This is a genomic window from Rhizobium sp. RAF56 (assembly GCF_052113965.1).
Taxonomy (GTDB): Bacteria; Pseudomonadota; Alphaproteobacteria; order Rhizobiales; family Rhizobiaceae; genus Rhizobium.
This window is the reverse complement of the sequence record NZ_JBFRDU010000004.1, coordinates 169999-220842: the sequence shown is the minus strand read 5'-3', so window position 1 is coordinate 220842 and position 50844 is coordinate 169999. Positions and strand designations below refer to the sequence as shown.

The following is a 50844-nucleotide window of genomic DNA, read 5'->3' as shown; positions in this document are numbered from 1 at the left end:
ATGCAAGCCGGCGCGACAATGCTTCGGTGCAGCGAGACGAGGGGTTCATCTCAAGGGACCGGAAGTCCCGAAGAACGCCGAAGGCCACGCAAATGCGGAGCCGCAAGTATTCATATCAGTGAGGTTCCGCATTTGCGTGCGCCCTCCTGGGCAGGCTTTTTGAAAAACGCGGGAGGTGCGCAATCCTCCAGCGACCGTAAACCTGCGCGCTGCAGCTCCTGCGTTCTCTCTATTCCAGCCGCCGGCGGAACAGCCAGGCCGCCGCCCCAAGCGTGGCGATCGAGATCAGGACGAGCGGGACCGTCTGACGAACCACCTCCTCTACCGGAATGTCCTTCAGGAACACGCCTTTGACGATGACCAGAAAATAGCGGAGCGGATTGACGATTGTGATCGGCTGCAGCCACTGCGGCATGTTCTCGATCGGCGTGGCGAAGCCTGAGAGCAGAAGGGCCGGCACCATGAAAAGGAAGGCGCCGAGGATCGCCTGCTGTTGCGTCATCGACAGCGCCGAGATGAAGAGGCCGACGCCGGCGACCGAGGCGAGATAGAAGATGCCGCTGCCGTAAAGCAGGAAGAGCGACCCCCTCAGGGGTATCTGGAAGAAGAACACCGCAGCCAGCACGTAGACGGTGATGTGGAACAGGCCGATCATCATCGGCGGCACAAGCTTGCCGATCAGGATTTCGTGGTTGCGAAGCGGCGAGACCATGAGCTGGTCGAAGGTCCCGAGTTCCCGTTCGCGCGCGATCGACAGCGCCGTGACGATCAGCCCGATCAAGAGCGCGATGCTGGCGATCAGGTTTGGCACCATGAACCATTGATAGGTCAGGTTTGCGTTGAACCAGTTGCGCGGCACGGTCTGAACGGTCTGAGCGGCGGCACGCTTGCCCGACGGCGTCTCGGCGGCGAGACGCCCGGCAATTTCGTTGAGATAGCCGGCGACGATCTGCGAGGCGTTCGAGCGGCGACCGTCGAGGATGATCTGCAGGTCGGCAGGCGTTGCCGCTTCGATGTTGCGCGAGAAGTCCGCCCCGATCGAGACGGCGGCGATCACTGCTTCGCTTTCGATCGCGTCGTGGACGGCGACCTGGTTGTCGGCAAAGGAAATGCTGCGGAAGGTTGGCGAACCCTGGATGCGCTCGACCAGCTCCTGGCCCCAATGGCCGCTGTCGCGGTTGAGGACCATGAGATCGACATTGCGTACTTCGAGCGTCGCCGCATAAGAGAAAATGAAAAGCTGCAGGATCGGCGGGCCGATCAGGATCATGCGTCCCTTCGGATCGCGCAGGACCGCCAGCAGTTCCTTGACGATCAATGCCTTGAGCCGTGTCCACCACATGTCAGCCGACCCTCTTTCTGGTGCTGCGGGCAGCCGCGACGAAGAACACGGCTCCGATGCCAAGCATGACCAGGATGGAGTGCAGGAACATCGGCCATAGGTCGCCGGCCAGAAACACGGTCTGCAGGCTGGGGATCAGGTAGCGTGCCGGCACGATGACCGTAATCCATTGGATCACCGTCGGCATGGAGTTGATTTCGAACAGGAAGCCCGACAGCAGGAAGGCCGGCAGAAAAGCCGAGATCAGTGCCAGCTGCGAGGCCAGAAACTGGTTCTTGGTCGCGGCCGATATCAAAAGGCCCTGGCCGAGCGCCGGCATGAGGAAGGCCGCCGACAGGGCGTAAAGCGCGAACACCGAGCCGCGGAACGGCACGCCGAATAAAAAGACGGCGAGCATGACGCAGAGCGTCATCGAGGTCAGCCCGAGCAGGAAATAGGGGAGGATCTTGCCGGCAAGGAGTTCGGCCGCCGTCACGGGCGTCGCCATCATCGCCTCCATCGTCCCGCGTTCCCATTCGCGCGCGACCACCAGCGAAGTAAGCAGCGTGCCGACCAGCGTCATGACGATGGCGATCGAGCCCGGAACCAGGAAGGAGCGGCTGGTGAGCTCCGGGTTGAACCAGAAGCGTTGCTCGACATTGATCGGCTGCTGGATCGCACTCGTTTCCGCTTGTCGCAAGCGCTCCCAGGTGGCGACCGTGCCCTGCGCGTAGTTCTGCACGAAGCTTGCGGTATTCGGATCGGTGCCGTCGACGATCACCTGGATTTGCGGATTGTGGCCGGCATCGAAATCAGCGGTGAAATTCGAGGGAATGACGATAATGCCGCGCAGCCGGCCGAGCGTCAGGTCGTCCGCGAACTGCCGGCGGTCGCGCCCGACGGCGACGTCGAAATAGCGCGATGCCTTGAAACTTGCCGCAAGCCCATCGGTCAGCGGCGTCGTCTCCTCGATAACCAGACCGACCCGCGTTTGCTGCGTATCGAGCGAGACGCCGTAGCCGAAGAGGAAAAGCAGGATGAGCGGCAGCACAAAGGCGATCAGGATGCTGCTCGGATCGCGGACGATCTGGAAACTCTCCTTGCGCACCAGGGCCGCGAAGCGGCGGGCTCCGTCGAGCTTGCGGCGACTGGCCGTGGGTACGGGCGCGTTCATGCGGCCACCTTGGCTTCCGAAGACTGCACCAGCGCGATGAAAGCGTCTTCCATCGTCGGATCGGGATTGTCCTTGGTTGCCACGCTCGCCTTCAGCTCGTCGGGCGAGCCGAGCGCGATCGAGCGGCCGCGATAGATCAGCGAAATGCGGTCGCAATATTCGGCCTCGTCCATGAAATGGGTGGTGACGAGAACGGTCACCCCCTTTTCCACGAGCGCGTTGATATGCGTCCAGAATTCGCGCCTCGTGATCGGATCGACCCCGGACGTCGGCTCGTCGAGAAAGAGCGCTTCGGGCTCGTGCATGACGGCGCAGGCAAGGGCGAGCCGCTGCTTGAGGCCGAGCGGCAGGTCCTTCGCCGACATCTTCAGCCGGCGGGTAAAATCGAAGATCGAGATCATCAGATCGATGCGCTCGCGCCGGCGCTTTCCGGTCAATCCATAGACGCCGGCGAAGAAATCCAGGTTCTGGGCGACGCTGAGGTCGCCGTAGAGGGAGAACTTCTGCGCCATGTAGCCAAGCCGGTTGCGGGCTTCGGCGGCATCGCGGCGAAGGTCGAAGCCGGCGACGCGGCCTTCGCCGGCGGTCGGCTTCAGCAAGCCGCAGAGCATCTTGAACGTCGTCGATTTGCCAGCCCCGTTCGGCCCGAGCAGGCCGAAAATCTGGCCGCGCGGGATCTCGAAGGTGATGTCGTCGGCAGCGGTGAAGTCGCCGAAACGCTTGGTGAGACCCTTGGCCGTGATCACCTGACGGTCATCCGTGCCTGGACGAGGGGTCTGCGCCTCGGCTAGCCTCGAGCGGCCGCCCGGGCCGCCGCCGAGCATGTCGACGAAGGCGTCCTCGAAGCGCGGCGGCGCATCTTCGACCTTGGCCGCGGCGGTCAGCGGAAAATCCGGTTTCGCTCCCTCCGTCATCACGAGACGGATGGCTTCGCCCTGAATGACGCCGTCAACGACCGACTCTTCGTCGAGGAGTTTCGCAAGTACCTGCCGTCGTCGGCCGGGAATGCCGGTGACGCGAAAGACACGATCCTTCATGCGGCCGGTGAGGTCGCCGGGCGGGCCTGAAAAGAGGAGCTTGCCCTCGTTCAGCAGCAGCACGCGGTCGCAGGCCTCCGCCTCATCGAGGTAGGCGGTCGACCAGACGACGCCGACGCCCTCCTTCGTCAGGTCCTCGACCATTTTCCAAAGATCCCGGCGCGAGATCGGATCGACGCCGACCCCCGGCTCGTCGAGGAGGAGCAGGCGTGGCTTTTTTAGAAGCGCGCAGGCAAGACCGAGTTTCTGTTTCATGCCGCCGGAAAGCTTGCCGGCCATGCGGGTCGTGAAGCGTTTGAGATCCGTAAAGGTCAGGAGCTCGTCGAACGCGGCGGCGCGATCCTCCTTGGCAAGGCCGCGCAGATCGGCGTAGAGATCAAGGTTCTCCTGAACCGAAAGGTCCTCATAGAGGCCGAAGCGCTGCGGCATATAGCCGATCGCCGCCTGAATGGCTGCCGGGTTCCTGGCCGTGTCGGAGCCGAGCACGTCGATCTTGCCGCTTTCCGGCAGCATCAGGCCGGTCATCAGCCGGATCAGCGTCGTCTTGCCCGCACCGTCAGGGCCGACCAAACCGGTGATTTCGCCTGCATGGATCGTGCCTGACACCGCATCGAGCGCGGGCGCCGCATCGCCGAAGCGTTTCGTCACCGCGTCGAAGCTGACGAGAGCAGCCTTGTTGCTGGCGGGCTCGGAGGCGTTCATTTCGTGCCCGCCATGTCGGATGCGAGGCGAACGGTCACCGGCATGCCTTGCCGCAGATCCGGACCTGGCTTGTCGATGACAACGCGCAGGCGGTAGACCAGATCGGTTCTCAGTTCCGGCGTTTCGACCGACTTCGGCGTGAACTCGGCGACCGGCGAGATGAAGCCGACAACGCCGTCATAGGCGTCATTCGGCCGGGTGTCGGAAGTAACCTTCACCTTCGTGCCGGGATGGATACGGCCAAGATCGGGTTCCGCCACATAGGCGCGGATCCACACCGGCTCGACGAGCGACAACACGAAGACGGTATCCGCCGGCGAAACGATCGCCCCGGTTTCGCGCACCCGGGAGAGAATGACGCCGTCGTTGGGCGCGCGCAGCGTGGCGTCTTCCAGCGAGGTTCGGGCAGTGGCGAGCGCTGCCTCGGCGCCTTTCAGCTGGGCATCCGCCGCGGCGATATCTTCGGCACGGCTTCCCTCCTCGAGAAGCTTCAGGGCTTCGTTTGCGGCATCGGCGCGGGCTGCCGCCATGGCCTTCGCGGCGGTTGCCTGATCGAGGTTGGCTTCCGAGATCGTACCCTGCGGGCGCAGTTGAGCGGCGCGGTCGTACCCGAGCTCGGCGTTCTTGAGGTCGGCGAGGCTCTCGTTGTAGACGGCCCGCGCCTGGGCGATCTCGGTTGGCCGGGCGCCGGCCTTGAGCTTGTCGAGCGTTGCCCGCAGCGCCGCGACGTTCGCGTCCGCGGCGCGCTCGGCGTATTGGAAAGGCTGAGCGTCGAGTTTGGCCAGCACCGCGCCGCTTTTGACGACATCGCCTTCATCGACGGCGAGTTCCGCAATGCGCCCGCTGACGCGGAAGCCGAGCGACACCTGGCGGATATCGACATTGCCATAGAGAGCGAAGGCGTCGTTCTGCGCATGCTGCCAACCGAGCTTTTCCGGCAGGCCGTACCACCAGCCTGCCGCGCCGGCAGCCGCGATCAGTGCAAGAACAAGGAGTATCTTCTTCATGACTGGCTTCCTTTCGCCGGGGTCAACGCGGCGACAAGGTCCGCTGCATGATCGCGCACGATCGCGATCTCTTTCTCGCCGACGGACGACCAATCCATCTGGGCAAGGACGGCCGCGTGAGCGACGCGGAAAACGAGGATGCTGCCGACGAAGGATAGGGTGCGAAGCCGCACGTGTTCCAAGGCGGGGTCTTCGCCGAGGATCGTACCGACGAGATGTCGGGCGATATCGATCATCGGCCGCATGATGCCCTGGTAGACGCGAGCAAAGGCTTCGGTCGGCTCCATCTGTTCGCGGATCAGGAACCGCGCCCAGGCTTGCGACTTCTCGCTGACGAAAAGCACGACCATCGTTTGAACGATCTCGGTCAGGAAGGTCCGTGCTTCGGCCTCACCGAGCGGAGTACCGGCCGCATTGAGCTCCGCCAGCCGTGCACCAATGCGCAGGCGCAAATCGCCGATATGCCGGCCGATGATCTCGACCAGATATTCGGCGGTGGCGATGTAGAGGCCTTCCTTGCCGCCGAAATAGTATGGGATCGCTTGCAGGTTGACGCCGGCGGCGTCCGCGAGCTTGCGGGTGGTCGCGCCGTCGTAGCCATAGCGTCCGAAGACGTCGAGAGAGGCAGCAAGCAGCTTTTCGCGCGTGGCATCGCTGCGGGTATTGGTGTCCGGAGGTGCGGTGGTTTTCTTCATCATGAAACTCTAATTACCACGAGGGATGATTTCAGTCAATCGAATGAATTTATCTGAATTGCCGGTGCAATGCCTATCGAGGCGCGTCCCGGAAGGCGCATCGCAACTTAAGCTAAAGCCTTGGTATCACCACGAAAACGCCTCATTCAGTTCAGGAACGGTTCATTCCTTAGGGCGTTAACTGGGCATTGAAGGGATAACGAAAGAGGTCTTTCGAAAATGAGAATGTCCGTGCTTGCTACCGCGCTTGTTTTAGGCGGCGTCGCCGCTTCGACAGCGCAAGCCATGCCGTCGCCGGCCCCCATCGACGCGGCAAAGACGTCACAGATTGTCAACGTCGACTATGCGTGCGGCCGCGGCTGGCACGCGACCCCGTGGGGACATTGCAGGCCCAACCGCTATGCTCCGCCGCCGCGGCGCGATTGGGAACGACGCGGGCCGCCTCCGGGCTGGTACGGCTATAGGACCGACCCTTATGCCCGCCCGCACTATCAGGGCTGGTATCGCCCGCCACCGCGCTGGTAAGTCCTGGCAGATCGAGCCGCCGTCCCAAAACGGCGGCTTTTTCTTGGTCGGGCGATAAAACATCTCGACGACGTTGATGATTGCCGGACGAAGCGAACCGCCCATATTCCTCAGCAATTGGGAGGGCGCGATCATGAGCCGGACATTCGACGCAATCGTCATCGGAGCGGGACAGGCGGGGCCTTCCCTGGCCGCACGCCTTGCGCAAGCAGGGCGAACCGTCGCCCTCATCGAGCGGAAATACTTAGGGGGCACCTGCGTCAACGCCGGCTGCATGCCGACGAAGACAATGGTCGCAAGCGCCTATGCGGCGCATATGGCTCGGCGAGCGGCGGACTATGGCGTGACCATCGGCGGCGCTGTCGGCATCGACATGAAGCGGGTCATGGCGCGAAAGGGCAAGGTAACCCTCGACGCCCGGCGAGGCCTCGACGACTGGCTTCGGCCGATGAAGAATTGCACCCTGATTTCCGGCCATGCGCGCTTTGTCTCGCCGCACGAGGTCGAGGTTTCCGGAGAGCGGCTTTCGGCGGAGAATATTTTCCTCAATGTCGGCGGGCGCGCCTCTGTTCCGCAAATGCCCGGCATCGACACCGTTCCTTTCCTGACCAACAGTTCGATCCTCTCGCTGGACGTACTGCCACGGCATCTCATCGTCATCGGCGGCAGCTATATCGGTCTTGAATTCGGCCAGATGTTCCGCCGTTTCGGCTCGGAAGTAACGGTTATCGAGAAGAACCCCCGGCTCGTTCCGCGCGAGGATGAGGACGTTTCTGCCGCGATCGCCGACGTTCTTGCGCGGGAGGGCATCGGCATTCGCCTCAACGCTGCCTGCATCGGCTTCGAGCGGCATGGCGGCGAGGTCGGGGTGCGGGTCGATTGCCAGGAGGGGCCACCCGGGCACGTCGGCTCGCACATCCTGCTGGCGATCGGGCGCACGCCGAATACGGATGACCTTGGCCTCGAGCAGGCGGGCGTCGAGACCGACGAGCGCGGCTATATCCGCGTCGACGATAAGCTCAAGACCAATGTGGATGGCATATGGGCGCTCGGCGACTGCAACGGCAAAGGCGCGTTCACACACACGTCCTACAACGACTTCGAAATCGTTGCCGCCAATCTGCTGGACGGCGAGGATCGCCGTGTCAGCGCCCGTCATCCCGTCTACGCGCTCTATACCGACCCGCCGCTCGGCCGCATCGGCATGACCGAGGCCGATGCGCGCCGGAGCGGCCGGCCGGTGCTCGTCGCCAAGCGCCCGATGACGAGGGTCGGGCGCGCAGTCGAGAAAGGCGAGACGCTGGGCTTCATGAAGGTTCTCGCCGACGCCGAAACCAAGGCGCTGCTCGGCGCTTCCATCCTCGGCGTCGGCGGAGACGAGGCGGTGCAGACGATGATCGATGCGCTCTACGCGGTAACGCCCGTTTCGGCTTTGCGCTGGGCGGTGCACATTCATCCGACCGTTTCCGAGTTGATCCCGACGGTACTTGGCGCGATGGCGCCGCTCGAGGCGCATGGCTGATTGTGTCGGCGCGATCAAGTTCTCTTGAGTTCCGAACTGGCCCGGCGATGGCATAGGATCGTTCGGCCGGCACTGCGGTGAGCCGGTTTAAGGAAAGGTCTCCGATCTTGGCTATTCGCAATCTCATTCTCGGTTTCGCTCTTTGTCTTGCGGTCGCGGCTTCGGCCGCTGCAGCCGAACCCGGCGACGAGCGGCCGGCCGCGCGTCAAAGCGACGGTGTGCTCGGGCTCTTGCCGCATGACTCGGTGACGGAGCATGTGCTGACTGTCGACGGCAAGGCGATCCCCTATATCGCGACGGCTGGCACACTCGGCCTCTTCGGCCAGGACGGCAGCCGGACCGCGGCGATTTTCTACACCGCCTATGTCGCCAAGCGTTCGCCGGATGATCGCCAAGACGGCGAGCGGCCCATTACGTTCGTCTTCAACGGCGGCCCGGGGGCCGCCTCCGCCTATCTCAATCTCGGGCTTGTCGGTCCGCGCATCCTCCAGTTCGGCCAGAACGGACACGACGGCGCCGGCGCCAGGCTCATCGATAATCCCGACAGCTGGCTTGCCTTCACCGATCTGGTGCTGATCGACCCGATCGGGACCGGCTGGAGCCGCACGGCGAGGCCCGACGACGCTTCGAAATTCTACGGCGTGCGGCCCGACGCCGACAGCATCGCCAAGGCGATCGCACTCTATGTCGCCCGCAATGGCCGGGCCAACTCGCCGAAATACCTGCTTGGCGAAAGCTATGGAGGGTTCCGGGCCGCCAAGGTCGCCTCGGCGCTGAGAGAAGACCAGGGGATCCTTGTCTCGGGGATCATCATGCTCTCGCCGCTGATCGAAGGCGAGTTCGTCTTCGGCGCAAGCGACGATCCTTTCGCCGCGGCGCTGCAGCTTCCCTCGCTGGCGGCAGCGCAATTGGAGCGCCGCAATGCGTTCAGCGAGGCGGGCGTGCGTGAGGCGGAAGACTTCGCGATCCGCACTTTCCTGCCGACCCTTGCCGGGCCGCCGCCGACGGGAGAGGCGGCTCATGCCTTCTATGGAAAGGTGGCGGACCTGACCGGCATTCCGATCGACGTGGTGCAACGCCGGCAGGGCGTGCTCGGCAATGCCTATGTCAAGCATTCCGCGAAGAACGCCGCCGAGGTCGTCAGTCCCTACGACGCGGCGCTCAATGTCCCCGACCCTTATCCGGAAGAGGAGGTGGATCACAGCGACGACGCGGTGCTCGACGGATTTACGCGTGCCTATGGCGGAGCCTTTTCGAGCTATGCCCGCGACGAACTCGGCTTTTCGACGGACATGACCTACACGCTGCTTTCGAGCGACGTGAACAGCCATTGGCAATGGGGCGGCGAGCGGCGTGGCGGCTCGCGCAGCGAAGCCAGCGCGAGCGACGACATCCGCCAGCTATTGTCGGTGGTTCCGTCGTTCCGCTTGCTTGTCGCCCAGGGATATTCGGATCTGGTGATCCCCTACGGCATCAACAAATATGTCGTTGACCATCTGCCGCCATCCGTCTCGGACCGCGTCGGCATGAAGCTCTATCGCGGTGGTCACATGTTCTACACAAGGGACGATTCGCGCGCGGCATTCACGGCCGATGCGCGCGCCTTCTTTGCTGGCGGCGCGCTGGCGCCCCGCTCCGAGTGAGCGAGGCGCGGCGGTCTTTCGCTCAGGCAGCCTTATAGCGTTCGGCCGGTTGGGCGCGGGACAGGTTCGGCATGAGGGCTTGGCGGGCGCCTTCGAACGCATCCCACTGGCCGACGTCCGAAAGCGCGGGGACGGTGGCAAATTCGCCTTGGTCGAAGCCGGCAAGTGCCGCATCGACCATGGCTTCCGCCGACATGACGATCTCGCTCGGCAAATGCTCGACGGGCTTGCCGGCGATTTCCCAGAAGTCCGTCGCGGTGGCGCCCGGGAGAACGGCCTGGACGCGGATGTTCTTGTCCGAAAGTTCGTGGCGGAGCGACTGGCTGAAGGCCAATACGTAGGCCTTGCTGCCGCCATAGACGCCGTTGAGGATCTCCGGTGCGACGGCAACAACGGATGCGATGTTGATGATCGCGCCCCCGCCGCGTTTCACGAGACCTGGGACGGCCGCATAGGTCAGGCGCGTCAGCGCCGTCACATTGAGCTCGATCATGCGCTCCATCGCGTCCACCTCGGAGGACAGCAGCGGTTCCGTGCCGCCGAGGCCTGCATTGTTGACAAGCAGCGTGATGGTCTCGTTGGTTCGCAGGATGCTCTCGACGCGGCCAAGATCGGCCTTGTCGACGAGGTCGGCGGTGACGATTTCCGCGCGGCAGCCGGTTTCGGCTGACACGCGGGAGGCAAGCGAGGCGAGCTTGTCGCCGTTACGGGCAACGAGAATGAGATCGTAGCCGCGACGCGCCAGGCGGTCGGCATAGACGGCGCCGATTCCCGTCGAGGCGCCGGTGACGAGGGCGGTACCCTTTGATTGCGTGGCCATGGGTTTACTCCTTGATTTGGCTGCGTCGGCCAATGCCGTTTTGCTGGCTACTTGTATCGCCAATTGCGAACGTCTTGAATGTCGTATATACCACTTTTTAGGACAAAGTCGCCTTTCAGGAGTTCAGCTCATGCAGCGCATCGGCTTTTTGCTTTATCCGGGCTTTCAGGTGATGAGCCTTGCCGCCGTCAGCGTCTTCGAATTCGCCAACCTGGAGAACGGCTCGGCTGCGTATGACATCAGTTTTCTTTCAGAGACCGGAGGGTCGATCATCAGCTCGATCGGCCTTGCGACGGAAACAAAGGCCTTTGACGGCGAGCATGTCGACACCCTGCTCGTCACCGGTGCCGTCGGTCTTGCGTCTACCTCTCCCGGCATTCAACGCTATGTCGGGGAGGCGTTGACGCACACGCGCAGGCTGGCGTCGATTTGCACCGGCGCCTTCGTCCTTGCCGAGGCCGGCGTACTCGACGGACGGCGGGCAACAACGCATTGGGCCGTGGCGCGCGAGATCCAGTCGCGCTTTCCGAAGATCCGCATGGAGGAGGACCGCATCTTCGTCGTAGACGGCACGGTCTGGAGTTCGGCGGGGATGACGGCAGGCGTCGACCTGGCGCTGGCCATGGTCGAGGAGGATCTGGGCGCCGATCTTGCGCGCCGGGTCGCCCGAATGCTCGTCGTCTATCACCGTCGCGCCGGTGGGCAGTCGCAATTTTCAGCCCTTCTCGACATGCATCCGAAGTCGGACCGCATCCAGACGGCTCTCAGCTACGCAAGGCGCAACCTGAAGGAGCCGCTCTCCGTCGAGCAGCTGGCGGAAGCGGCGCACCTCAGCCCCCGCCAGTTCAGCCGCGCCTTCCGTGCCGAGACGGGGCAGTCCCCGGCCAAGGCGGTGGAGATCCTTCGCCTCGAGGCGGCGCGACTGATGATGGAGGACGGGCGGCATCCGGTTGACGTCGTGGCACGCGAGACTGGCTTTGCCGACCGCGAGCGTATGCGCCGCGCCTTCCTGCGCGGCTTCGGTCAGCCGCCGCAGGCGATCCGCCGCAACGCCCAGAGGGACCTGAACGCCTGAGCGATGGGCGTCGTTGCAACAATGCTGCGCGCGCGCCGTGCGCATCGCAGCCCGTTTCACCTTGGGCTCAGAGCGAGTTGAAAAAGGTGCTCAGCCGATCCATGGCCTGCTCCAGGCGCTCATAGCTTTCCGAGCCGAAGCAAACGCGGAGGTGGTCGTCTCCCGCCTCTCCGTAGAAACCGCCGGCTTCAACCACGACGCCCGCCTTTTCGAGGATGAGGTCGGCGGCCTGCTGCGATTTGAGGCCGGTGCCGCTGATGTTTGGAAAAGCGTAGATCGTCCCTTCCGGGCTCGGGCAGATGACACCCGGCATCTGGTTCAGGCGGCTGACGACGAGTTCGCGCTTGCGGCGGTCGTCGGCGACCATTTCTTCAAGGATGGCCGGGTCGCCGGCGACGGCGGCGAGGGCGCCATACTGGATAAACGTATTGACGTGGGTGATCTCGTTGGCGGTCAGCTTCAGAAGGGCGGGCATCATTGCCGCGTCGGCGGCGATGTAGCCGAGACGCCAGCCGTCCATCGCGTAGGCCTTGGTGAAGGCGAACATCGAGATCGTGCGTTCCTTCATCCCCGGCAGCGAGGCGATCGAGACATGCTCGGCTCCGTCGAACAGGATCTGGTCGTAGACTTCGTCGGAAACGATCGTCAGGTCGTGGCGGATCGCGAGATCGGCAAGAATCTCCAGCTCGCCCCGCGTGTAGACGCGGCCGGTCGGATTGGAGGGATTGACGAGCACGATCATGCGCGTGCGGGCCGTGATCAGCGGCTCGATCAATTCGCGCTTGATGGAGAAGTTGTCCTGCCGGTCGAGCGGCGCCAGCACCACCTTGGCGCCGGTCATCTCGATCTTGTTGATATGCTGCGGATAGTAGGGCTCGAGCAGGATCGCTTCGTCGCCCTCGTCGAGGAGCGCCATGAAGGCGACGAAGGAGGCCTGCGTCAGGCCATTGGTCATCAGGATCTCGTCGACGGAGACCGAGATCTTGTTGTGCTCCGCAAGCTTTATCTGGAGCGCGCGACGAAGCGCAGGTTCGCCGCGCATGTCGGAGTAATGCACGAGGCCGTCGCGCAGCGCCTTGACCGTCGCATCCTTGATATGAGCTGGCGTGTCGTGGAAGGGCCGGCCGAGTTCGAGATGGATCAGGTCTTTTCCCGAGGATCCAAGCGCTGCCGCCTTCTGGAACATGCCGAAGCTCTTGGGGGAAGTCTGCGTGATCCGTCTGGCAAAGCGTGGCATGTCGTCTCCCGATCCTTGATGGTCGGCCATTATCCTAGCTTGGGCGGATCATTTGATCAAACGATATGTTTGAAGCCTATAATAATTTGTACGCCAGGCGTTGCGGCTTATCGGCAACGAAGAAGCGACGGCCGCGATCGGCGATCAGGAGATCTCCTGCGCCGATCGCGGTTCAAAAGCTCAGCGCGCGGCCCAGCTGGCGCCGCGGCGGAAGATCGTGTTCATCTGAGGCACGGCGAATTCCGTCGCCTGATGCCCGAGCGAGGAATAGAAGACGCGGCCCTTGCCGTGGCGGCGCTTCCAGACGACCGGCATGACGACGCCGTTTATCCAGTAGGCGTGCTCGCCGGAGAAGGTCGTGGTGGCGAGCACCTCGTTGGCGGGGTCGACATGCATGTAGTACTGCTCGGAGGTGTAGGCGAAATCGGCGATCCCATCCATTACCGGGTCGTCGGGCCGGGTGATATTGACGGTGTAGTCGATGATATTGCCGGGGTGGGCGACCCATTGTCCGCCGATGATGAACTGATACTCGACGCATTCGCGAAAACTGTCGCCGGCGCCGCCATGATAGCCGGCAATGCCGACACCGCTTTCGACGGCGGCGGCGAGGTTCCGCGCTTCTTCCTTTTCGATCTTCGACATGGTGACGATCGGCACGATCAGGCTGAGATCGTGGATAGCGGGATCGGCAAAGGCCGCGGTCGTGTTCTCGACACGCACCTTGAACCCATCCTCCGTCAGCATGTCGCGGATGACCGCCGCGCAAGCCTCCGGCTCGTGGCCACTCCATCCGCCCCAGACAATCAGTGCTTCCCGCATGTCATTCTCCTTAAAGACTTTCGCAAGCCCCAAGCCCCGCGAATCCGTCGCCGACTAAATCCGCTTGGAGAGAAAACTGCAACGCAGTTTAAGGAGCGAGGATGAGCGCTACTAGGTAGCAACTGCCACCGGATTTCGAGCTGCTGAACCATAGGAAGGATGGCTCAGGAGTGGCTGCGTCGGCGCAATGTCGCGTCGTTGCAATCCGTCGTAATTGCTATTATATTGGCACTTATATGCTAAAATTGGAAATAAGTGCCGATATGTTCGCATTTAACATGACGTCCCCGGCCGAAGTAATCGGGCGCCTTTCGGAACGAATGAAGCGTCGACGTGTGGATGCTGGCCTCACTCAGAGGGAGCTGGCCGCAAGGGCTGCTGTCTCCTATGGATCTCTCAGACTTTTCGAGGAGACTGGAAAGATTTCGCTCGAAGCTCTTGTGAAGATCGCGTTTGTCCTGGAGGCCGAAGCTGAGTTCGAGCACCTGTTTCCGCCGCGACCACCGAAGACGATTGACGACGTGGTGGACCGTCCCTTGAGGCAGAGGGTGCGCAGGAAATGAAATTCAAGCCAATCCGCAAAATGAGCGTCGTCCTCGATCTCGAGGGGAGGCAAAGAAATCTAGGATCCCTCGCCTGGAGCAGCAGCGAACGCAGGGCGTATTTTGAGTACTCGGCGGAATTCCTCGCAACGCCTTTGCTGGTGTCCCCCTTCAACGTGAAAACAAATCCAGGCTTGATCGCAGCACCGCACGATCCGTTCGATGGGCTGCATGGTTTGTTCAACGACAGTCTGCCCGACGGATGGGGACGACTCCTGCTTGATCGCCGTCTTCGAAAGGCTGGCATCGACTATCGCTTGCTCACGCCCCTCGATCGCCTCTCTGCGGTTGGAAAGACCGGAATGGGAGCGTTGGCGTATGTTCCCGAACTAGCCGACGACGATAGGCGTCTCGCCGAGGACATCGATTTGGATTGGTTCGTCGACCAGGTCGATCTAGTCCAGGCTGATATGGATATTGCCGACATCGACACTCTGCAGGGCGCGCAGGGCGGCTCCGCGGGCGCGCGTCCAAAAATCATGATAGGTTTCAACGAGGCTGAGAATACGTTTGTTCTGGACTACGGGCAGGACATGGAGCCCGGTTTCGAACGATGGATGGTGAAGGCACACAGCACTGCCGATCCGGCCGAAATTGGCGTCGAGGAACAAGCCTACGCTTTGATGGCATGCGCCGCGGGACTGGAAATGGCCGAGACGCGACTATTAGACACAAGCAGGAACAACCGTCTCTTCGCCACCAAACGATTCGACCGGACACCTACCGGCCGACTGCACATGCATAGCGCCAGCGGCATCTTGAACGCCGGCCATCGCTATTCCTCACTGGACTATAGCGAGCTTCACAAGCTGACGCTCCTAATGACACGTGACGGTGCCGAAGTTCTTAGGATGTTCCGGCGCATGGTCTTCAACGTGTATGCCAGAAACCGGGACGACCACGCAAAGAACCACGCTTTTCTCATGAACGGAGATGGGCGATGGACGCTTTCTCCCGCCTACGACCTTACTTTCTCGGGCCGAGAGCATATCGCTCCTATTGCGGGCGAAGGAAGAAATCCAAGCACAGAGCACCTGCTGACCGTCTCGAAGGCGGCATCGATCCCCGATCGCGACGCGAAGGATGTCATAGAACAGGTTCGAACGGCGATAGGCCGCTGGCCGCAATATGCTGAGAAGGTTGAACTGTCGAAGTCGCGGACAACCGAACTCGATCAAATCCTGAACGATAGAAGACCTGCTTAGAGGGTCTCCAGCCCTTTCCGCTCGCGCAACACCGAAGAGCAGCGACGATGACGACCACCCCAGTGCGGACGGCGGGAGCTTCGTCCCGAACCGTTGATCGCCGGTCGCGCCGCTGACGGCGCGGGACCAGGGGCTGGCGAAGAAGAGTACGGCGTCGGCAGCTTCGCGACGCAGGGACGTCCCGGTGACTTTTGGCAGAGAAACGCGCCGTGTCGTCCGGAAATTGCTGCCGCGACGCCTTCGGGCTTGTCATCGGGTGCGAAAGCTGTTGTGTCGTCCTGGCCGAAGGAAGGAGCTCCGCCATGCCGAACGAAGAGAGCCGCGTTACCAAGCTCGAGGAGATCGTGGCGCATCAGTCGAAGACGATCGAGGAGCTTTCGGACCAGCTTGCCGAGCAGTGGAAAGTGCTCGAACAGACGCGCCTGAAGCTGGATCGGCTGACCGAACGGTTCCTGTCGCTCGAAGAGCAGTCGGACGCGCCGGCGATCACGAAGCCGCCGCATTATTGAGTGTTGAGGCGCCGACGCTCTATCCGCATTTGCGGTCAACGATGTCGTGCGACCCCCAGCTATTCACCTGCCATCACGTTTGAGTGTTCCCGTTGCGTCTCCTGTAACAATAGCCGCTTGCCATCGAACTTGCCTGTATAGTGCTGCACGCAAGCCGCAGGAGGTTTGAAAAATGTTGAGCAGAAGGTTGCTGTTTGTCAGCGCTGGTCTCGGCGCTCTTGCCATACGGCTCGGCTGGGGGATCACGCCAGTCAGGGCGGATGAAAATTTCGAAGTCACGCACACCGATGCCGAGTGGCGAAAGCTCCTGACCGACGACCAATACGAGGTGCTGCGGCAGGAAGGAACGGAAGCGCCGTTCACGAGCCCGCTTCTGCATGAGGAGAAGCGCGGGAACTTCGCCTGCGCGGGCTGCGAGCTCGACGCATTTTCATCCACAACCAAGTTCGACAGCGGCACCGGCTGGCCGAGTTTCTGGGCTCCCCTCGACAAGGCTGTCGAAACGACACGGGATACGTCCTTCGGGATGGTGCGCAGCGCGGTCCATTGCAGCCGCTGCGGCGGGCATCTCGGTCACGTGTTCGACGATGGGCCGAAGCCGACCGGGTTGCGTTACTGCATCAACGGCATTGCCCTGAAATTCCATCAGCTTTCGGCCTGAGCGCTGGAACGAAACTCTAGGAGATCATCATGACAAATTCTCCCGGCCGCGCCGTCTTGGGCGCTGTGAAACCCCTGGCCTGTGGTCTGGCGGTGCTGATCCTTGCGGGCGTCGGCGCTCAGCAACTCTTCGCCGAAGAGGGCCGCGCCATTCCCGCGCCCGCGCTCGATGAGCAGTCTGCGTCAGCCCGCACCGAGACGACCGTCTTTGCCGGCGGCTGCTTCTGGGGTGTGCAGGGCGTATTCCAGCATGTCAAAGGGGTGGTGAGCGCCACATCCGGCTATGCCGGAGGGGCAAAGGATGCCGCGCAATACGAGATGGTAAGCACGGGGACGACGGGGCACGCCGAATCCGTCAAGGTCGTCTTCGACCCGAAGGAAGTCAGTTTCGGCAAGCTGCTGCAGATCTATTTCTCGGTCGCCCATGACCCGACCGAGCTCAATTATCAGGGACCGGATACGGGCACGCAGTATCGCTCCGCCATTTTCCCCGCCAATGCCGACCAGACCCGGATCGCCAAGGCCTATATCGACCAGCTGAACCAGGCCCGCAGTTTCGATGCGCCGATCGTCACGCAGATCGAGCCGGCGCGGGCGTTCTATCCGGCGGAGGACTACCATCAGGACTTCCTGACGACCCATCCGCGCTACCCCTACATCGTCATCAACGATCTGCCGAAGATCGAAAATCTGAAGCGGTTGTTCCCCAAGGACTACCGCACCGATCCGGTGCTCGTCGAAGCGAACGCGTCGGCGAACTGAGGGCGGCAGATGCGCCACGTCAGGGATTGCGGGCGATGACCAGATAGAGCGAGCCTGTGAACTCGGGCTGGTCGCGGAGCGCGGCGTATTTTTCGTCCCAACTCCCGTCGGCGATGTCGGCGCGCAAGCGCTCGACGTAGCCGGCGGCCGTCTCGGGGGAGACAAAGCTCCAGGCAGAGCACGAAAGGCAGGCGCTGTCGTCGAGCAGCATTTCCGGTCTGCCATAGTAAGCCTCGTTGAAGCCATCGCGGCAATCGAGCGGGATCGGAACCGGCAGGATGTCGATCGCGCCGCCCAAGCCTTCGCGGATCGCCGCCATCGATGGATAGCGCCGCGCTTCCGTCGACAGGACGTCCGGCGCGTAGTCGTTCAGCCAGAAGGCCTGAACCTCGTCGGGATCGCAGGTCAGGATCACGACGGGGCCGCGTGTCACCCGCCGCATCTCCGAAAGGCCCGCTCCGAGGTCCGACCATTGATGAATGGTGAAGGTTGCCATGGCGGCATCGAAATGCTTGTCGGGGAAGGGCAGGTTCTCGGCAACCGCGTCGATCGCCGAGCTCAAATGCGCCGGCCGCTGGGCTCGCATCGAGGCGGAAGGCTCGACAGCGGTGACCGCGCGGTCGACGGGCTCATAGGAGCCGGCGCCGGCGCCGACGTTGAGAACCGTCAGCGCCTCGCCAAGTGCGGCGTCGATGGCGGCGGCAATGCGCGGCTCCGGCTGACGGTAGTTCACATAGCTCTTGCCGATCGCCCCGTAATTTGCGTCGCCGGCGCTGCCGTCGCCATATCGTCCAGTCATATCGATTCGTCCATTCAATGCGGTCCGGGCGTTCTAGCCCTGCATTGTGATGGTGATGTAACAGTCACGCGCGCTCAGGCCGCCGACCGTGCGTCCAGTCTGTCGCGCAGCATGCTCCAGAAGAGCAGCATGTTCGGTGCGTGGCGGAGGAGCGGATGGAAGGGGATGGGTGCGGGAGGGCCGAAGGGGATGGGAAGATCGCGGGCGTCGGCGCCGCATGCCCATTCGGCGAGTACCTTGCCCATCGCCGTGGTCATGGCGATGCCGCGTCCGTTGCAGGCAAAGCCGGCGATCAATCCCGGCCCGAGATCCACCAGATGCGGCAGGAAATCCGGTTCGACCGCGGCCGTTCCAGACCAGCTGTATTCCAGCGGCGGGATGTCCTTGAGATCGAGATGGCGCGCCAATCGCCGGTGGATCCGGCGCGGCACGCGCGCTTCGGCGCCCGGTCCGAGGATATGCATGCCGCCGCTGATCAGGCGATTGGCGGCGTCGAAGCGGAAGGTGAAGAGATTGCGCCGGGTGTCGGAGACGCATTGGCCCCCCGGCAGCAGGCGCTCGCGGATATCGGCCGGCAACGGCTGAGTGGCGATCTGGAACACCCGAAGCGGAAAGTAGGTGCGGGCGAGCTTTGAATTGAGGGCTCCGCCATAGGCGTTGGTTGCGACCACGACTTTGCCGGCGCGCAGCGCCCCATGTTGTGTCGCAAGCGTCCAACTATCTTTTGAACGATTGATCGATCGAACCGGAGAATTTTCGAAGACGCGCGCACCGGCCGCCTCGGCCGCATCGGCCAGGCCCCTCGCATACTCGACCGGATTGAGGACGCCGCCGGACTGGTCCATCCAGCCGCCCATGTACTCCTTTACGCCGGTGATGAAACGCATCGCGTGCCGGTCGAGCACGACGGCGGGGCGACCGCGGCTTGCCCATTGGCCTGCCCGGGATTTCGTCTTCTCGAAAGCCGCAATCGAGTGGGCCGGTTGGATCCAGCCGTTTTGTTCCGCTTCGCATGCAATGGCGTGTCGTCGGATAAGATCGAAGACGAGGTCGGCGCTGCCGGCGGCAAAGTCGATCAGCCGTTCGCCCCGCTCCGCACCCAACCTGGCGATCAGATCGTCCGGGTCGACCTTTGCGAAATTCGGCACGACGAAACCGGCATTGCGGCCGCTGGCGCCGAAGGCAATCGTCTCGGCCTCGAGCACGACGACGGAAAGGCCCTTCTCCGCGGCATGAAGCGCGGTCGAGAGGCCGGAAAACCCGCCGCCGACAATGGCAAGATCGGCGCCAAGCGTTTCGGCGAGTGCCGGCCGGTCCTTGCGGTTGCGGCCGAGCGCCTGCCAGAGGGAAACGCCCTCGGTGTTCATGGCGTGGCGCTGCCCTGATCGGCGACGGCCTTCGCAGCCTGCCTTGCAAGGCGTGTGCGGCGAGGCCGGTCGCCAAAGAGGCCGCTCGGACGGACCAAGAGGATGATGCAGAGCATGACCCCGATCGCCACGATCTGAAGCGAGGCCGCGCGCGCCTGCTGCTCCGGTGCAAAGAGGATGCTGGTAAGCGCGCCGGAACCGGCCCAAATCGCCCAGACCAGCACGCTGCCGACGATCGCGCCCTTGTTGCTGCCGGAGCCGCCGACGATGAGCATGACCCAGACCTGGAAGGTCAGGATCGGCAGATAGTTGTCGGGGGCGATGAAGCCGATGAAATGCGCCTGCACGGCGCCCGCGAGCCCCATGATCGCGCCGCCCACGGCAAAGGCCTGGACCCGGTAGAAGCGGGCGCTCTTGCCCAGAGAGATTGCGGCGCGCTCGTCCTCGCGCAGCGCCTTCAGCACGCGTCCCCAGGGGCTGCGGGCGAGGTGCTCCAGCGCCAGATAGGCCGCCAACGTCACGACGCCGACGACGGCGAGATTGGAGAGGTTGAAGAGAACCGGCGTCTCGGCAAGGCTTCCGAAGGGACGCGGTATGAAGCCGACGCCGAAGGGACCGCCGGTCAGCGGCTGCGCGTTGAGCGCCACCAGCTGCACGACGACGGCAACGCCGAAGGTGGTGATGGCGAGATAGTCGGACTTCAGCCTCAGCGTCGCGACGCCGGTGATGGCCGCGGCGATGCCTGCGGTCGCCATCGCCGCCAGCCAGCCGACGACGATCGGCATGTCGAAGCCGCCGAAACGGCCGGCCGTATCCGGCGTCGTCAGCAGCGCCGACGTATAGGCGCCGATCGCCACGAAACCGGCAAGCCCGACGTTGAAGAGACCCGTCAATCCCCACTGAAGGTTCAGGCCGAGGGTGATGAGCGAGAAGACGAGCGCCGTCGTCAGAAAAAAGGCTCCGTAGCCGAAAAGATCGATCATCGTTCCTGCACTCCGAAAAGGCCGATCGGGCGGACGAACAGCACCGCCATCAGGATGAGGAAGGCGATCGCCGCGCGCCATTCCGCGCCGATGAGCTGTACCGCGCCCGCTTCCGCCAACCCGATGATGAGGCCGCCGAGAATGGCACCCGGCACGCTGCCGATGCCGCCGAGGATGGCGGCCGCGAACATCGGTAGCAGCATGTCGAAGCCCATCAGCGGTCGGACCTGCACCAGGACGCCGATCATGACGCCGGCGACACAGGCAAGCGCCCCGCCGACCAGCCAGGTAACGCGAACCACCTTGGCGACATCGATGCCGACGACGCGGGCAAGGGCTGCATTCTGGCTGACGGCCTGCATGGAGCGGCCGGTTTGCGTGCGCGTCATCATCAGGTGCACGGCAAGCACCAGAGCCGCCGTTACCAGCAACAGCACGATCTGGTCTGGCGTGATGCGGATACCTAAGCCGACGGGCATGGCGATCTGGATGGCGCGGCTGAAATAGGTCGGGCGCGAGGTAAACAGGAATTCGAGCATGCTGCGCAGCGCCATCGAGGCGCCGAAGCTTGCCATAACGACGATGATCGCCTGTCCCTTGGCGCGCAACCGCGCAAACAGGATGAAGTCGAGCGCCAGCGCCATCACGCCGGTAAAGGCCATGCCCAGTATCACGGCGACGATGAGCGGCCAGCCGAAAGACAGGGCTCCGATCGGCGCGATCTTGCCGAACATCGCCCCGATGGCGCTGACGACGGCGAGCGTCGCGTAGCTGCCCCAGGCCATGAAGTCGCCATGGGCGAAATTGGAAAAGCGCAGGATCGAATAGGTCAGCGTCACGCCGATGGCGCCAAGCCCTATCATCGAGCCGGTCAAGAGCCCGTCGACGACGAATTGCAGGTTCATGCGGCACCTCCAGTCTTTGGCGCCGGACGCTGGCCGAGATAGAGCTCGGCGACGACGGGGTCGTTCCATAGCTCAGAAGCGACGCCCTCGTGCCGGTCCTTGCCCTCGACCAGGACATAGGCGCGATCCCCAATCGCAAGGGCGGCCTTGGCGTTCTGCTCGACCAGCAGGATGGTGACGCCGGATTTGCGGATTTCGGTCAGCATCTCGAAGACCATGGAAACAAATTTCGGCGAGAGGCCAGCGGACGGTTCATCGAGCACCAGCACCTTCGGATGGACGATCAGGGCGCGGGCGACGGCGAGCATTTGCCGCTGACCGCCGGAGAGGTTGCCGGCGGCGATGCGCCGGTGGCGAGCGAGGTCGGGGAAGGTCGTGTACATCTCCTCGATCCGCGCCGGGATTTCGCGCGGCTTCAGGATGCCGCAGGCGACCTTGAGGTTGTCTTCGACCGACAGCAGCGGGAAAATGTTTTCCGTCTGCGGCACGAAGGCGAGACCGAGCCGCACCATGGTATGGGCTGGCGCCGAGGTGATGTCTCGGCCGTCCAGCATGACTGTGCCGGAGGTGATCGGAACGAGGCCGGCAACCGCCTTGATGAAGCTCGATTTGCCGGCGCCATTCGGGCCGAGAACGACGACGATCTCGCCCTGGTTGACGGTGATCGATGCGCCGCGGACGATCGGAACACCGGGCTCGTAGCCGGCGACGAGGTCGTGGACGAGGAGAACGGGACCGTTCATGCCGCTCCCCCAAGATAAGCTTCGATGACGCGCGGATCGCGCGCGACCTCGTCCGGCGTGCCTTCGCACAGGAGCTGGCCGCTGGCCATCACGAGGACGCGGTGGCAGAGGCGGGTCACCATGTCGATATTGTGCTCGATCAGCAGGAAGGTGATGCCGCGGTCGTTGATGTCGCGGATGCGGTCGATGATGACCTCAAGCAGCGTTGCGTTGACGCCGGCCGCCGGCTCGTCGAGGAGGATGATCGCCGGATCCGCCATCATCACGCGGGCAAGCTCGAGCAGCTTGCGCTGACCGCCGGAGAGGATACGGGCTGGCTCATGCGCCAGCCGCGTCAGCGCCACCAGGTCGAGAAGCTCCATGGCCTTGTGCGCCGCGGCCTTCTCTTCTGCGGCGACGCGCCAGGGTTTGAGGAAATTCGCAAGCAGGCGTTCACCGGTCTGCTGCTGACGCGCCAGCAGCACGTTTTCGATGAGCGTCAGGTTTGGAAAGGGGCGTGGAATCTGGAAGGTGCGGCCCAGTCCTCGTTCGATGCGGCGATGGGCCGGTTCGCCCGACACCTCTTGGCCTTCGATGAGGATTTCGCCGCTGCTCGGGGGCAGACTGCCGGCAAGCAGGTCGAACATCGTCGTCTTCCCTGCGCCGTTGGGCCCGATCAGGCCGAGTATTTCACCGCGTCTGACGTCGAAGGAAACATCGTTGACCGCGGTCAAGCCGCCGAAGCGGCGCACCACGTTGCTTGCAGTCAGTACGGGCGTTCGGGCACTCACATCGCGCCCTTGGCTTGCTGTGCTCATCGTTCCCTCTGCCGGGAATGCGGTCGATGTCGCGCTCCCTGATTTTTGATTTGTGATCACGCTAAGCGCGTTTCGCTGCGTGCGCAAGACAAAATATGATATGTGATCACGCTTGCATTGATCACGAACCTGAGCTTAAATCACCTGCCAGCCGGAACGGAGCAACGATGCAAAAGTCTGCCGCCGAGAAAAGCAACGATGCGATTGCCGCCCAGCTTGCACCGGTCGGCCGCGAGACCGTGCAGGACCGAGTTTATACCGAGCTGCGCCGCGCGCTGATCGGCGGGCTTTTCGAGCCGAGCCAGGTGTTGACGATCAGAGGTTTGGCGGACGCGCTGGTGACGAGCACCATGCCGGTGCGCGAGGCGCTTGGGCGCCTGATCACCGAGAAGGCGCTCGAAGCGCTGCCGAACCGGTCCGTACGCGTTCCGCCGATCACGCTGGAGCGGATGGACGATCTGTTGAGCGCTCGCATCCTCATCGAGGGCGAGGCGATATCGCTGGCCGCCAGCCGCATGACGCCGCGCCAGATTTCCCGCATCGAAGCCATGCTCGGCGAATGGGACGAGATGCGCGCGCTGAAGCATAAGAAGGACGTCGACCACGAGGTGACGCTCAATCAGAGCTTCCATTTCGAGATCTACCGCGCCTGTGGGTCGGCGGTGCTGATCCCGATGATCGAAAGCCTGTGGCTGCAATCCGGCCCGTGCATCCGGGTCGCGATCTACGCCTTTTCCGACGCAGGCGAAGTCGACACCGCACACTATCATCGCCGCATCGTTGCGGCGCTCACCACGCAGGATGCCGACGCCGCCCGCGAGGCGCTGGTTGCCGACATCAGCCGACCCTTTGCCTTCCTGCGCAAGAAACTTCAGGCGGATATGCCGAAAGACTGAGAGACGATCATGCCCGAACGAGCGATCAGAATAACCGAGCCGGTCTCCGGGCTTTCCGTCGTAGCGCCGCTTCTCGGCGGCAAGGCGCCGGACAATGCCTCCTTCTTCTGGGACTATGTTTCAACGCCGCGTGTCGTGCCGGGCATTCATGCCATGTGGACCGGCCCCGAAATTTCTTGCCCGATCCCGTCCCGCCACCTCGAAAGTGCGGCGTTCGCCAAGGCCTTGCCTGCGGAAAACGCCACGCTGACGCCGCAGCCCGGCGACATCGTGCTCAGCTACGTGCCGCCGCGCATGTGGGGCGGCAATCCGAATGCCATTTTCGATATCGGCCTCTTCTATGGCCAGGGCGCCCGCCTGCTGTTCCCGATCGGCTGGCTTGCCGGAAGCGTGGTGGCTCAGATCCGTCCCGAGGAGCGCGAGCACTTCGCGGCGGCGTGCGGCATCATCCGCCGCAACGGCGCCTGCGATGTCACTTTCACGCGAACGGAGGTCTGAGATGAGCGAACCGAGCGATGTTTTCGAACTCTTCGACCTTCGCGTCGAAGCCGTCATCCCTGAGGGAAAGCCGATCTATTGCGGCGCCAAGGCCGGCGACCACTTCGAACTGCGCGGCGAGATGCTGTCGATGCCGCCGGGGCAGGGCTTTTCCATCTATTCGATTGCCGCGGTCCTGCCGCTGCTCGCCGCCAAGCAACGCCCAACGCACCGGAACGACTGGATGACGTCGGACGCCGAGATTGCCTGCCCCGATCCCAATTGCGCCAGCCGCCTCAAGATCGTGCGGCTTGGCAAGCGCACGTTCAGCCATGCCGAGACGACCGCGGTGCCGCTGCCCAAGGAGAATGACCTGCCATGAATGCCAAGACCTTCGAACTCAGCCCCGGCTATGCCATTTCGCGCGTCATTCGCGGCGGCTGGCAGCTTGCGGGAGGCCACGGCGCGATCGATGGCACGCAGGCGGTCACGGATCTCATCGCCGCCTTCGACGCCGGCATCCGCACCTATGATTGCGCCGATATCTATACCGGTGTGGAGGAGCTGATCGGCGCGGCGCGCGAGCGCCTGAGAAATGAGCGGGGCGCCGAGGCCGCGGGCGCCATGAAGGTGCACACCAAGATGGTGCCGGATCTCGAGAAGCTGGCCGGCATCAACCGCGATTACATCCGCGGCATCGTCGATCAGTCGCTCAAGCGCCTGAAGATCGAACAGCTCGATCTCGTCCAGTTTCACTGGTGGGACTATGCGTTTCCCGGTTATCTCGACACCATGGGCTGGCTGAACGAGATGCGGCTCGAGGGCAAGATTCGCAACGTCGGGACCACCAACTTCGACACGCCGCATGTGACCGAAATATTGAACGCCGGCGTTCCGCTTGTCAGCCAGCAATTGCAGTATTCCGTGCTCGATCAGCGACCGGCGAACAGCCTTGCGGCGCTGGCTGCGGAAAACAACGTCAAGTTTCTCTGCTACGGTTCGGTCGCCGGCGGGTTCCTGAGCGACAAATGGCTCGGCGAGCCGGAGCCCGAGATGCCGCTCGAAAACCGATCGCTCGTCAAATACAAGCTGATCATAGACGATTTCGGTGGCTGGGACGTGTTCCAGTCGCTGCTTCGCGCCCTGAGATCCGTTGCCGACCGTCATGGTGTAGACATCGCCACGATCGCCAGCGCCTGGGTCCTGCAGCAGCCGCAGGTCGCAGCCGTGATCGTCGGCGCCCGCAATCAGGCGCATGCCCTCGCCAACGCGAAAATCATGGATATCGCGCTCAGCGACGAGGACAACCGCCAGATCGGCGCGATCATCGCCAAAAGCCGGGGGCCGCTGGGCGATATCTATACCCTGGAGCGCGACCGCACCGGCCGCCATGGCTCGATCATGCATTATAACCTGAACGCGGGGAAGAAATGAGCCGCGCACCCACGCTCTTCGAACAGGCTCGCGCCGAGGTCGTCGCCCTCCACCAGTTCTTCGTTGAATGGTATGATGCAAGGAGCGCGGCCACGGCCGACTTCGACCGGTTCGACCGCGCGATGGGCGAGGGGTTCCAGATGATTCCGCCGGATGGCCGCATCCTCGACCGCACAGCCGTGGTGGAATACGTGCGCGGCAATCGCGGCGGCTTCAGCGGCGATTTTGCCATCGACATCGAGGACATCAGGCCCGGCTGGGAGGCCGGCGACGTCATCGTGGTCACTTACGTCGAAGCGCAGGCAAGAGCGGGCAAGAAAAGCCGCCGCCAGGCAAGCGCGCTCTTTACAAGGAGTTCATCGGCGCCGAACGGCGTCCAATGGCGGCATCTGCAGGAAACCTGGCTACAGATGCCTTGAAGACCAACAGGCATGGAACTGAAATAGAGCACCTAAAAAGGGGAACGGGAATGAAAAAGACGATCTTTCAACTGACGACGGCGCTCGCGCTCGTCGCGGCAGCTGGTGTCGCCAATGCGGCGGACTGCAAAACGACGGTGGGCCTGGTGATGGAACTGACGGGACCGGCCGGCGAATACGGCCAGGCGGGCGCGAAGTCCGTCGAGATGGCGTTCCGAGACCTCAACGCCGCCGGCGGCGTCAACGGCTGCGAACTGGTGACCGATACGCGCGACAGCCAAAGCCAGGGCAACGTCGCCGTCGATGCCGCGACCCAGCTCGTGCAGGTGAAGAAGGTGCCGGTCATCATCGGCGGCATCATCTCGTCGGTCTCGATCCCGATCCTCACCTCGGTGACGGCGCCCGCCAAGATCGTGCAGATTTCGCCGGCTTCCTCGTCGCCGACGCTGACGGCGCTTGGCCGCGACGGCAAGACCAACGGCATCTTCTTCCGCACCATCACCTCGGACGCGTTGCAGGGTGTCGCGGCTGCGAAGTACGCAATGGACAAAGGCTTCAAGAAGCTCGCGATCATCCATGTCAACAACGACTTCGGCGTCAACATGGTGAAGGAATTCACCCGCGCCTATGAGGCGCTCGGCGGCAAGATCGTGTCCGACACGCCCTACAACGAGAAGCAGTCGAGCTATGCGTCGGAAGTCACCAAAGCCATGGGCGGCGAGCCGGACGGCCTCTATCTCGTCAGCACGCCGGTCGACGGCGCCACAATCGCCCGCACCTGGATCTCGCAGGGCGGCGTGCAGAAATTCCTTCTCAACGACGGCATGAACAGCCCTGATTTCATCGAGTCTGTCGGCGCGGACTACCTGAAAGAGGCCTACGGCACATCCTCGGGTACCAGCCCCACGCCATCCACCGACTATTTCATGAAAAACTACAAGGAATTCTCGGGTATCGAGCCATCCAACCCGGCGGCTGACCGCTCTTACGATGCCGGTGCCATCGTTGGCCTGGCGATTGCGATTGCCGGTTCCAACGATCCAGCCAAGATCCGCGATGCGATGTTCAAGGCAGTCGATCCGAAGGGCACCCCGATCCATGCCGGCAAGGAGGAATTCGCCAAGGGTCTCGCCCTCATCAAGGAAGGCAAGCCGATCCGCTATGAAGGCGTCATCGGCCCCGTCTCCTTCGACAAGTTCGGCGACATCACCGGTCCGTTCCGCCTCTGGAAGATCGTCGACGGCAAGGTAACCACCGACGGCGAGATGACGACGGATGACGTCAATCAGCTGATGGCGAAGATCAACAAGTAAGCTTGTACTTACTCATAAACGGGCCGGATGCGTTTTCCGGCCCGTTTCCGTTCAGAAATCAATCGACGCCGAATGTCTTCATGAGAGCGCGCATGCGCTCGACGGCCAGATCCGGCTGGTCAAGCACGTTTGCCTGGTCGGCGAGCCGGAAGACATCCGCATAGTGCACCGCGCCTCGGGCCGATTGCATGCCGGCCGGCATGGTGAAATGCGCCTGATGGCCGTTCAGCCAGGCGAGAAAGACGACCCCCGCCTTGTAGTATTGCGTCGGCGCCTCGAAAATCTTCCGCGAGAGGGGCACGGTCGGGGCGATGACGTCGCGGAAAGTCTTGATATCGCCGGTGCCGAGCGCTGCCAGCGCCTTTGATGCTGAGGGTGCGACCGCGTCGAAAATGCCGAGCAGGGCGTGGCTGTGGCGCTCGCCGTCGCCTTCGATCAGATCCGCATAATTGAAGTCGTCCCCGGTGAAGCAGATCACGTCGGACGGCAATCGGTTGCGCAACGCGATTTCCTTGCCGTGGTCGAGCAGTGAAATCTTGATGCCTTCGACTTTGGCGGCATTTTCCGAAATGATCGAAAGCACGGTTTCCAGCGCCGGCTCGAAGGCGCTCGATCCCCAGTAGCCGGAAAGTTCAGGATCGAACATGTCTCCGAGCCAATGGAGGATGACCTTGTTCTTCGTCTGGCTCAGGATGCGGCCATAGACCCGGCGGTAATCGTCGGGCGAGCGGGCGGTCCGGGCAAGCGCGCGGCTTGCCATCAGTATGGTGCGACCGCCATGGCGCTCGACGAATTCCACCTGCGTTTCGTAGGCGGAAATGACGTCGTCGAGGGTGCGCGCGTCCGCGGGTGCGAGGTGATCCGTACCCGCGCCGCAGGCGAGATCGGCGCCGGGGACGGAACGCGCCTCGATCAGTGCGCGATGGATCAGTTCCTGCGCCTGTTGCCAGTTGAGACCCATGCCGCGCTGCGACGTGTCCATCGCCTCGGCGATCCTAAATCCGAGCCCCCAGAGATGGTGGCGGAATGCCATGGTCGCGTCCCAGTCGATGGCGGGATTGCCCCAGGGGTCGCTGTCCCTCAACGGATCGGACACAACGTGAGCGGCCGCATAGGCAAGACGGCTGAATGTTGGCGGAACTTTCGGCCGCACGATCGGAACGCCCGTAAGCGTATAGGTTCTGACGGCCCCATCCGATTGAGGAAGCTTGAGTGTCATGGGTTCCTCCTGACAATGCAGCAGCAATAACTTGGATCGTTCCAAATTTCAAGATGCAGAGCAACGTGGTTGTTTCAAAAAAGATAATAGTTCAAAAATTTCCATAATAATGTAATTATATTAAATAGATAGTTTGCTTGCGATCCTCGCGTTCCTGTTCTGATTTTCATTGCGTCTCGATTTTCGCGCTTGACAAATTTGGATCGATCCAAATAATTCATGTCACATTCAGCGGCGGCAACGGAGATCGGCATGAGCAAGGGAAGGGTGACCGTCGTCGATATCGCGCTTGCCGCCGGCGTGTCGAAATCGACCGTCTCGCTTGTTCTGCAGGCGAGCCCACTGGTGAACGAGGCGACGCGCGCCAGGGTCAACGCCGCCATCAAGGACCTCGGCTATGTCTACAATCGTGGCGCCGCCAATCTGCGCCAGTCGAATTCGAAGTCGAAGATAGTTGGCATCGTCGTCAACGATCTCACCAACAGCTTCTTTGCCGAACTGGCCGTCGGGGTCGACACGGTGGTGCAGTCGGCGGGCTTCGTGCAGTTCCTGGCCAATACCGGCGAGAGCGTTGATCGTCAGCGCGAGGTGGTGGCGTCGATGCACGAGCACGGGATCTCCGGTCTGATCGTCTCGCCGGCGCGCGGCACGGAGGCCGCGGATTTCCAGCCGCTCGTCAACGCCGGCATTCCGGTGGTTCTGGTCGTGCGCAATGTCGCGGGCGCCAAGGTTTCGTCGCTGGTGTCCGACAATCATTCCGGTTCTTTCGCGGCCGTCGAGCATCTCGTGGAACTCGGACATCGGCGCATTGCCTTCCTCGGCGGCTTCCCGGACACGGCGATTTTTGCCGAACGCCTGGGCGGCTATCGCGACGGAATGGTCAAGGCGGGGCTTGTCGCGGATCCGGCGCTGGTCGTCGGCTCGGCGCCCTCGCGGGCCGGCGGCGTCGAGGCAATCGAGCGCGCCCTGCTCTTGGCCGACAAGCCGACGGCCGCCGTCTGCTTCAACGATGCCGTCGCCTTCGGCGTCTGCGATGGTTTGAGAGCGCGGCGGCGTGAGCCCGGTCTCGATTTTGGTGTCGTCGGCTTCGACGACGTTATCGAGGCGAAGACCGCCGTTCCGGCGTTGACGACCGTGTCGGTCGATCCGCAGGGCATGGGGAGGCAGGCGGCGGAGCTGCTGCTGAAGCAGATCAATTCCGGCAAGGTGGAAGCCGAAGCGATCGTCGGCGCCGTGCGGCTGGTGGTTCGCCAGAGTTCCGGTGCAACGCTGAAACTGGCCAAAAGGAGGCTCGCGCCATGACGAAATGGGGCCTGATTGGAGCAAGTACCATTGCCCGCGAATGGGTGATCGGCGCAATCCGTGCCGCCGGCGGCGAGGTCGTTTCCGTAATGAGCACGGATGCGGCACGCGGCAAGGCCTATGCGGCGGAAAACGGCGTTGCGAAATCGGTGACCAGCGTCGCCGATCTTGTCGGCGATCCAGACATCGAGGCCGTCTACATCTCGACCACCAACGAATTGCATCGCGACCAGACGATCGCCGCCCTCAAGGCAGGCAAGCACGTGCTCTGCGAAAAGCCGCTGGCGCTGACCTTGGAAGACGCCCGCGCGATGGTTGCTGCCGCCAAGGACGCCGGCCTCGTCATGGGCACCAACCACCATCTGCGCAACGCCGCGACGCATCGCGCCATGCGCGACGCGATCGCCGCCGGCAAGATCGGCAAGCCGCTTGGGGCGCGCGTCTTCCATGCCGTCTATCTGCCCCCGCATCTGCAGGGCTGGCGGCTGGACAAGCCGCAGGCCGGCGGCGGCGTCATTCTCGACATCACCGTGCATGACGCCGATACGCTGCGCTTCGTTTTGAACGACGATCCGGTCGAGGCGATCGCGTTTGCCCAGGCGGGTGGCATGGGGAAGGCGGGACTGGAGGATGCGGTCATGGGCGTCCTGCGCTTCAAGTCCGGCATAATCGCGCAGTTCCACGACGGCTTCACCACGAAGTATGCCGAAACCGGCTTCGAGGTCCACGGCACCGAGGGGTCTCTGATCGGCCGGAACGTCATGACGCAACGGCCCGTCGGAACGGTGACACTGCGCAACGCCGAGGGCGAGACAGAGCTGAAGCTCGACGATCGCAGCCTCTATGAAACGGCACTTGCCGCCTTCCATGCCGCGATCGCCGGCAAGGGCAAGCCGTCCGCTACCGGCGAGGATGGCGTCTGGTCGTTAGCGACCGGGCTTGCCGTCATGCATTCGGCGGCCAGCGGCAAGGCCGTGAAGATCGAACCCGGACTTTGAGAAGAGCCAGATGAACAAGCATATTTCACCCGCTGAAGCCGCAAGCCTGATCCCGGATGGAGCCGTCGTTTCCGTCTCTTCCTCGAGCGGGCTCGGCTGCCCGGACCTGATGTTGAAGGCGATCGGCGAGCGCTTCGAGACGACCGGGCACCCCCGCGATTTGACCACGCTTCATCCGATTGCCGCCGGCGACATGAGCGGCATCAAGGGCATCGACCACATCGCGAGGAAGGGCCTGTTGAAAAGGATCATCGGCGGTTCCTATCCTTCCGGCCCGTCCTCCGCCGAGCCACCTTTGATCTGGCAGATGATCGGCAACGACGAGGTGGCCGCCTACAACGTCCCCTCGGGCATCCTTTTCGACATGCACCGCGAGGCCGCGGCCAAGCGGCCGGGCGTTCTTACCAAGGTGGGTCTCGAAACCTTCGTCGATCCGAAACGCCAGGGCTGCGCGATGAATGCCAGGGCCGCGGCCGAGCCCGTCGTCAAGCGGATCGAGTTCGAAGGCGAGGAGTGGCTCTATTTCAAGGCGATTGCGCCGCAGGTGGCGATCATCCGCGCCACGACGGCCGATGAGCGCGGCAACCTCACCTATGAGCACGAGGGTGCCTATCTCGGCGGTCTCGATCAGGCGCTCGCCGCCCGCAACAATGGCGGCATCGTCATTGCCCAGGTCAAGCGCATCGCCAAGGAAGGCTCGCTGAAACCCCACGACGTGCGCGTGCCCGGCATGCTGGTGGACTACGTGATCGTCGATCCCGAGCAGAAGCAGACGACGCAGACGCTCTACGATCCCGCCATCTCCGGCGAAATCTTTCGGCCGCTCGATAGTTTCCGCGTGCCCGAGTTCAACATCCAGAAGGTGATTGCCCGGCGCGTGGCGCAGGAGCTGCAATCGGGAAGCTGCGTCAATCTCGGTTTCGGCATCTCGGCCAACGTGCCCCGCATTCTCATGGAAGAAGGGCTGCACGGCGCCGTTACCTGGGTGATCGAGCAGGGTGCCGTCGGCGGCGTGCCGCTTCTCGATTTCGCCTTCGGCTGCGCCTCAAACGCCGATGCCTTCATGCCGTCGCCCTATCAGTTCACGTATTTCCAAGGCGCGGGCTTCGATGCCTCGCTGCTCTCCTTCCTGGAAATCGGCCGCGACGGTTCTGTCAACGTCTCGAAGCTGTCATTCCGCCCGCATGTGACGGCGGGGGCCGGTGGCTTTGTCGACATCACGGCGCGGGCGAAGAAGATCGTCTTCTCCGGCATGTTCAATGCCGGCGCCAAGCTCTCGATATCCGATGACAGGCTCATCATCGAAAAGGAAGGCAAGCTGAAGAAGCTGGTCGATGCCGTCGAACACGTGACCTTCTCCGGCCCGCGCGGTGTCGCCCAGGGCCAGGACATCACCTATGTCACGGAGCGCTGCGTCATGAAGCTTACCGCTGACGGCATCGTGCTCACCGAGATCGCACCCGGCGTGGACCTCAAGACCCATATTCTCGACCACTCGGAATTCCCGCTGATCGTCTCCGACCGGCTGAAGGTCATGGACGCGGCTCTCTTCCGCGAAGCGCCGATCGGGCTTACGCTGCCGGCCAAGCCCAAGCTCGTTCTCAAGGGAGGGAGCCATGGCTGAGGTCAAGGTCTCCATCGACGGGCATGTTGCTTTGATCACGGTCTCGCGGCCGGAAAAGTTGAATGCCTTCGATGTCGACATGCTGAAGGCGCTGGCGAACGCCTGCGACGAGGTGGAGGCCAAGGCTTCGGTCCGCGTCGCTATCCTCACCGGCGAAGGCAAGGCCTTTTCGGCAGGCGGCGACATCAAAGCCTGGGGCGGCATGGAAGCGAACGAGTTCGGGCATGCCTGGGTGCGCTTCGGCCACCGGGTCTTCGAAAGGCTGGCGACATTGCGCATGCCGCTGATCGCGGCACTCAACGGCCATGCGCTCGGCGGCGGACTGGAGCTTGCAGCCGCTGCCGATATCCGCATCGCCGAGCGGCAGATCAAGATCGGCCTGCCGGAGACGAGCCTGGGCATGGTGCCCGGCTGGTCAGGTACGCAACGGCTCGTAAAGCGCTTCGGCGCGCAGGTCGTGCGCCGCATGGTTGTCGGCGGCGAGATGTTTTCCGCCGAGGAAGCCGAACGGCTGGGGCTGGTCGACGCCGTCGTCGAAGCGGGCTCGGCGCTTGTCGCGGCACGGGCTTATGCTGATCGCGTGGCAACGCGGGGACCGGCGGCACTCGAAATTTCAAAGCTGATGATCGCCGTTGCGAATGGCGAAGATAACGGCGCGGCGGTGGAAGCCTTGGGCTCGATCCTGGTCGCCAAGACCGGCGATCTCAAGGAGGGGGTTGCGGCCTTCACCGAAAAGCGCCCGGCGCAATTCAAGGGAGAATGGTAATGACCGTGCTGGTAAAGCCGCAGAAGCTTGACGATCTGAAGGTCCGCGAATTCCGGATGCTGATCGACGGCAAATGGGTCGAGGGCGTCGAGACCGGCACGATCGAGCGCATTGCGCCGAGCCATGGCGTGACTGTCAGCCGCTATGCGGCCGGGACCAAGGACGACGCCAACCGTGCCATTGCCGCGGCGCGCAACGCATTCGACAACGGCCCGTGGCCCCGCATGACAGCGTCGGAGCGTTCCGGCATCCTCTTGAAGGCAGCCGACCTGATATCTGCTCGCGCCGACGAGCTTGCCCATCTCGACGCGATCGAGGCCGGCAAGCCGATCACCCAGGTGCGCGGCGAGATCGCCGGCGCGGTCGATATCTGGCGCTATGCGGCAGCGCTTGCCCGTGACCTGCACGGCGAGAGTTACAATACGCTTGGCGAAGGCACGATGGGTGTGGTGCTGCGCGAGGCGATCGGCGTGGTCTCCATCATAACGCCGTGGAATTTCCCTTTCCTGATCGTAAGTCAGAAATTACCATTTGCGCTTGCCGCCGGCTGCACCGCGGTCGTCAAGCCGTCGGAGCTGACATCCGGCTCGACGCTGGTGCTGGGTGAAATTCTCATCGAGGCCGGCGTTCCCGCTGGCGTGGTCAATATTCTCGCCGGCACCGGCGCCGACGTCGGCGCGCCGATGACCAGCCATCCCGATGTCGACATGATCTCGTTCACCGGCTCCACCCAGATCGGACGCCTGACGATGGCGAATGCGGCGCAGACGCTGAAAAAGGTCTCGCTGGAACTTGGCGGCAAGAACCCACAGATCGTCTTCCCGGATGCGAATCTGGAGGAATTCGTCGATGCCGCCGTTTTCGGCGCCTATTTCAATGCCGGCGAATGCTGCAATGCAGGCTCGCGACTGATCCTCCATCGCGACATCGCAAGCGATGTCACCGCGCGCATCGCGGCCCTGTCGGAAAAGGTCAAGGTCGGTGACCCCCTCGATCCGACGACGCAGGTGGGCGCGATCATCACGCCCCAGCACCTGAAGAAAATCCAAGGATACGTTTCCGGCGCAGCGCAGGACGGGGCGACGGTCGCCCACGGCGGCAGCCAGATCGATTTCGGCATGGGCCAGTTCATGACGCCGACCATCCTTTCCGGCGTCAAACCCGAGATGGCGGTGGCGCGGGAAGAAGTCTTCGGCCCCGTGCTCTCGGTGCTGACCTTCGAGACGACGGAAGAGGCGATCCGTATCGCCAATTCCATCGATTACGGGCTTTCGGCCGGTGTCTGGAGCAGCGATTTCGATACCTGCATGACGATTGGCCGCAAGGTGCGGGCCGGCACCGTGTGGATGAACACCTTTATGGACGGCGCTTCCGAGTTGCCTTTCGGCGGTTACCAGCAATCCGGCCTCGGACGCGAACTCGGGCGGCATGCGGTGGAGGACTATACCGAGACCAAGACCCTCAACATGCATATCGGCCGCCGCACCGGCTGGTGGATGCCGAGGTAGGACGATGGCTGAGCGGCGCAAACAGTGGGGGCGAAAGGCGAGGGGCGGGACGGCCTCAGCCGGTCTGCGTCGGGAAATCGAACTGCGGCTTTTGCAGCAGTTGCAACTCGTCGGCCTCGGGATTGGCAATGCGCTTCAGGAGAATGCGGCCGAGTTGCTCGCCGGCCGCGGTCATATCCTCGTGGATGGTCTCTACCTTCGGCTGAATCTGGCTGATGAGCCGCGACGTCTGCTTGGCGACGATGTCGTAGTCGACACCGAGACCGGCTTGACCGAGCGCGCTGATGGCGGCCAGAGCCGAGACTTCGCCGGGACAGACGAATCCATCCGGCACGTTTTCGGCGGCGGCGCGGCGGCGAATATGATCGAGGACCTGGTCGGCGGGCGAATCGAGGTCGATGCCATCGGGGATCTCGTAGGCGACACCCGCTTCGCGCACCGCCGTCATGAAGCCGTGCAGCATGTGTTGGTAGAAGGTCAGGCGCTTCGGCGGCAGGATGATCGTGACGTTGCGCCGGCCCTTGGCGATCAGACGCCGCGTCGCCTCATAGGCGAAAGTGAAGTTGTCGTAGTCGACAAAGGGGTGCGGTATCGAGAATTCGGTGCGTCCGTGGCACACGAAGGGCAAGCCACTTTCGATGAGGCGGCGGACGCGCGGATCGAGAGGTTCGGTGCGCGAAAAGATCAGCCCGTCGGCGAGATTGTTGCGCAGTATGTAGTCGACTGCCTCGACGTTGCTCGTCGCCAAGAAGTTGGGCATCACGATCAGATGGTAGCTAGTGTTCTGCAGCGCCTTTGCGATGCCGTACATGATCGAGGTGCCGAACCCGAGCACCTCCTCGTGAGGGTCGAGCAGGATGCTGATGACGTTGGTCCGGCCGGTCTTGAGACGCTGGGCCGCGCGGTCTGGCTGGTAGCCGATATCGCGGGCCACCCGGTGCACGCGCTGCCGCGTTTCCAGCGAAATCTGGGGCGCGTCGGACAGCGCCCGCGACACCGTGGGCACGGCAAGGCCAGTCAGATCGGCGATGGTTCTGAGCGTCGGCTTGGCACGCCCGGTCTTCTGGCCGGGAGAGGGTGTGTCGTCGGTCAATTGGGCGATCCCGCGATAGGTAAGTCCGCGCAATCTAACGTTCAGCATGGCCTTTCGCAATCCGCTTGTGCAAACGATTTAAATGCTGCAATGCATAAATATGCTGCGCTGCGAGAAGGCAAAATTGCCGTAAAATTCCCCGCAAAGCATAGCATATTAGCTGACCTCAGCAGGCACTTGACGGCGATGCATTTATAACGTTTTAAATTGTCAGCGGCCGGGAGGCCGCGACAAATTCGCTGACCGTCAAAGGACGGAGGGCGGGGTCGGCAGGAGGGTCCTGCTTGCGACTACTTGTGAAACGGGAGGAAGACGATGCGCAAGTTTATGATGACAACGGCGGTGGCTGCATTGACGGCGGCGAGCTTCGGCTCGGCGCATGCCGCCGACGTCAAGGAAGTCCAGATGCTTCACTGGTGGACGTCTGGCGGCGAGGCGGCAGCGCTCAACGTGCTGAAGGGCGATCTCGCCAAGGAAGGCTTTGCCTGGAAGGACGTGCCGGTCGCCGGCGGCGGCGGTGACGCTGCGATGACCGCTCTCAAGGCAATGGTCGCGGCAGGAACCTATCCGACCGCTTCGCAGATGCTGGGTTATACCGTTCTTGACTACGCCGCTGCCGGCGTCATGGGCGATCTTACCGAAACGGCGGTCAAGGAAGGCTGGGACAAATCGGTTCCCGCAGCGCTGCAGAAGTTCTCCGTTTATAACGGCAAGTGGGTCGCGGCTCCGGTCAACGTCCACTCGGTCAACTGGCTGTGGATCAACAAGGCCGTCATGGACAAGATCGGCGGCACCCAGCCGAAGACCTTCGACGACCTGATCGCTCTGCTCGACAAGGCCAAGGCAGCCGGCGTCGTCCCGCTCGCGCTGGGCGGCCAGAACTGGCAGGAAGCCACGATGTTCGACTCCATCGTCCTTTCGACGGGCGGACCGGAGTTCTACAAGAAGGCGTTCAACGACCTCGACGAGGCATCGCTGAAGTCCGACACGATGAAGAAGTCGTTCGACAACCTCGCCACGATCGTCAAATACGTCGACCCGAACTTCTCGGGCCGCGACTGGAACCTTGCGACCGCGATGGTCATCAAGGGCGATGCGCTTGTCCAGGTCATGGGCGATTGGGCGAAGGGTGAATTCGTCGCCGCCAAGAAAACCCCGGACAAGGATTTCCTGTGCTACCGGTTCCCGGGCACGGACGGCAGCGTGATCTATAACTCCGACATGTTCGGCATGTTCAACGTGCCGGAAGACCGCAAGGCCGCTCAGGTAGCGCTCGCCACGGCGACGCTGTCAAAGAGCTTCCAGTCGGCCTTCAACGTCGTCAAGGGTTCGGTTCCGGCCCGTACCGACGTTCCGGATACCGCCTTCGACGCATGCGGCAAGAAGGGCATCGCCGACCTCAAGGCTGCCAACGATGGCGGCACGCTGTTCGGCTCGCTGGCGCAGGGTTATGGCGCACCGCCAGCCGTCGCCAACGCCTATAAGGACGTCGTCTCCAAGTTCGTCCACGGCCAGATCAAGACGTCCGACCAGGCCGTCGAGGAACTCGTCAAGGCGATCAACGACGCCAAGTAATCGTCTTATCCGACAGGATCCTTCCCCGCTTCGGCGGGGAAGGCTTGATACCGGACGACGACCCGGGGAAGGAATGAACTCGTGAGCACCGTAGCAACCCCCGAAATCAACGTGACAGCGCAAGGCGCGACGCGCCATTCCATTCGCGGGCGCCTGCAGGAGGCGCTGCCGAAGATCGTGCTTGCGCCGAGCTTCGTGATTACGCTCGTCTTCGTCTACGGCTTCATCGTCTGGACGGCCTACCTATCCTTTACCAATTCCAAGACGTTTCCCTCCTACGTGCTGACTGGGCCTCGCGCCTATCAACGCCTATGGAACTGGACCTTCGAGAGCGATCCGCCGTCGAGCTGGTACACCTCGGTCACCAACATGGGGATATTCGGCGTCCTCTACATCGGCATCTGCCTGGGGCTCGGCCTTTTCCTCGCGATCCTTCTCGATCAGAAGATCCGCGGCGAAGGCTTGCTGCGCCCGATCTATCTTTACCCGATGGCGCTGTCGTTCATCGTGACCGGCGTCGCCTGGAAATGGTTCCTCGATCCGGGCCTCGGGCTTGAGCAGACGTTGCATCATCTCGGCTGGACGAGCTTCCACTTCGATTGGATCAAGAACAAGGATTTCGTCATCTATACCGTCGTCATCGCCGGTGTCTGGCAGGCGTCCGGCTTCATCATGGCGATGTTTCTCGCGGGGCTGCGCGGCATCGACGGCGAGATCATGAAAGCGGCGCAGATCGATGGTGCCACGACCGTGCAGCTCTATCGCCGCATCGTCATCCCGATGCTGCGGCCGGTTTTCCTTTCCGCCTTCATCGTCCTTGCCCATATGGCGATCAAGTCCTATGACCTGGTCGTGGCGTTGACGAGCGGGGGCCCTGGCGGCTCTGCCTGGCTGCCGTCCAACTTCATGTACGAATATACCTTCAAGCGCAACGAGATGGCGGTCGGCTCGGCGAGCGCGATCATCATGTTGATGACGATCTCGGCCATCATTGTTCCCTACCTCTATTCCGAACTGCGGGAGAAAGCGCGATGAGCGCGGTCGTATCATCAAGCGCGCCCGGGCGCGCAGCCGGCTCAAAAATCCTGACGCGTGTCGTTATCTACGGCCTGCTCGCCTTCTTCGCGATCGTCTACCTGATGCCGCTTTTCGTGATGCTGGTGACGTCGTTCAAGACCATGGACGAGATCCAGAACGGCAACATGCTGGCGCTGCCGGCATCGCCGACCATCGAGCCGTGGTTCAAGGCCTGGGGCGAGTCCTGCGTCGGGCTCACCTGCGCTGGCATCAAGGGTTATTTCTGGAATTCCATCAAGATGGTGGTTCCAGCCGTGCTGATCTCGACGCTTCTCGGCGCGCTGAATGGCTATGTGCTGACCAAATGGCGTTTCCCCGGCCACACGCTGGTCTTTGCGCTGATGCTGTTTGCATGCTTCATTCCGTTCCAGTCGGTGCTGCTGCCGATGGCGACCATCCTCGGCAGCCTCGGGCGCTTCGGCATGACCCTGCAGAACGCCACCGGCTCGTCCTTCGGCTTCGGCAATCAGACGGTCAACCTGGTCTTCGTCCACGTGGTCTACGGTCTCGGTTTCACGACGCTGTTCTTCCGCAATTTCTATGAGGCTTTCCCGACCGAACTGGTGAAGGCCGCACAGGTCGATGGCGCCGGCTTTTTCCAGATCTTCTGGCGCATCATGCTGCCGAACTCGCTGCCGATCATCGTCGTCACGGTGATCTATCAGTTCACCAACATCTGGAACGACTTCCTGTTCGCCTCGGCCTATGCCGGCACGGGCGAGTCGATGCCGATGACCGTTGCGCTCAACAATGTCGTCAACACCTCAACGGGCGTCGTCGAATACAACGTCAACATGGCAGCGGCGATGATCGCCGCCATGCCCACGCTCCTCGTCTATATCCTCGCCGGCCGCTATTTCGTACGCGGACTGATGGCGGGCGCCGTCAAAGGATGATCCATGGCTTTCCTCGAAATCGCTGGTCTCAAGAAGCGCTTCGGCGCGGTGGAAATCCTCAAGGGCATCGACCTTGAACTTGAAAAGGGTGGCTTCCTCGTGCTCGTCGGCCCGTCGGGCTGCGGCAAGTCCACGCTGCTCAATACCATCGCCGGGCTCGAATCGATCACCGAAGGCGATATCCGCGTCGATGGCCGCACCATCGCGGATCTCCACCCCTCCAAGCGCGACATCGCCATGGTGTTCCAGAGCTACGCGCTCTATCCGAACATGACGGTCGCCGGTAACATTTCCTTCGGTATGGAGATGCGGGGCGTTCCCGCGGACGATCGCAAGAAGGCGATCGACAAGGTTGCCAAGGTGCTGCAGATCAGCCACCTGCTCGACCGCAAGCCGAGCCAGCTCTCCGGCGGCCAGCGCCAGCGCGTCGCCATGGGACGGGCGCTGGTGCGCGACCCCAAGCTCTTTCTCTTCGACGAACCGCTTTCCAACCTCGATGCCAAGCTGCGCGTCGACATGCGCATCGAGATCAAGCGCCTGCATCAGGCAACCGGCACGTCCATCGTCTACGTGACCCACGACCAGATCGAGGCAATGACGCTTGCCACAAAAATCGCGGTGATGCGCGACGGCGAGGTGCAGCAGTTCGGCACCCCGAGCGAAATCTACAACAATCCAGCCAATCTGTTCGTGGCCGATTTCATGGGCTCGCCGGCCATGAACCTCTTGGCGGCCACGATCGCCGGCGGCGGCAACGATCTTCACGTCTCCTTGGCGCGGCCCGATGCCGAGCCCTTGCGCCTGCCGGTATCGCAGGTGAACGGCCTTGCCGCCTACGCCGGCAAGGAGGTGGTGTTCGGTATCCGGCCGGAAGCGCTGACCGATCCTGACGGTGCGGACCGCAATGCCCGATCCCTGGTCGAAGGCGATTGCCTGATCGATGTCGTCGAGCCTGCCGGTTCCGACACGTTCGCCGTCACCAAGCTCGGCGGCAAGGAAGTGGTGGCGCGTCTGCGCGCCGACGCCCGCATCGCCACCGGCCAGACGGCACGGCTCGCCTTCAATCTCGACAAGGCGGTCTTTTTCGATCCGCAGAGCCAGCGCCGGATCGCGTAGGGATGAACGCCGATCCCGATATCGTTATCATCGGCTCGGGAATGGGCGGCGCCACCATCGCCTCCGCCCTCGCGCCGTCAGGTGCGAACATCCTGATCCTCGAGGCGGGAGAACGTCTCGAAGACCGGCCGGAAAACCGCGATCAGCGGGCGATCTTCCAGCTCGGTCATTTTCGCCCCAAGGAAACCTGGTACGAACGGGATGCCAAGGGGGTCGAGCGCGGCTTCAACCCCGGAAACTACTACAATGTCGGGGGCAATTCGAAATTCTACGGCGCGGTGCTGACGCGCTATCGCCGCGAGGATTTCGAGGAGATGCGCCATCTCCACGGCTTCTCTCCCGCCTGGCCGTTTCCGTATGAGGAACTGGAGCCTTGGTATAGCCGCGCCGAACAGCTCTATCAGGTGCGCGGCGCTCTCGGCGAAGACCCGACCGAGCCTCAGCACTCCACGGCCTATCCCTTTCCGCCTGTCCCTGACGAGCCGGCTATCGCCAGCGTACGAAAGCGCCTGAAACAGAACGGCATGCACCCCTTCTCGTTGCCGCTCGGCGTCGATATCGACCGCTGGCTGGCGAAAGGACGGACGCCCTGGGACGCGCATCCGAACAGCTTCGACGGCAAGATGGATGCCGAGACCGTGGCGCTCACACAGGCGCTGCAGCATCCCAATGTGCGGCTGAAGACCGGTGCGCGCGTCACCCGCCTGACGACGGCCGCCGACGGCCGGACAATCGAGGCCGTGCACTACGCGTCCTTCGACAAGGAGCGCACCTTGCGGCCGAAGCTGGTCATCCTTTCAGCCGGAGCCGTGCAATCGGCGGCACTCCTGCTGCGCTCGGCGAACGAGGCCAATCCGCGCGGCCTTGCCAATCGCTCCGATCAGGTCGGCCGGAATTTCATGAACCACAACTCGTCGGCGGTGCTTGCGATATCGCCGAGCTACCGCAACGACGCGGTCTATCAGAAAAGCTTCGGCTTCAACGATTTCTATCTGTCCGACGGCGAGGGCGGGCCGCCGCTCGGCAATGTGCAATTGCTGGGTCGCATCTCGGGGACGATCCTCAAGGGCAACATGCCAAGGGTCCCGCAGACGCTCCTCAACTGGATCTCGGCGCACGCCATCGATTTCTACGCCATGAGCGAGGATCTACCCTCGCCTGAAAGCCGCATCATGGTCGATGGCGACCGCATCGTCCTGCAATGGGTGCGCACGAACTGGCAGGCGCATCTCGATCTGGTCAGCAAGCTTAAGGGCGTGCTCCGAAAGGCGGGTTTTCCGATCGTCCTTTCGCGGCCCTTCGACAAGCGCACGCCGTCGCACCAGTGCGGCACGGTGCGCATCGGCAACGACCCGGCAGCAGCGCCGCTCGACATCAATTGCCGGGCCTTCGACCACCCCAACCTCTTCGTCGTCGATGCGAGCTTCTTGCCCACGTCCGCCGCCGTCAATCCGGCACTGACGGTTGCCGCGCAGGCGCTGCGCGTGGCCGAGCACATTGCGAATGAGGATTTGCGGTCATGAGTGCGCGTCGTCCAGTCGCGGTCGTCACTGGTGGCCGCAGAGGCATCGGGCTTGGGATCGCGAGATCACTTGCGAAGGCGGGCTTCGATCTCGCGATCACCGGCATCGAGGCGGATGCGCCCGACGCCGTGCTGAGCGAGCTTTGCGAAATGGGCGGTCGCGTGATCTATCTGCAGGCCGATCTTTCCGATGTCGCGGGCCACGCAAGAACGGCGGCTACAATTGAAGCCACGCTCGGCGGTATTGATTGCCTGGTCAACAATGCCGGGATGGGCGCCGTTGAACGCGGCGATTTCCTCGCGCTGACGCCCGAGAATTTCGACCGGATCATCGACGTCAACCTGCGCGGTACCGTGTTTTTCACGCAGGCGGTGGTCGGTGCGATGCTTGCCGGTGGCGGCGGCGAACAGCCGCGCACCGTGATCAACATTACCTCTGTCTCGGCGTCGATGAGTTCGCCGGAGCGGCTGGATTATTGCATCAGCAAGGCGGCACTTTCCGCCTTCTCTCAGGGCCTGGCTCTCAGGCTCGCGGAGAGCGGCATTGCCGTCTTCGAGGTGCGCCCCGGCATCATCCGCAGCGACATGACTGCGAAGGTGGCGGAGAAATACGACGCGCTGATCGACGGCGGGCTGGTGCCGATGAAGCGCTGGGGCGAGGCGGGCGATGTCGGCGCGATCGTCGCGGCGCTGGCCAAGGGCGATTTCGGGTTCGCCACGGGTTCGGTGATGTCGGCCGACGGCGGGCTATCGATCGGGAGACTGTAGCCTCACCTCCCTCTCAAGGGGAGGGTGATTGAACAGACGACTTGAGGACCACAGCATGACATACGACTACATCATCACCGGTGCCGGGCCTGGCGGCTGCGTGCTCGCCAACCGCTTGAGCGAGGACCCGGCGGTCAAGGTGCTCTTGCTGGAAGCGGGCGGCGGAGACTGGAACCCGCTGTTTCATATGCCGGCCGGCTTTGCCAAGATGACGAAGGGTGTCGCCAGCTGGGGCTGGGAAACCGTACCACAGAAACACATGAAAGGCCGCGTCCTGCGCTATACCCAGGCGAAGGTGATCGGCGGCGGCTCGTCCATCAACGCGCAGCTCTATACGCGCGGCAACGCCGTCGACTACGACCTCTGGGCGCGCGAGGACGGCTGCGAGGGCTGGGACTATCGCAGCGTGCTTCCCTATTTCAAGCGCGCCGAGGACAACCAGCGCTTTGCCGACGACTATCATTCCTATGGCGGGCCGCTCGGGGTATCGATGCCCGTCTCGGCACTGCCGATCTGCGACGCCTATATCCGGGCCGGGCAGGAACTTGGCATTCCCTACAATCACGACTTCAACGGCAGGCAGCAGGCGGGCGTCGGCTTCTATCAGCTGACGCAGCGCGACCGGCGCCGTTCCTCGGCCTCGCTCGCCTATCTTTCGCCGATCCGCGATCGCAAGAACCTGACTGTCCGTACCGGCGCCCGCGTGGCGCGGATTGTGCTCGAAGGCCGCCGCGCGGTCGGCGTCGAGGTGGTGACCGGCAGCGGTTCCGAGATCATTCGGGCGGAACGCGAGGTGCTGGTTTCTTCGGGCGCCATCGGCTCGCCGAAGCTGCTCCTGCAATCCGGCATCGGCCCCGCCGACCACCTCAATTCGGTCGGCGTATCGGTGAAGCACGACCTTCCCGGCGTCGGCGGCAATCTTCAAGATCATCTCGATCTCTTCGTCATTTCCGAATGCACCGGCGACCACACCTACGACAACGTGGCAAAGCTGCACCGCACCCTCTGGGCCGGACTGCAATATGTGCTCTTCCGTTCCGGCCCCGTCGCCTCCTCGCTCTTCGAGACCGGCGGTTTCTGGTATGCCGACCCCGATGCGCGCTCCCCCGACATCCAGTTCCACCTCGGCCTCGGTTCCGGCATCGAGGCGGGCGTGGCGCGGCTGAAGAACGCCGGCGTGACGCTCAACTCCGCCTATCTCCATCCGCGCTCGCGCGGCACGGTGCGGCTCGCCTCCTCCGACCCCTCCGCAGCGCCCCTGATCGACCCGAACTACTGGAGCGATCCGCACGATATCAAGATGTCGCTGGAGGGCCTCCGGATCGCTCGCGAGATTCTGCAGCAGGATGCGCTGAAGCCTTTCGTGCTTGCCGAGCGCTTGCCCGGCGACAGCATCAAGACGGAGGAACAGCTGTTCGACTACGGCTGCGCCAATGCCAAGACCGATCATCACCCGGTCGGCACCTGCAAGATGGGCACCGATGCCGAGGCCGTCGTCGACCTCGAGCTGAAGGTGCGGGGGCTGGAGGGTCTTCGCGTCTGCGACAGCTCGGTAATGCCGCGCGTGCCGTCCTGCAACACCAACGGTCCGACGATCATGGTGGGCGAAAAGGGCGCCGACATCATCCGCAATCGCGCGCCACTGCCGCCGACGATTTTTTCTTGGGAACGCAACGACACGCGGCCGAGGGCGCGGGCGGACGTCCGCTAGAGCCGTTCCAGGAAAAGTGTGAAACGGTTTTCCGTCCGGAACTGCGTGAAAACAAAAAGATAGAGCGGATCTGCGATTCAAAGAAAAGCTGATCTCTCTAAGGGAACTGACCCGCTGCCACAAAACGGGCTTAGGCGGTTGACCTCCAACCAGGTCGTCCAGCGTCACTCCCGACGATGAGGCATTCGTGACTTTTGCCGAGGCATTGCCAAGAGAATTGCGGCTCTCCCGTCGCCTTCCTTGGATCGAGCCATATATTGCCGGCAAGGTGTCAGGGTTTGGCACGACGCTTCCTCGATGCTCGGGCGCAGGCGGAAATCGAAACCAAGGAGGATGGCATGCAAATCAATCGTACAGGTTCGGCCCGGTGGGCAGGTGGCTTCAAGGACGGAAAAGGGCAGATTTCGACGCAGAGCGGCGCGCTCAAGGAGTATCCCTACGGCTATGCGGCGCGGTTCGAGGGTGTTCCCGGCACCAACCCCGAGGAGTTGATCGGCGCTGCCCATGCGGGTTGCTTTACGATGGCGCTATCGGCTGTTCTTGGCGAAGCCAACCTCAAGGCCGACAGCATGGAGACGACGGCAAAAGTGACACTGGAAAGTGTGGAAGGCGGCTTTGCCATCACCGCGATCCATCTGACGCTCGTCGCCAGAATTCCCGGCACCGACGAAGCGACCTTCAAGGAACTCGCCGGCAAGGCTAAGGCTGGCTGCCCCGTTTCCAAGGCGCTTTCAGCCGTTCCGATCACGCTCGACGCGCGGCTTGGCTGACGTACCGGCAGACGACATGACGCCGGACCTTCGATGGTCCGGCGTATTCGTGCAATATTACTTCTCTGTTTTCAAAGGGATGTCGGCAGCTCCCTTCATTTTCCTAAAATACTCGGGCACTATCCCTGCCGTCTACTTCAACGGGTCAAAGGGGTGCGTGAATGTCGGGTCTTCTTCTGTTTCATGTAGCAATCAGCTTGGTCGCGATTGTCAGCGGTTTTCCAGTTGTCTACGGATTTCTTACAGCAAGGCGTTATGAGCGTTGGACGCTCATCTTCATGGTCACCACGATCGCGACGTTGGTCACCGGTTTCATGTTTCCCTACAACGGCTTCACGCCTGCGATCGGCGTCGGTATCCTCTGTACCGCCATCTTCATTCCGACCGCTGCTGCACGCTATGTCTTCCGCATGGCGGGCGGCTGGCGACGGGTCTTCGTGATCGGCAGCCTCGTCCTCTTTTACTTCAACTGTTTCGTCTTGATCGCACAGTCCTTCCAGAAGGTACCGGCGCTGAACGCGCTTGCGCCGACCGGCAGCGAACCTCCGTTCGCGATCTCCCAGGCGGTGCTGCTGGTGGTCTTCCTTATCGTCGGGTTCTTGAGCGTCCGGCGTTCCCGCGCCGCAGTGCTCGGCCTCTAATATCGATCTCACCACGACGAACGAAGCGGCTTTCCCAGCCGCTTCGTTGACATGTGAGCATTTACGGATTATGACTGACGAAAATTGAAAATCGTCACTCATCATTCGGAGTGCTTGCCGTGAGCGGTCTTCTTGACATCAGCATCGATCCGACGCGTCAGGAGAACGTGACGCGCATTCTCGATTCCGCCGAGCGGCTCTTCCGTCACTACGGCTACGGCAAGACGACGGTCGCCGACGTCGCGCGCGATCTCGGCATGTCCACGGCGAACATCTATCGCTTCTTTGCCTCGAAGACGGAAATCCACCAGGCCGTCTGCGGTCGCATGCTCGAGTTGAGCTACCGCATGGCCCTTGAGATTTCGCGCATGCCTGTCAGCGCCTCGGAGCGGCTGCGGCAATATCTGCTTGCCCAGTACAAGATGACCGTCGAAACCATGCTCGATGAGGAGAAGGTGCACGAGATGGTCGTCGTCGCCATCGAGCGCGACTGGCACGTAATCGAGAAGCACGTCGATCGTATCCACGAGATCATGGCGAATATCATCGCCGAGGGGATCGCCGCCGGCGAATTCGCCGAGCAGGACCCGCAGGTGGCGTCGATGAACTTCGGAGCGGCAACGGTGACGCTTTGTCATCCGCAGATGGTCGCCCAGTGCCTTGCCAAACAGAACCGCGCCGCCCCCGAGGACCTGATCGACTACGTCATCAGAGCCCTGAAAGCGTAAGCACCGCGCGCATCAGCCAAACAGATCGATTGAGGAACATGCCATGTCGTCGCTCAGGACCGTGAATTTTTCGTCGTTGGCGGGCATTGCGCTTGCAGCCGGCATGGCGCTGCTTTCGGCCGGCTGCAACGAGAAGCAGGCCGAAAACAAAGAGGTCGTCCGGCCGGTCAAGGTGGTCGAGATCGCCAAGATGGAAACCGTCCGCCGCCTCGACTATTCCGGTTCCGTGAAGGCGCGGACGGACATGAACCTGGGCTTCCGCGTCGCGGGCAAGATTGTCGAGCGCCGTGTCGACATCGGGCAGCAGGTGAAACCGGGCGATGTGCTGGCGCGGATCGATTCCACCGACTACGAGCTTGCCGTGCGCCGCGCCGAGGCAGCACTTGCCTCGACCGACAAGCAGGTGCAGACCACCGCGCTGGCGCGCACCCGCGCCGAACAGCTCCTCAGCAACAACGTCGCGCCGAAATCGCAGGTCGAACAGGCCGAGCTTGGCTATGAGCAGGCGGTATCCGCTCGCGATACCGCCCGCTCGGCACTTGCCGAGGCTAAAAACCAGGTTGCCTATGCAAATCTCACGTCCGATCTCAGCGGCATCGTGACCGCCGTCGCGGCTGACGTCGGGCAGGTGGTCGGCTCGGGCACGCCGGTCGTGACGGTCGCCGTCGACGGCGAAAAGGAAGTACAGATCGCCGTTCCCGAAATGGATATCGCGCAGTTCAAACCCGGCAAGGTGGTCAAATCCCGCTTCTGGTCGGATGCCGCACTGGTTCTTGGCGGCAAGGTTCGGGAGGTCGCCGGCAGCGCCGACCCGCAGTCGCGCACGTTCACAGTCCGCGTCAGCCTGCCGGCCGACCCGCGTGTCTTGCTCGGCATGACGGCAACGATCGAAGCCGAGGCCGAGAATACCCCCTTCGTCTCCGTGCCCTTGAGCGCGCTGGCGGAGAAGGACGGCGCGCAAATCGTCTGGGTCGTCGATCGGAAGGCGGACACCGTGCATGCGCGGCCGATCAAGACCGGCGCGTTTTCCGATGACGGCGTGCGCGTATCGGCGGGACTGTCGGCCGGCGATCTCGTGGTCGCGGCGGGCACGCAATTCATGAACGAGAACATGAAGGTGAAGCTGCCGTCCGCCGCCGGCGAGCAGTCCGCCGCCGCCGAGACGGGCGATCAAGCCGCCTCGGGTGTCGTGCGCTGACCGACGCCAGGATGGGAGTGAGATCATGACCAGCGTTTCCAACGAGAAGCAGTCCTTCAACCTGTCGCGCTGGGCGATTGCCCATCCGAGCATTGCCCGGTTCCTCTTCGGGCTGATCATCATCGCGGGCCTCCTGGGGCTGACCCATATGGGCCAGAAGGAAGACCCGGACTTCACCTTCCGCGTCATGGTGGTGCAGGCCGTTTGGCCGGGCGCCTCGATCGACGACATGCAGGATCAGGTGGTCAACAAGATCGAGCGCAAGCTGCAGGAAACGCCGCATCTCGATTTCGTCCGCTCCTACACGCGCGCCGGCAGCGCCATCATCACCCTCCAGGTCAAGGGTGACACCAATGCGGAAGAGGTGAAGGACGCCTTCTATCAGGTGCGCAAGAAGGTGGGCGACATCTCCGGCGAACTGCCGGACGGACTGTTGGGGCCCTACTTCAACGATGAATTCGGCGACACCTTCATCACGCTGCACGCCATCAGCGGCGACGGCTACAGCTATCCGGAGCTGAAGAAATTCGCGATCCAGGCGCGCGACATGCTGCTGTCGACGCCTGGCGTCGAGAAGGCGGTGATCATCGGCGACCAGCCGGAGAAAATCTATATCGACGTCTCCTCCAAGGTGCTCGCCGAGCGCGGGTTGACGCTTCAGGACCTGCGAAACGCCATTGCCGGGCAGAACAGCGTCGATCCGGCAGGCTCGGTCGAAACCGGCATCCGTTCGGTGCGCATCTCGGTCGGCGGCGATGTCGCCAAGGTGGACGACATCCGCGAACTCCGTCTGAAGGCCGGCGGGCAGGTGACCCGGCTCGGAGATATCGCAACGGTGACGTCGGGCCTCGCCGATCCCTATACCGGCAAGTTTCTGTACAATGGCCACGAGAGCGTGCAGCTGGGCGTGGTCATGGCCAAGGGCAACAAGGTCACCGACGTCGGCAAGGCGGTCGAGGCGACCTATGAGCGCTTCGTGTCCTCGCTGCCGCTCGGCGTCTCGGTCGACCAGATCGCCAACCAGCCCGACGTCGTGACCGACGCAGTCAGCGAGTTCATGCATGCGCTGGCGGAAGCGCTGATCATCGTGCTCGTCGTCTCGTTTGTGTCGATCGGCTGGCGTTCGGGCCTCGTGATCGCGATCGCCATCCCGCTGGTGCTGGCCGCGACTTTCGCCATCATGTACGAGCTCGGCATTGATCTCCAGCGCATCTCGCTCGGCGCGCTGATCATCGCGCTCGGCCTGCTTGTCGATGACGCGATGATCGTCGTCGAGCTGATGGAGCGCAAGCTGGAGGAGGGGCTGGTCAAGCTCGACGCGGCGACCTTCGCCTATACCTCCACCGCTTTTCCGATGCTGACCGGCACGCTGATCACGACGGCAGGCTTCATCCCCGTCGGCTTTGCGGCCTCGACCGCCGGCGAATATGTGCGCTCGCTGTTTTATGTGGTCGGCATCGCGCTCGTCACGTCATGGTTCGTGGCGGTCTACTTTACCCCATGGCTCGGCTACATGATCCTGAAGCAGCGCCATCACGCCGGCAATCACCATGATGTTTTCGATACGCGCTTCTACCGGCGCCTGCGCGGCAGCGTTGCCTGGGCGGTGCGCCACAGGGCGATCGTATTGGTGCTGACGCTCGCAACCTTCATGGGCAGCCTCTACGCCTTCACGTTCATCCCGCAGAATTTCTTCCCGCAATCGTCGCGGCCGGAAATCCTGGTGGACCTCTGGCTGCCCGAGGGCACCAGCATCACGGAGGTCGAAAAGCAGGCTCGCGCGCTGGAAGCCCGCATGGCTGATGACAACGACAAGCGCTTCATCGCCACCTATATCGGCCAGGGCGCGCCGCGCTTCTTCCTGCCGCTCGACCAGCAGCTGACCAACCCGAACTTCGCCCAGCTGCTGGTGATGGCCAAGGACGAACCGGCGCGGGAACGCCTGATTGTCAAGCTCAGGGCCATTCTTGCCGAAGATTTCCCCTCGATCCGCGCAAAGGTCGACCGGCTGTTCCTCGGCCCGCCAACCGGCTGGCCGGTGCAGATGCGGGTGATGGGTCCCGACCGGCAGGAGGTTCGGCGCATCGCCGACGAGGTGAAGCAACGCTTCTCCGCCGATCCGCAGCTCGGCGCCGTCCATGACGACTGGCTGGAGCCGGTACCGGCCATGAAGCTGGTCATCGACCAGGATCGTGCCCGCATGCTTGGCGTCACCTCGCAACGCATCCGCCAGATGCTGCAGGCAACCATGTCCGGCGCGCCGCTCGGCGACTATCGCGACGGCGAGGAGACGGTGTCCATCGTGGCGCGCGAGCCCGAGCAAAGCCGCCACCTGCTGTCGGCGGTCAATTCCGTCTATATCCCGACGGATAACGGTGCCTTCGTGCCGCTGTCCCAGGTTGCCAAGGTGGTGCCGGTCCTCGAACAGGGCATCGAATGGCGCCGCGATCGTCTGCCGACGATCACCGTGCGCGGGACATTGCCGGACGGCGTTCAATCCAATGATGTCGTGACGAAGCTCTATAGCGGCATGCAGGATCTGCGCGACAGCCTGCCGGCCGGCTACAAGGTCGAGATCCAGGGCGGGCCTGAGGACTCGGTGGAAAGCCAGGCTTCGATCGCCGCCAAGGCGCCGATCATGCTGCTCGTCATCGTCGTGCTTCTGATGGCGCAGCTGCAGCACTTCGGCAAGGCGATGCTGGTGCTCGCCACCGGCCCGCTCGGCATCATCGGCGCGGCGGCGGCTCTCTTGATCAGTGGCGCCCCCTTCGGCTTCGTTGCCATCCTCGGCGTCATCGCGTTGCTCGGCATCATCATCCGCAACTCGATCATTCTCGTCGATCAGATCGATCAGGACATCGCCGTCGGCATGGAACGGCAG

Annotated in this window: 48 protein-coding genes (1 of these 48 only partly in view); 32 read left to right on the top strand and 16 right to left on the bottom strand. The window is 62.9% G+C overall.

Going from position 1 to position 50844, the window contains the following annotated elements; all coding sequences use genetic code 11:
* Positions 1 to 229: 229 nt before the first annotated feature.
* Genes AB4048_RS05445 through AB4048_RS05425 form a run of 5 tightly spaced genes read right to left on the bottom strand, consistent with a single transcriptional unit; the run spans position 230 to position 5939 of the window.
* Positions 230 to 1342 carry an ABC transporter permease gene (locus AB4048_RS05445; RefSeq protein WP_442200900.1) on the bottom strand — a complete coding sequence of 371 codons (1113 nt, stop codon included), beginning with the start codon at positions 1340 to 1342 and terminating at the stop codon, positions 230 to 232.
* A 1-nt stretch (position 1343) separates the two neighbouring features.
* Complete coding sequence (locus AB4048_RS05440) at positions 1344 to 2495, bottom strand: ABC transporter permease (RefSeq protein ID WP_442200899.1); 1152 nt, start codon at positions 2493 to 2495, stop codon at positions 1344 to 1346.
* Positions 2492 to 4234, bottom strand: coding sequence for an ATP-binding cassette domain-containing protein (locus AB4048_RS05435; RefSeq protein WP_442200898.1), 1743 nt, complete (start codon positions 4232 to 4234; stop codon positions 2492 to 2494). Before AB4048_RS05435 ends, AB4048_RS05440 begins: the two co-directional genes overlap by 4 nt.
* Positions 4231 to 5241, bottom strand: a complete 1011-nt coding sequence (gene hlyD, locus AB4048_RS05430) for a secretion protein HlyD (protein ID WP_442200897.1) — start codon at positions 5239 to 5241, stop codon at positions 4231 to 4233. Before hlyD ends, AB4048_RS05435 begins: the two co-directional genes overlap by 4 nt.
* A complete protein-coding gene (locus tag AB4048_RS05425; protein WP_442200896.1) occupies positions 5238 to 5939 on the bottom strand; it encodes a CerR family C-terminal domain-containing protein in 702 nt (233 codons plus the stop codon). The genes hlyD and AB4048_RS05425 overlap by 4 nt, the downstream gene beginning before the upstream one ends.
* Before the next feature lie 216 nt (positions 5940 to 6155).
* On the opposite strand from AB4048_RS05425, the gene AB4048_RS05420 reads away from it, so the two are divergent.
* The 3 genes from AB4048_RS05420 (at position 6156) to AB4048_RS05410 (ending at position 9626) form a co-directional block, all read left to right on the top strand.
* Positions 6156 to 6461 (top strand): GCG_CRPN prefix-to-repeats domain-containing protein, encoded by a 306-nt coding sequence (locus AB4048_RS05420; protein WP_442200895.1) that lies wholly within the window; start codon positions 6156 to 6158, stop codon positions 6459 to 6461.
* Between the two features lie 133 nt (positions 6462 to 6594).
* Positions 6595 to 7983 (top strand): FAD-containing oxidoreductase, encoded by a 1389-nt coding sequence (locus AB4048_RS05415; protein ID WP_442200894.1) that lies wholly within the window; start codon positions 6595 to 6597, stop codon positions 7981 to 7983.
* Between the two features lie 107 nt (positions 7984 to 8090).
* Entirely contained in the window at positions 8091 to 9626 is a 1536-nt protein-coding gene (locus AB4048_RS05410) for a S10 family peptidase (RefSeq protein WP_442200893.1), read from the top strand.
* A 22-nt stretch (positions 9627 to 9648) separates the two neighbouring features.
* On the opposite strand, the gene AB4048_RS05405 is transcribed toward AB4048_RS05410, so the two are convergent.
* A complete protein-coding gene (locus AB4048_RS05405) occupies positions 9649 to 10446 on the bottom strand; it encodes an SDR family NAD(P)-dependent oxidoreductase (protein ID WP_442200892.1) in 798 nt (265 codons plus the stop codon).
* 130 nt (positions 10447 to 10576) lie between these two features.
* On the opposite strand from AB4048_RS05405, the gene AB4048_RS05400 reads away from it, so the two are divergent.
* The gene (locus tag AB4048_RS05400; RefSeq protein ID WP_442200891.1) at positions 10577 to 11521 is read left to right on the top strand and encodes a GlxA family transcriptional regulator; all 945 of its coding nucleotides are present in this window, start codon (positions 10577 to 10579) and stop codon (positions 11519 to 11521) included.
* Positions 11522 to 11588: 67 nt separating this feature from the next.
* On the opposite strand, the gene AB4048_RS05395 is transcribed toward AB4048_RS05400, so the two are convergent.
* Complete coding sequence (locus AB4048_RS05395) at positions 11589 to 12758, bottom strand: pyridoxal phosphate-dependent aminotransferase (protein ID WP_442200890.1); 1170 nt, start codon at positions 12756 to 12758, stop codon at positions 11589 to 11591.
* Between the two features lie 180 nt (positions 12759 to 12938).
* Entirely contained in the window at positions 12939 to 13580 is a 642-nt protein-coding gene (locus tag AB4048_RS05390) for a ThuA domain-containing protein (RefSeq protein ID WP_442200889.1), read from the bottom strand.
* Between the two features lie 320 nt (positions 13581 to 13900).
* On the opposite strand from AB4048_RS05390, the gene AB4048_RS05385 reads away from it, so the two are divergent.
* From AB4048_RS05385 to msrA, 5 genes are all read left to right on the top strand, one after another.
* Entirely contained in the window at positions 13901 to 14143 is a 243-nt protein-coding gene (locus tag AB4048_RS05385; RefSeq protein WP_442200888.1) for a helix-turn-helix domain-containing protein, read from the top strand.
* Complete coding sequence (locus AB4048_RS05380) at positions 14140 to 15387, top strand: type II toxin-antitoxin system HipA family toxin (RefSeq protein ID WP_442200887.1); 1248 nt, start codon at positions 14140 to 14142, stop codon at positions 15385 to 15387. The genes AB4048_RS05385 and AB4048_RS05380 overlap by 4 nt, the downstream gene beginning before the upstream one ends.
* 302 nt (positions 15388 to 15689) lie before the next feature.
* Positions 15690 to 15896 (top strand): SlyX family protein, encoded by a 207-nt coding sequence (locus AB4048_RS05375; protein ID WP_442200886.1) that lies wholly within the window; start codon positions 15690 to 15692, stop codon positions 15894 to 15896.
* Positions 15897 to 16068: 172 nt separating this feature from the next.
* Positions 16069 to 16557 carry a peptide-methionine (R)-S-oxide reductase MsrB gene (gene msrB, locus AB4048_RS05370; RefSeq protein ID WP_442200885.1) on the top strand — a complete coding sequence of 163 codons (489 nt, stop codon included), beginning with the start codon at positions 16069 to 16071 and terminating at the stop codon, positions 16555 to 16557.
* Positions 16558 to 16586: 29 nt separating this feature from the next.
* Positions 16587 to 17318: a peptide-methionine (S)-S-oxide reductase MsrA gene (gene msrA, locus AB4048_RS05365; RefSeq protein ID WP_442200884.1), complete on the top strand. Its 732-nt coding sequence runs from the start codon at positions 16587 to 16589 to the stop codon at positions 17316 to 17318.
* Between the two features lie 19 nt (positions 17319 to 17337).
* On the opposite strand, the gene AB4048_RS05360 is transcribed toward msrA, so the two are convergent.
* The 6 genes from AB4048_RS05360 to AB4048_RS05335 form a co-directional block, all read right to left on the bottom strand.
* On the bottom strand, positions 17338 to 18117 hold the full coding sequence (locus tag AB4048_RS05360; RefSeq protein WP_442200883.1) for a class I SAM-dependent methyltransferase: 780 nt from the start codon (positions 18115 to 18117) through the stop codon (positions 17338 to 17340).
* Positions 18118 to 18191: 74 nt separating this feature from the next.
* Complete coding sequence (locus AB4048_RS05355) at positions 18192 to 19484, bottom strand: NAD(P)/FAD-dependent oxidoreductase (protein WP_442200882.1); 1293 nt, start codon at positions 19482 to 19484, stop codon at positions 18192 to 18194.
* Positions 19481 to 20467 (bottom strand): branched-chain amino acid ABC transporter permease, encoded by a 987-nt coding sequence (locus AB4048_RS05350; protein ID WP_442200881.1) that lies wholly within the window; start codon positions 20465 to 20467, stop codon positions 19481 to 19483. The genes AB4048_RS05355 and AB4048_RS05350 overlap by 4 nt, the downstream gene beginning before the upstream one ends.
* A complete protein-coding gene (locus AB4048_RS05345; protein ID WP_442200880.1) occupies positions 20464 to 21372 on the bottom strand; it encodes a branched-chain amino acid ABC transporter permease in 909 nt (302 codons plus the stop codon). The genes AB4048_RS05350 and AB4048_RS05345 overlap by 4 nt, the downstream gene beginning before the upstream one ends.
* A complete protein-coding gene (locus AB4048_RS05340) occupies positions 21369 to 22115 on the bottom strand; it encodes an ABC transporter ATP-binding protein (RefSeq protein ID WP_442200879.1) in 747 nt (248 codons plus the stop codon). The genes AB4048_RS05345 and AB4048_RS05340 overlap by 4 nt, the downstream gene beginning before the upstream one ends.
* Entirely contained in the window at positions 22112 to 22912 is an 801-nt protein-coding gene (locus AB4048_RS05335; protein WP_442200878.1) for an ABC transporter ATP-binding protein, read from the bottom strand. The genes AB4048_RS05340 and AB4048_RS05335 overlap by 4 nt, the downstream gene beginning before the upstream one ends.
* A 167-nt stretch (positions 22913 to 23079) precedes the next feature.
* Between AB4048_RS05335 and AB4048_RS05330 the strand changes: the two genes are divergently transcribed.
* Genes AB4048_RS05330 through AB4048_RS05305 form a run of 6 tightly spaced genes read left to right on the top strand, consistent with a single transcriptional unit; the run spans position 23080 to position 27451 of the window.
* The gene (locus tag AB4048_RS05330; protein WP_442200877.1) at positions 23080 to 23808 is read left to right on the top strand and encodes a GntR family transcriptional regulator; all 729 of its coding nucleotides are present in this window, start codon (positions 23080 to 23082) and stop codon (positions 23806 to 23808) included.
* A gap of 9 nt (positions 23809 to 23817) precedes the next feature.
* The gene (locus tag AB4048_RS05325; RefSeq protein ID WP_442200876.1) at positions 23818 to 24306 is read left to right on the top strand and encodes a DUF3830 family protein; all 489 of its coding nucleotides are present in this window, start codon (positions 23818 to 23820) and stop codon (positions 24304 to 24306) included.
* A 1-nt stretch (position 24307) separates the two neighbouring features.
* The gene (locus AB4048_RS05320; RefSeq protein WP_442200875.1) at positions 24308 to 24667 is read left to right on the top strand and encodes a TIGR04076 family protein; all 360 of its coding nucleotides are present in this window, start codon (positions 24308 to 24310) and stop codon (positions 24665 to 24667) included.
* Positions 24664 to 25719: an aldo/keto reductase gene (locus tag AB4048_RS05315; RefSeq protein WP_442200874.1), complete on the top strand. Its 1056-nt coding sequence runs from the start codon at positions 24664 to 24666 to the stop codon at positions 25717 to 25719. The genes AB4048_RS05320 and AB4048_RS05315 overlap by 4 nt, the downstream gene beginning before the upstream one ends.
* Complete coding sequence (locus AB4048_RS05310; protein ID WP_442200873.1) at positions 25716 to 26138, top strand: DUF4440 domain-containing protein; 423 nt, start codon at positions 25716 to 25718, stop codon at positions 26136 to 26138. The genes AB4048_RS05315 and AB4048_RS05310 overlap by 4 nt, the downstream gene beginning before the upstream one ends.
* Before the next feature lie 50 nt (positions 26139 to 26188).
* Positions 26189 to 27451, top strand: a complete 1263-nt coding sequence (locus tag AB4048_RS05305; protein WP_442200872.1) for an ABC transporter substrate-binding protein — start codon at positions 26189 to 26191, stop codon at positions 27449 to 27451.
* Between the two features lie 58 nt (positions 27452 to 27509).
* Here the strand turns inward: AB4048_RS05305 and AB4048_RS05300 are convergent, their stop codons facing one another.
* Complete coding sequence (locus tag AB4048_RS05300) at positions 27510 to 28670, bottom strand: dihydrodipicolinate synthase family protein (protein ID WP_442200871.1); 1161 nt, start codon at positions 28668 to 28670, stop codon at positions 27510 to 27512.
* A 252-nt stretch (positions 28671 to 28922) separates the two neighbouring features.
* Between AB4048_RS05300 and AB4048_RS05295 the strand changes: the two genes are divergently transcribed.
* From AB4048_RS05295 to AB4048_RS05275, 5 genes are read left to right on the top strand one after another with little or no spacing between them, the layout of a single operon-like run.
* Complete coding sequence (locus AB4048_RS05295) at positions 28923 to 29972, top strand: LacI family DNA-binding transcriptional regulator (protein ID WP_442200870.1); 1050 nt, start codon at positions 28923 to 28925, stop codon at positions 29970 to 29972.
* Positions 29969 to 30970 carry a Gfo/Idh/MocA family protein gene (locus tag AB4048_RS05290; protein WP_442200869.1) on the top strand — a complete coding sequence of 334 codons (1002 nt, stop codon included), beginning with the start codon at positions 29969 to 29971 and terminating at the stop codon, positions 30968 to 30970. The genes AB4048_RS05295 and AB4048_RS05290 overlap by 4 nt, the downstream gene beginning before the upstream one ends.
* 10 nt (positions 30971 to 30980) lie before the next feature.
* A complete protein-coding gene (locus AB4048_RS05285; protein ID WP_442200868.1) occupies positions 30981 to 32594 on the top strand; it encodes an acyl CoA:acetate/3-ketoacid CoA transferase in 1614 nt (537 codons plus the stop codon).
* Entirely contained in the window at positions 32587 to 33360 is a 774-nt protein-coding gene (locus tag AB4048_RS05280; protein ID WP_442200867.1) for an enoyl-CoA hydratase/isomerase family protein, read from the top strand. The genes AB4048_RS05285 and AB4048_RS05280 overlap by 8 nt, the downstream gene beginning before the upstream one ends.
* Positions 33360 to 34868 (top strand): aldehyde dehydrogenase family protein, encoded by a 1509-nt coding sequence (locus AB4048_RS05275; RefSeq protein WP_442200866.1) that lies wholly within the window; start codon positions 33360 to 33362, stop codon positions 34866 to 34868. Before AB4048_RS05280 ends, AB4048_RS05275 begins: the two co-directional genes overlap by 1 nt.
* A gap of 55 nt (positions 34869 to 34923) precedes the next feature.
* Here AB4048_RS05275 and AB4048_RS05270 read toward each other — a convergent pair whose 3' ends face one another.
* Positions 34924 to 36009, bottom strand: coding sequence for a LacI family transcriptional regulator (locus tag AB4048_RS05270; protein WP_442200865.1), 1086 nt, complete (start codon positions 36007 to 36009; stop codon positions 34924 to 34926).
* Positions 36010 to 36276: 267 nt separating this feature from the next.
* Between AB4048_RS05270 and AB4048_RS05265 the strand changes: the two genes are divergently transcribed.
* The 12 genes from AB4048_RS05265 to AB4048_RS05210 form a co-directional block, all read left to right on the top strand.
* Complete coding sequence (locus tag AB4048_RS05265) at positions 36277 to 37536, top strand: ABC transporter substrate-binding protein (RefSeq protein WP_442200864.1); 1260 nt, start codon at positions 36277 to 36279, stop codon at positions 37534 to 37536.
* A gap of 81 nt (positions 37537 to 37617) precedes the next feature.
* Complete coding sequence (locus AB4048_RS05260; protein WP_442200863.1) at positions 37618 to 38571, top strand: carbohydrate ABC transporter permease; 954 nt, start codon at positions 37618 to 37620, stop codon at positions 38569 to 38571.
* Positions 38568 to 39509 carry a carbohydrate ABC transporter permease gene (locus tag AB4048_RS05255; RefSeq protein WP_442200862.1) on the top strand — a complete coding sequence of 314 codons (942 nt, stop codon included), beginning with the start codon at positions 38568 to 38570 and terminating at the stop codon, positions 39507 to 39509. Before AB4048_RS05260 ends, AB4048_RS05255 begins: the two co-directional genes overlap by 4 nt.
* Positions 39510 to 39512: 3 nt before the next feature.
* Entirely contained in the window at positions 39513 to 40625 is a 1113-nt protein-coding gene (locus tag AB4048_RS05250) for an ABC transporter ATP-binding protein (RefSeq protein ID WP_442200861.1), read from the top strand.
* A gap of 2 nt (positions 40626 to 40627) precedes the next feature.
* Positions 40628 to 42148, top strand: a complete 1521-nt coding sequence (locus AB4048_RS05245; RefSeq protein WP_442200860.1) for a GMC oxidoreductase — start codon at positions 40628 to 40630, stop codon at positions 42146 to 42148.
* Positions 42145 to 42915, top strand: a complete 771-nt coding sequence (locus AB4048_RS05240) for a 3-ketoacyl-ACP reductase (RefSeq protein WP_442200859.1) — start codon at positions 42145 to 42147, stop codon at positions 42913 to 42915. Before AB4048_RS05245 ends, AB4048_RS05240 begins: the two co-directional genes overlap by 4 nt.
* A gap of 55 nt (positions 42916 to 42970) precedes the next feature.
* Positions 42971 to 44626: a GMC family oxidoreductase gene (locus AB4048_RS05235; protein WP_442200858.1), complete on the top strand. Its 1656-nt coding sequence runs from the start codon at positions 42971 to 42973 to the stop codon at positions 44624 to 44626.
* Positions 44627 to 44964: 338 nt separating this feature from the next.
* Positions 44965 to 45396 (top strand): OsmC family protein, encoded by a 432-nt coding sequence (locus AB4048_RS05230; RefSeq protein ID WP_442200857.1) that lies wholly within the window; start codon positions 44965 to 44967, stop codon positions 45394 to 45396.
* Between the two features lie 161 nt (positions 45397 to 45557).
* Positions 45558 to 46037, top strand: a complete 480-nt coding sequence (locus AB4048_RS05225) for a hypothetical protein (protein WP_442200856.1) — start codon at positions 45558 to 45560, stop codon at positions 46035 to 46037.
* Between the two features lie 119 nt (positions 46038 to 46156).
* Positions 46157 to 46765 (top strand): TetR family transcriptional regulator, encoded by a 609-nt coding sequence (locus AB4048_RS05220; RefSeq protein WP_442200855.1) that lies wholly within the window; start codon positions 46157 to 46159, stop codon positions 46763 to 46765.
* 43 nt (positions 46766 to 46808) lie between these two features.
* Entirely contained in the window at positions 46809 to 47963 is a 1155-nt protein-coding gene (locus AB4048_RS05215) for an efflux RND transporter periplasmic adaptor subunit (protein WP_442200854.1), read from the top strand.
* A gap of 25 nt (positions 47964 to 47988) precedes the next feature.
* Positions 47989 to 50844 carry the 5' portion of an efflux RND transporter permease subunit gene (locus AB4048_RS05210; RefSeq protein ID WP_442200853.1) on the top strand. Its footprint extends 288 nt past the window's final position, so only the first 2856 of its 3144 coding nucleotides appear in the window; its start codon is at positions 47989 to 47991; its stop codon lies off the right edge, out of view.

What these genes read in the sequence shown, in the direction of transcription:
- AB4048_RS05325 (WP_442200876.1), top strand. Translation starts at nt 23,818, where the DNA reads ATGCCCGAACGAGCGATCAGAATAACCGAGCCGGTCTCCGGGCTTTCC.
- AB4048_RS05285 (WP_442200868.1), top strand. Translation starts at nt 30,981, where the DNA reads ATGAACAAGCATATTTCACCCGCTGAAGCCGCAAGCCTGATCCCGGAT.
- AB4048_RS05250 (WP_442200861.1), top strand. Translation starts at nt 39,513, where the DNA reads ATGGCTTTCCTCGAAATCGCTGGTCTCAAGAAGCGCTTCGGCGCGGTG.
- AB4048_RS05420 (WP_442200895.1), top strand. Translation starts at nt 6,156, where the DNA reads ATGAGAATGTCCGTGCTTGCTACCGCGCTTGTTTTAGGCGGCGTCGCC.
- msrA (WP_442200884.1), top strand. Translation starts at nt 16,587, where the DNA reads ATGACAAATTCTCCCGGCCGCGCCGTCTTGGGCGCTGTGAAACCCCTG.
- AB4048_RS05425 (WP_442200896.1), bottom strand. Translation starts at nt 5,939, where the DNA reads ATGATGAAGAAAACCACCGCACCTCCGGACACCAATACCCGCAGCGAT.
- AB4048_RS05350 (WP_442200881.1), bottom strand. Translation starts at nt 20,467, where the DNA reads ATGATCGATCTTTTCGGCTACGGAGCCTTTTTTCTGACGACGGCGCTC.
- AB4048_RS05270 (WP_442200865.1), bottom strand. Translation starts at nt 36,009, where the DNA reads ATGCTGAACGTTAGATTGCGCGGACTTACCTATCGCGGGATCGCCCAA.
- msrB (WP_442200885.1), top strand. Translation starts at nt 16,069, where the DNA reads ATGTTGAGCAGAAGGTTGCTGTTTGTCAGCGCTGGTCTCGGCGCTCTT.
- AB4048_RS05380 (WP_442200887.1), top strand. Translation starts at nt 14,140, where the DNA reads ATGAAATTCAAGCCAATCCGCAAAATGAGCGTCGTCCTCGATCTCGAG.
- AB4048_RS05385 (WP_442200888.1), top strand. Translation starts at nt 13,901, where the DNA reads ATGAAGCGTCGACGTGTGGATGCTGGCCTCACTCAGAGGGAGCTGGCC.
- AB4048_RS05235 (WP_442200858.1), top strand. Translation starts at nt 42,971, where the DNA reads ATGACATACGACTACATCATCACCGGTGCCGGGCCTGGCGGCTGCGTG.
- AB4048_RS05290 (WP_442200869.1), top strand. Translation starts at nt 29,969, where the DNA reads ATGACGAAATGGGGCCTGATTGGAGCAAGTACCATTGCCCGCGAATGG.
- AB4048_RS05360 (WP_442200883.1), bottom strand. Translation starts at nt 18,117, where the DNA reads ATGACTGGACGATATGGCGACGGCAGCGCCGGCGACGCAAATTACGGG.
- AB4048_RS05415 (WP_442200894.1), top strand. Translation starts at nt 6,595, where the DNA reads ATGAGCCGGACATTCGACGCAATCGTCATCGGAGCGGGACAGGCGGGG.
- AB4048_RS05390 (WP_442200889.1), bottom strand. Translation starts at nt 13,580, where the DNA reads ATGCGGGAAGCACTGATTGTCTGGGGCGGATGGAGTGGCCACGAGCCG.
- AB4048_RS05280 (WP_442200867.1), top strand. Translation starts at nt 32,587, where the DNA reads ATGGCTGAGGTCAAGGTCTCCATCGACGGGCATGTTGCTTTGATCACG.
- AB4048_RS05445 (WP_442200900.1), bottom strand. Translation starts at nt 1,342, where the DNA reads ATGTGGTGGACACGGCTCAAGGCATTGATCGTCAAGGAACTGCTGGCG.
- AB4048_RS05400 (WP_442200891.1), top strand. Translation starts at nt 10,577, where the DNA reads ATGCAGCGCATCGGCTTTTTGCTTTATCCGGGCTTTCAGGTGATGAGC.
- AB4048_RS05245 (WP_442200860.1), top strand. Translation starts at nt 40,628, where the DNA reads ATGAACGCCGATCCCGATATCGTTATCATCGGCTCGGGAATGGGCGGC.
- AB4048_RS05255 (WP_442200862.1), top strand. Translation starts at nt 38,568, where the DNA reads ATGAGCGCGGTCGTATCATCAAGCGCGCCCGGGCGCGCAGCCGGCTCA.
- AB4048_RS05395 (WP_442200890.1), bottom strand. Translation starts at nt 12,758, where the DNA reads ATGCCACGCTTTGCCAGACGGATCACGCAGACTTCCCCCAAGAGCTTC.
- AB4048_RS05305 (WP_442200872.1), top strand. Translation starts at nt 26,189, where the DNA reads ATGAAAAAGACGATCTTTCAACTGACGACGGCGCTCGCGCTCGTCGCG.
- AB4048_RS05265 (WP_442200864.1), top strand. Translation starts at nt 36,277, where the DNA reads ATGCGCAAGTTTATGATGACAACGGCGGTGGCTGCATTGACGGCGGCG.
- AB4048_RS05275 (WP_442200866.1), top strand. Translation starts at nt 33,360, where the DNA reads ATGACCGTGCTGGTAAAGCCGCAGAAGCTTGACGATCTGAAGGTCCGC.
- hlyD (WP_442200897.1), bottom strand. Translation starts at nt 5,241, where the DNA reads ATGAAGAAGATACTCCTTGTTCTTGCACTGATCGCGGCTGCCGGCGCG.
- AB4048_RS05375 (WP_442200886.1), top strand. Translation starts at nt 15,690, where the DNA reads ATGCCGAACGAAGAGAGCCGCGTTACCAAGCTCGAGGAGATCGTGGCG.
- AB4048_RS05340 (WP_442200879.1), bottom strand. Translation starts at nt 22,115, where the DNA reads ATGAACGGTCCCGTTCTCCTCGTCCACGACCTCGTCGCCGGCTACGAG.
- AB4048_RS05215 (WP_442200854.1), top strand. Translation starts at nt 46,809, where the DNA reads ATGTCGTCGCTCAGGACCGTGAATTTTTCGTCGTTGGCGGGCATTGCG.
- AB4048_RS05300 (WP_442200871.1), bottom strand. Translation starts at nt 28,670, where the DNA reads ATGACACTCAAGCTTCCTCAATCGGATGGGGCCGTCAGAACCTATACG.
- AB4048_RS05405 (WP_442200892.1), bottom strand. Translation starts at nt 10,446, where the DNA reads ATGGCCACGCAATCAAAGGGTACCGCCCTCGTCACCGGCGCCTCGACG.
- AB4048_RS05335 (WP_442200878.1), bottom strand. Translation starts at nt 22,912, where the DNA reads ATGAGCACAGCAAGCCAAGGGCGCGATGTGAGTGCCCGAACGCCCGTA.
- AB4048_RS05230 (WP_442200857.1), top strand. Translation starts at nt 44,965, where the DNA reads ATGCAAATCAATCGTACAGGTTCGGCCCGGTGGGCAGGTGGCTTCAAG.
- AB4048_RS05320 (WP_442200875.1), top strand. Translation starts at nt 24,308, where the DNA reads ATGAGCGAACCGAGCGATGTTTTCGAACTCTTCGACCTTCGCGTCGAA.
- AB4048_RS05345 (WP_442200880.1), bottom strand. Translation starts at nt 21,372, where the DNA reads ATGAACCTGCAATTCGTCGTCGACGGGCTCTTGACCGGCTCGATGATA.
- AB4048_RS05295 (WP_442200870.1), top strand. Translation starts at nt 28,923, where the DNA reads ATGAGCAAGGGAAGGGTGACCGTCGTCGATATCGCGCTTGCCGCCGGC.
- AB4048_RS05225 (WP_442200856.1), top strand. Translation starts at nt 45,558, where the DNA reads ATGTCGGGTCTTCTTCTGTTTCATGTAGCAATCAGCTTGGTCGCGATT.
- AB4048_RS05310 (WP_442200873.1), top strand. Translation starts at nt 25,716, where the DNA reads ATGAGCCGCGCACCCACGCTCTTCGAACAGGCTCGCGCCGAGGTCGTC.
- AB4048_RS05240 (WP_442200859.1), top strand. Translation starts at nt 42,145, where the DNA reads ATGAGTGCGCGTCGTCCAGTCGCGGTCGTCACTGGTGGCCGCAGAGGC.
- AB4048_RS05355 (WP_442200882.1), bottom strand. Translation starts at nt 19,484, where the DNA reads ATGAACACCGAGGGCGTTTCCCTCTGGCAGGCGCTCGGCCGCAACCGC.
- AB4048_RS05440 (WP_442200899.1), bottom strand. Translation starts at nt 2,495, where the DNA reads ATGAACGCGCCCGTACCCACGGCCAGTCGCCGCAAGCTCGACGGAGCC.
- AB4048_RS05330 (WP_442200877.1), top strand. Translation starts at nt 23,080, where the DNA reads ATGCAAAAGTCTGCCGCCGAGAAAAGCAACGATGCGATTGCCGCCCAG.
- AB4048_RS05315 (WP_442200874.1), top strand. Translation starts at nt 24,664, where the DNA reads ATGAATGCCAAGACCTTCGAACTCAGCCCCGGCTATGCCATTTCGCGC.
- AB4048_RS05435 (WP_442200898.1), bottom strand. Translation starts at nt 4,234, where the DNA reads ATGAACGCCTCCGAGCCCGCCAGCAACAAGGCTGCTCTCGTCAGCTTC.